Origin of the sequence: Alteromonas sp. MmMcT2-5 (genome assembly GCF_022348315.1) — a bacterium.
Classification (GTDB): Bacteria; Pseudomonadota; Gammaproteobacteria; order Enterobacterales; family Alteromonadaceae; genus Alteromonas; species Alteromonas macleodii.
This window is the reverse complement of the sequence record NZ_JAKRFB010000004.1, coordinates 1-57,671: the sequence shown is the minus strand read 5'-3', so window position 1 is coordinate 57,671 and position 57,671 is coordinate 1. Positions and strand designations below refer to the sequence as shown.

The 57,671-nt window shown below is 45.5% G+C and carries 47 protein-coding genes and 1 other RNA gene (1 of these 48 running past the window's edge); 31 read left to right on the top strand and 17 right to left on the bottom strand.

The features are described 5' to 3' along the window. The 14 genes from murF to mutT all read left to right on the top strand — a co-directional run. Positions 1–1,399, top strand: partial view of a UDP-N-acetylmuramoyl-tripeptide--D-alanyl-D-alanine ligase gene (gene murF / locus MHN09_RS04440; RefSeq protein WP_168476794.1) — the 3' portion only. 11 nt of this gene lie to the left of the window's left edge; the window shows 1,399 of its 1,410 coding nt (coding positions 12–1,410); its start codon lies off the left edge, out of view; it ends in the stop codon at positions 1,397–1,399. Next, the gene (gene mraY, locus MHN09_RS04435; RefSeq protein ID WP_014999273.1) at positions 1,393–2,475 is read left to right on the top strand and encodes a phospho-N-acetylmuramoyl-pentapeptide-transferase; all 1,083 of its coding nucleotides are present in this window, start codon (positions 1,393–1,395) and stop codon (positions 2,473–2,475) included. The genes murF and mraY overlap by 7 nt, the downstream gene beginning before the upstream one ends. A gap of 21 nt (positions 2,476–2,496) precedes the next feature. Next, positions 2,497–4,041: a UDP-N-acetylmuramoyl-L-alanine--D-glutamate ligase gene (gene murD / locus MHN09_RS04430; protein WP_239239327.1), complete on the top strand. Its 1,545-nt coding sequence runs from the start codon at positions 2,497–2,499 to the stop codon at positions 4,039–4,041. Then, complete coding sequence (ftsW, locus tag MHN09_RS04425; protein WP_239239324.1) at positions 4,038–5,462, top strand: cell division protein FtsW; 1,425 nt, start codon at positions 4,038–4,040, stop codon at positions 5,460–5,462. The genes murD and ftsW overlap by 4 nt, the downstream gene beginning before the upstream one ends. Beyond that, positions 5,455–6,573 carry an undecaprenyldiphospho-muramoylpentapeptide beta-N-acetylglucosaminyltransferase gene (gene murG / locus MHN09_RS04420; protein WP_049586056.1) on the top strand — a complete coding sequence of 373 codons (1,119 nt, stop codon included), beginning with the start codon at positions 5,455–5,457 and terminating at the stop codon, positions 6,571–6,573. Before ftsW ends, murG begins: the two co-directional genes overlap by 8 nt. Next, positions 6,573–8,018: a UDP-N-acetylmuramate--L-alanine ligase gene (murC, locus tag MHN09_RS04415; protein WP_239239322.1), complete on the top strand. Its 1,446-nt coding sequence runs from the start codon at positions 6,573–6,575 to the stop codon at positions 8,016–8,018. The genes murG and murC overlap by 1 nt, the downstream gene beginning before the upstream one ends. A 1-nt stretch (position 8,019) precedes the next feature. Then, positions 8,020–9,003 (top strand): D-alanine--D-alanine ligase, encoded by a 984-nt coding sequence (locus tag MHN09_RS04410; protein WP_014950427.1) that lies wholly within the window; start codon positions 8,020–8,022, stop codon positions 9,001–9,003. A gap of 2 nt (positions 9,004–9,005) precedes the next feature. Next, positions 9,006–9,776 carry a cell division protein FtsQ/DivIB gene (locus MHN09_RS04405; protein WP_014977223.1) on the top strand — a complete coding sequence of 257 codons (771 nt, stop codon included), beginning with the start codon at positions 9,006–9,008 and terminating at the stop codon, positions 9,774–9,776. A 7-nt stretch (positions 9,777–9,783) separates the two neighbouring features. Beyond that, positions 9,784–11,013 carry a cell division protein FtsA gene (gene ftsA / locus MHN09_RS04400; RefSeq protein WP_014980043.1) on the top strand — a complete coding sequence of 410 codons (1,230 nt, stop codon included), beginning with the start codon at positions 9,784–9,786 and terminating at the stop codon, positions 11,011–11,013. Between the two features lie 109 nt (positions 11,014–11,122). Next, positions 11,123–12,289: a cell division protein FtsZ gene (gene ftsZ / locus MHN09_RS04395; protein ID WP_014980042.1), complete on the top strand. Its 1,167-nt coding sequence runs from the start codon at positions 11,123–11,125 to the stop codon at positions 12,287–12,289. 215 nt (positions 12,290–12,504) lie between these two features. After that, the gene (gene lpxC / locus MHN09_RS04390) at positions 12,505–13,416 is read left to right on the top strand and encodes a UDP-3-O-acyl-N-acetylglucosamine deacetylase (protein WP_049586065.1); all 912 of its coding nucleotides are present in this window, start codon (positions 12,505–12,507) and stop codon (positions 13,414–13,416) included. 208 nt (positions 13,417–13,624) lie between these two features. Next, on the top strand, positions 13,625–14,503 hold the full coding sequence (locus MHN09_RS04385; protein ID WP_239239319.1) for a M23 family metallopeptidase: 879 nt from the start codon (positions 13,625–13,627) through the stop codon (positions 14,501–14,503). 181 nt (positions 14,504–14,684) lie between these two features. After that, a complete protein-coding gene (gene secA, locus MHN09_RS04380) occupies positions 14,685–17,393 on the top strand; it encodes a preprotein translocase subunit SecA (protein ID WP_239239316.1) in 2,709 nt (902 codons plus the stop codon). Next, entirely contained in the window at positions 17,393–17,776 is a 384-nt protein-coding gene (mutT, locus tag MHN09_RS04375; protein ID WP_239239314.1) for an 8-oxo-dGTP diphosphatase MutT, read from the top strand. Before secA ends, mutT begins: the two co-directional genes overlap by 1 nt. Positions 17,777–17,898: 122 nt before the next feature. Here the strand turns inward: mutT and MHN09_RS04370 are convergent, their stop codons facing one another. The 9 genes from MHN09_RS04370 to MHN09_RS04330 all read right to left on the bottom strand — a co-directional run bounded on the left by MHN09_RS04370 (position 17,899) and on the right by MHN09_RS04330 (position 25,615). Further along, entirely contained in the window at positions 17,899–18,771 is an 873-nt protein-coding gene (locus MHN09_RS04370; RefSeq protein WP_239239311.1) for an aspartoacylase, read from the bottom strand. A gap of 219 nt (positions 18,772–18,990) precedes the next feature. Continuing rightward, positions 18,991–19,218, bottom strand: coding sequence for a DNA gyrase inhibitor YacG (gene yacG / locus MHN09_RS04365; RefSeq protein ID WP_014980027.1), 228 nt, complete (start codon positions 19,216–19,218; stop codon positions 18,991–18,993). Positions 19,219–19,351: 133 nt separating this feature from the next. Then, positions 19,352–20,104 (bottom strand): cell division protein ZapD, encoded by a 753-nt coding sequence (gene zapD, locus MHN09_RS04360; protein WP_039227984.1) that lies wholly within the window; start codon positions 20,102–20,104, stop codon positions 19,352–19,354. 243 nt (positions 20,105–20,347) lie between these two features. Next, positions 20,348–20,959, bottom strand: coding sequence for a dephospho-CoA kinase (gene coaE, locus MHN09_RS04355; protein WP_168462669.1), 612 nt, complete (start codon positions 20,957–20,959; stop codon positions 20,348–20,350). 18 nt (positions 20,960–20,977) lie between these two features. Further along, on the bottom strand, positions 20,978–21,871 hold the full coding sequence (locus MHN09_RS04350; protein WP_239239308.1) for an A24 family peptidase: 894 nt from the start codon (positions 21,869–21,871) through the stop codon (positions 20,978–20,980). 52 nt (positions 21,872–21,923) lie between these two features. Further along, positions 21,924–23,132, bottom strand: coding sequence for a type II secretion system F family protein (locus tag MHN09_RS04345; RefSeq protein ID WP_156086798.1), 1,209 nt, complete (start codon positions 23,130–23,132; stop codon positions 21,924–21,926). Positions 23,133–23,217: 85 nt separating this feature from the next. Next, complete coding sequence (locus tag MHN09_RS04340) at positions 23,218–23,640, bottom strand: prepilin-type N-terminal cleavage/methylation domain-containing protein (RefSeq protein WP_275446423.1); 423 nt, start codon at positions 23,638–23,640, stop codon at positions 23,218–23,220. Positions 23,641–24,209: 569 nt separating this feature from the next. After that, a complete protein-coding gene (gene nadC / locus MHN09_RS04335; RefSeq protein WP_039232174.1) occupies positions 24,210–25,064 on the bottom strand; it encodes a carboxylating nicotinate-nucleotide diphosphorylase in 855 nt (284 codons plus the stop codon). A gap of 32 nt (positions 25,065–25,096) precedes the next feature. Next, the gene (locus MHN09_RS04330) at positions 25,097–25,615 is read right to left on the bottom strand and encodes a TIGR02281 family clan AA aspartic protease (protein WP_014950400.1); all 519 of its coding nucleotides are present in this window, start codon (positions 25,613–25,615) and stop codon (positions 25,097–25,099) included. A 183-nt stretch (positions 25,616–25,798) separates the two neighbouring features. Between MHN09_RS04330 and ampD the strand changes: the two genes are divergently transcribed. From ampD to lpdA, 6 genes are all read left to right on the top strand, one after another. Beyond that, on the top strand, positions 25,799–26,338 hold the full coding sequence (ampD, locus tag MHN09_RS04325; protein ID WP_239239306.1) for a 1,6-anhydro-N-acetylmuramyl-L-alanine amidase AmpD: 540 nt from the start codon (positions 25,799–25,801) through the stop codon (positions 26,336–26,338). A gap of 42 nt (positions 26,339–26,380) precedes the next feature. Next, positions 26,381–27,283 carry a beta-lactamase regulator AmpE gene (gene ampE, locus MHN09_RS04320; RefSeq protein ID WP_039228009.1) on the top strand — a complete coding sequence of 301 codons (903 nt, stop codon included), beginning with the start codon at positions 26,381–26,383 and terminating at the stop codon, positions 27,281–27,283. Between the two features lie 365 nt (positions 27,284–27,648). Continuing rightward, positions 27,649–28,395, top strand: a complete 747-nt coding sequence (gene pdhR, locus MHN09_RS04315) for a pyruvate dehydrogenase complex transcriptional repressor PdhR (RefSeq protein ID WP_014950397.1) — start codon at positions 27,649–27,651, stop codon at positions 28,393–28,395. Positions 28,396–28,606: 211 nt separating this feature from the next. Further along, positions 28,607–31,282: a pyruvate dehydrogenase (acetyl-transferring), homodimeric type gene (aceE, locus tag MHN09_RS04310; protein ID WP_039232184.1), complete on the top strand. Its 2,676-nt coding sequence runs from the start codon at positions 28,607–28,609 to the stop codon at positions 31,280–31,282. Between the two features lie 21 nt (positions 31,283–31,303). Beyond that, positions 31,304–33,352, top strand: a complete 2,049-nt coding sequence (gene aceF, locus MHN09_RS04305; RefSeq protein WP_239239304.1) for a pyruvate dehydrogenase complex dihydrolipoyllysine-residue acetyltransferase — start codon at positions 31,304–31,306, stop codon at positions 33,350–33,352. A 132-nt stretch (positions 33,353–33,484) separates the two neighbouring features. Then, positions 33,485–34,906 (top strand): dihydrolipoyl dehydrogenase, encoded by a 1,422-nt coding sequence (gene lpdA / locus MHN09_RS04300; protein WP_239239302.1) that lies wholly within the window; start codon positions 33,485–33,487, stop codon positions 34,904–34,906. Positions 34,907–35,062: 156 nt separating this feature from the next. Here the strand turns inward: lpdA and MHN09_RS04295 are convergent, their stop codons facing one another. Then, complete coding sequence (locus tag MHN09_RS04295; RefSeq protein WP_239239300.1) at positions 35,063–36,145, bottom strand: LysR family transcriptional regulator; 1,083 nt, start codon at positions 36,143–36,145, stop codon at positions 35,063–35,065. Between the two features lie 404 nt (positions 36,146–36,549). Here MHN09_RS04295 and MHN09_RS04290 point away from each other — a divergent pair, with 404 nt between their 5' ends. From MHN09_RS04290 to MHN09_RS04260, 7 genes are all read left to right on the top strand, one after another. Beyond that, complete coding sequence (locus tag MHN09_RS04290) at positions 36,550–37,827, top strand: efflux RND transporter periplasmic adaptor subunit (RefSeq protein ID WP_014950392.1); 1,278 nt, start codon at positions 36,550–36,552, stop codon at positions 37,825–37,827. Further along, positions 37,827–40,949 (top strand): multidrug efflux RND transporter permease subunit, encoded by a 3,123-nt coding sequence (locus MHN09_RS04285; RefSeq protein ID WP_049586092.1) that lies wholly within the window; start codon positions 37,827–37,829, stop codon positions 40,947–40,949. The genes MHN09_RS04290 and MHN09_RS04285 overlap by 1 nt, the downstream gene beginning before the upstream one ends. Positions 40,950–41,112: 163 nt before the next feature. Next, the gene (locus MHN09_RS04280) at positions 41,113–41,823 is read left to right on the top strand and encodes an SIMPL domain-containing protein (RefSeq protein ID WP_014950391.1); all 711 of its coding nucleotides are present in this window, start codon (positions 41,113–41,115) and stop codon (positions 41,821–41,823) included. Between the two features lie 271 nt (positions 41,824–42,094). Further along, a complete protein-coding gene (locus MHN09_RS04275) occupies positions 42,095–42,385 on the top strand; it encodes a DUF1289 domain-containing protein (protein ID WP_041693829.1) in 291 nt (96 codons plus the stop codon). Between the two features lie 40 nt (positions 42,386–42,425). Continuing rightward, complete coding sequence (locus MHN09_RS04270; RefSeq protein WP_239239298.1) at positions 42,426–43,250, top strand: HDOD domain-containing protein; 825 nt, start codon at positions 42,426–42,428, stop codon at positions 43,248–43,250. A gap of 133 nt (positions 43,251–43,383) precedes the next feature. Next, positions 43,384–44,187: a DUF481 domain-containing protein gene (locus MHN09_RS04265; protein WP_014950388.1), complete on the top strand. Its 804-nt coding sequence runs from the start codon at positions 43,384–43,386 to the stop codon at positions 44,185–44,187. A 213-nt stretch (positions 44,188–44,400) separates the two neighbouring features. Continuing rightward, positions 44,401–45,159: a DUF481 domain-containing protein gene (locus tag MHN09_RS04260; RefSeq protein ID WP_239239296.1), complete on the top strand. Its 759-nt coding sequence runs from the start codon at positions 44,401–44,403 to the stop codon at positions 45,157–45,159. Between the two features lie 127 nt (positions 45,160–45,286). Here MHN09_RS04260 and serA read toward each other — a convergent pair whose 3' ends face one another. The 7 genes from serA to ssrS form a co-directional block, all read right to left on the bottom strand. Then, positions 45,287–46,516: a phosphoglycerate dehydrogenase gene (serA, locus tag MHN09_RS04255; RefSeq protein WP_239239294.1), complete on the bottom strand. Its 1,230-nt coding sequence runs from the start codon at positions 46,514–46,516 to the stop codon at positions 45,287–45,289. Between the two features lie 348 nt (positions 46,517–46,864). Beyond that, entirely contained in the window at positions 46,865–47,521 is a 657-nt protein-coding gene (gene rpiA / locus MHN09_RS04250; RefSeq protein ID WP_014950385.1) for a ribose-5-phosphate isomerase RpiA, read from the bottom strand. A 90-nt stretch (positions 47,522–47,611) separates the two neighbouring features. Beyond that, a complete protein-coding gene (locus tag MHN09_RS04245) occupies positions 47,612–48,385 on the bottom strand; it encodes a 5-formyltetrahydrofolate cyclo-ligase (RefSeq protein ID WP_239239291.1) in 774 nt (257 codons plus the stop codon). A gap of 162 nt (positions 48,386–48,547) precedes the next feature. Continuing rightward, complete coding sequence (locus MHN09_RS04240; protein ID WP_275446422.1) at positions 48,548–50,176, bottom strand: ATP-binding protein; 1,629 nt, start codon at positions 50,174–50,176, stop codon at positions 48,548–48,550. Between the two features lie 66 nt (positions 50,177–50,242). Further along, positions 50,243–51,184, bottom strand: coding sequence for a nucleoside hydrolase (locus MHN09_RS04230; RefSeq protein ID WP_061095682.1), 942 nt, complete (start codon positions 51,182–51,184; stop codon positions 50,243–50,245). Between the two features lie 22 nt (positions 51,185–51,206). Further along, the gene (locus tag MHN09_RS04225) at positions 51,207–52,103 is read right to left on the bottom strand and encodes a ribokinase (protein ID WP_239239289.1); all 897 of its coding nucleotides are present in this window, start codon (positions 52,101–52,103) and stop codon (positions 51,207–51,209) included. A gap of 21 nt (positions 52,104–52,124) precedes the next feature. Then, positions 52,125–52,307, bottom strand: a non-coding RNA gene (gene ssrS / locus MHN09_RS04220) — 6S RNA. 594 nt (positions 52,308–52,901) lie between these two features. On the opposite strand from ssrS, the gene MHN09_RS04215 reads away from it, so the two are divergent. The 4 genes from MHN09_RS04215 (at position 52,902) to MHN09_RS04200 (ending at position 57,563) form a co-directional block, all read left to right on the top strand. Continuing rightward, positions 52,902–53,468, top strand: coding sequence for a UPF0149 family protein (locus MHN09_RS04215; RefSeq protein ID WP_239239287.1), 567 nt, complete (start codon positions 52,902–52,904; stop codon positions 53,466–53,468). Positions 53,469–53,544: 76 nt separating this feature from the next. After that, entirely contained in the window at positions 53,545–54,864 is a 1,320-nt protein-coding gene (pepP, locus tag MHN09_RS04210; RefSeq protein WP_168462682.1) for a Xaa-Pro aminopeptidase, read from the top strand. 193 nt (positions 54,865–55,057) lie between these two features. Then, the gene (locus MHN09_RS04205; RefSeq protein ID WP_168462683.1) at positions 55,058–56,404 is read left to right on the top strand and encodes an FAD-dependent monooxygenase; all 1,347 of its coding nucleotides are present in this window, start codon (positions 55,058–55,060) and stop codon (positions 56,402–56,404) included. Beyond that, positions 56,391–57,563: an FAD-dependent monooxygenase gene (locus MHN09_RS04200; protein WP_239239286.1), complete on the top strand. Its 1,173-nt coding sequence runs from the start codon at positions 56,391–56,393 to the stop codon at positions 57,561–57,563. The genes MHN09_RS04205 and MHN09_RS04200 overlap by 14 nt, the downstream gene beginning before the upstream one ends. Positions 57,564–57,671: the final 108 nt, after the last annotated feature.

The following is a 57,671-nucleotide window of genomic DNA, read 5'->3' as shown; positions in this document are numbered from 1 at the left end:
AACGCTGTCATGGATAGCCGAAAAGGTTAATGGAAAATTATTGAACGATGCTGCTGACGTTGAAGTGTCAGCGGTAAGTACCGATACCCGCACCCTTGAAGATGGCGCAGTTTACTTAGCCTTGAAAGGTCCGAATTTTAATGGCCATGATTTTATTTCAACGGCAGAGAAAGCGGGAGCAAGTGCGGTTATTGCCAGTGAAGACGTTGCGACCTCGTTACCTGTCATCATGGTTGAAGATACCAAAGAAGCACTTGGTCTATTAGGGGCGGCAGTGAAAGCTTATGTGGCGCCTAAAACCATTGCTATCACCGGAAGCAGTGGTAAAACCACCGTGAAGGAGATGTGTGCCGCTATTTTGGAGCGAAGAGGCAATGTATTAGCCACAAACGGTAACTTCAATAATGATATTGGTGTGCCGCTAACCCTTTTACGCCTAGAGCCTCAGCATGAATACGCGGTTATGGAGCTAGGCGCAAATCACATTGGTGAAATCGCCTATACCACAAACCTCGTAAAGCCGGACGTAGCGACTATAGTAAACGCCGCCGCTTCTCACTTAGAAGGCTTTGGCAGCTTGCTAGGCGTGGCGCGCGCCAAAAGCGAAATTTTTAAAGGCTTAGGCAGTGACGGTGTGGCGGTAGTCAATGTTGATAGTCAGTTTGCTGAATTTTGGCAGGGCAAACTCAAACAGACCAAAACGCTAACGTTTTCCCCGCAGCAGAAAAACGATGCTGACTTTAGAGCAGAAGATATCACCATTGGATTAGATGGCTGCGCCGCATTCCACTTGGTTTGCCCGCAAGGTGATATGTCTATTCAGCTCACTATTCCTGGCGTTCACAACGTGGGGAATGCCCTTGTTGCTGCGGCATTAACGCTGCAAGTTGGCGCAACATTAGAAAACGTACGCGACGGCTTACTTGCCATGAAGCAGGTCAGCGGGCGCTTGAATGTAAAACAGCTCACCGAACAGGTTCGCCTGTTAGACGATACCTACAACGCCAACGTGGCGTCTGTAAATGCGGCAATTGATACGCTAAGTAGCTTTTCAGGCATTCGCGTTCTTGTTCTAGGGGACATGAAAGAGTTGGGTGAAAAGGCGCGTTATTACCACGAGCAGGTGGGGGAATACGCTAAAGAAAAAGGAATTAATTACCTGTATACCATGGGTGTTTTGAGTCAATCAGCCAGTGCTGTGTTTAATGAAAATAGTGGCCATTTCAGCGATGTTGAAAGTTTGTTGGCCGCAATGGAGAGTGATTTGTTAGTGCAGCAGCGCGATATTTCAATTTTAGTAAAAGGTTCACGCAGTTCCAGAATGGAGCGTGTGGTAGAGGCGGTAGAGGCCTCTGCGCTGGGAAAGCACGATAGCCGTCGGGAGCGAATAGCATGTTAATTTGGCTAGCCGACTGGCTGACACAATTCGATTCAGGGTTTAATGTATTTTCATACCTTACCCTTCGTGCAATTTTAAGCACGCTGACCGCATTGCTTATTGCCATTCTTATTGGCCCTAAGATGATTCGTTATTTGCAGCGTATGCAAATTGGTCAAACCGTACGTGACGATGGCCCGCAAAGCCATTTATCCAAATCAGGCACACCCACTATGGGCGGGTTACTCATACTCGCAGCAATTGTAGTAAGCGGCCTGCTTTGGGCTGACCTGACTAACCGTTATGTGTTGGTAACCCTTACTGTGGTTGTGGCCTACGGTATTATCGGGTTTGTCGATGACTACAGAAAAGTGATCCGCAAAGATTCGAAGGGGCTCATCGCCCGTTGGAAATATTTCTGGCAATCAGTGGTCGCGTTAGGCGTCGCATTTTATCTATACAGCAGTGCCACTATGAGCGCTGAAACTTCGCTGTTGGTGCCCTTCTTCAAAGAAGTGTTTCCGCAGTTAGGTGCATTCTTCATTATCATTACTTACTTCGCCATTGTAGGTACTAGTAACGCGGTAAACCTTACCGATGGCTTAGACGGTCTTGCTATTGTGCCTACTATTTTGGTGGCGGGCGCCTTCGCCATTTTTGCCTATGTGACAGGTAATGCTAACTTTGCTGAATACCTGAATATTCCTCATATTCCGCTTACCAGCGAGCTGGTAATTGTGTGCACTGCCATGGTCGGTGCAGGCTTAGGCTTTTTATGGTTTAACACGTATCCGGCACAAGTATTTATGGGCGACGTTGGCTCACTAGCGTTAGGCGGCACACTAGGCGTGCTTGCTGTATTGGTGCGCCAAGAATTGGTATTAATCATCATGGGTGGCGTGTTTGTAATGGAAACCGTTTCAGTCATTCTTCAGGTAGGTTCTTACAAACTGCGTGGCCAGCGTATTTTCCGTATGGCACCTATTCACCATCACTATGAATTGAAGGGCTGGCCAGAGCCGCGCGTAATAGTGCGTTTTTGGATCATTTCAATCATTTTGGTGTTGGTGGGTCTTGCTACCCTCAAACTTAGATAAGCGGGAAAGAGATAAACATTAATGTCGTATAACGTACGTGAGCATAGTTATGTAGTCGGTGGCCTAGGTGTTACAGGTCAGGCTTGCGTGCGCTTTTTGTTGCAAAAACAGGCAACAGTTAAAGCGTTTGATACCCGTGCCAATTTTACTCTAGCTACCGGCCCTGATTCTGATCTTGATACTGACATGCAAGCTTTTATGGCAGAGAAGATCACTTGCAATGCACTAAGCGAAGATTACTTTGATGGTGTAGACACTTTGGTATTAAGTCCGGGTCTTGCTTTGGATATTGAACAAGTGGCTTTAGCGCAAAAGTGTGGTGTTGAGGTGATCGGCGACGTGGAATTGTTCGCTCGTTTAAATGCCTCCACGAGTGGTGCTACGCCAGCTAAGCGCGTAGTAGGTATAACCGGCTCTAACGGCAAAACCACGGTTACTTTATTAGTGAACCATCTGCTTAAAAGCTGCGGCGTAAAAAGCATTGAAGCGGGTAACGTAGGTCGCCCTGTGCTTGAAGCGCTTCAAAGTGATGCAGATGTAGTGGTGATGGAGCTATCAAGTTTTCAACTTGAAACTACGTCTAGCCTGGTGCTTGAAGCTGCTACTGTGCTTAATATTTCCGATGACCACCTAGACCGTCACGGTACCCTTGAAGCCTATATCGATGCCAAGCATCGCATTTTTGATAATGCGAAATCTGCGATTGTATGGCGAGATGGTGAGTTTGTAGCGCCAGACGAGAAGATTATTGCTGACGCTAAGGGTAATGCTGCATCAAATGCCGTATCTAATGCAGTATATGATGGCGAATCTAATGCCGCGTCTAATGAAGAGTCGCTAGCGTCAAAAAATATCGTTGAATATGGACTGGGAGAGTCGACCACAGGGTTTGCGATTGCGTCTTTTGACGGTGACGATAGTGCTCGTGACGATGAACAAAGTCTATATATAATGTTTAAAGACGAAAAGCTTATTGCCCTTAGCGATATTCATTTGGCGGGCATGCACAACGTACTAAACATCATGGCTGCATTGGGTATCTGCCTTCAGCTAGGTCTCTCGCCAGCGCTCGCGGTTAAACATCTACACAGTTTTAAATCTGCACCACATCGTTGTGTGGAAATAGCCCGTGTAAACGACATCCGATATGTCGACGACTCCAAAGCAACCAACATTGGCGCCACGGTAGCGGCCCTTGAAGGGTTAGCCCCGACTATACAAGGGAAGCTCATTCTTATTGCAGGTGGTGACGCTAAAGGCGCTGATATAGCCAGCCTCTCGCCTTATCTAACTAAATATGTATCGCACGTGTTTGCTTTGGGCAAAGATGCACACCTGTTTGAAAAGAGTTTTGCGCATACAACTCGTGTGGCAACGATGAAAGACGCCGTAAAAGCAGCAACAAGACTTGCTGCCCCTGGTGATGTTGTGCTGCTTTCGCCTGCGTGTGCAAGTTTAGATATGTTTAAGAACTATATGCATCGCGGTGACGTGTTTAAACAAGATGTACACGACCTACTTAATCTACACAGTAAGAACGACGACGCTGTGGAGGCCACATCATGATTGCTGCCTCTACCAAACTTAGCGCGTTATTTGCCGCGAAGCATGACGGACAACCTTCGGCAACGCACCCCTATGACGTGACGCTTATCTTAATTGCGCTCGCGCTAATGAGTATAGGCATTATTATCGTCACCTCGGCGTCGATGCCGGTGGCCGATAGGCTGCACGACAACCCCTTCTATTTTGCTATTCGCCACGGTATTTACATTGTTGGGGCGATCGTTGCCGCTATGGTAGTGCTGAATTTGCCCATGCAGTTTTGGCGCATGACCAATCCCTATCTTCTGCTCGCGGCCATCGCGCTATTGTTAGCAGTTCTGGTAGTGGGAAGAACTGTAAACGGGAGTACCCGTTGGTTGGCGATTGGGCCTATAACCATTCAAGCTGCCGAGCCGGCGAAGCTCTTTTTCTTTGCCTATTTGGCGGGTTATCTGGTTCGCCGCTACGAAGAAGTGACCGAAAATCTAAAAGGATTTATTAAACCCCTTGTCGTGTTCTTTGCGTTAGCGATGCTATTACTGCTACAGCCAGACTTAGGTACCGTCGTTGTGATGTTTGCAACCACGATTGGTTTGCTGTTTTTAGCGGGTGCACGACTTTGGCAGTTCTTCGCACTGGTGTTTGCAGGCATATTGGCGGTTGTAGCGCTTATCGTGTTTGAAGAATACCGAATGAAACGGGTTACCTCCTTTTTAGACCCTTGGGCTGATCCGTTTGGCGCTGGTTATCAGCTAACCCAGTCTTTGATGGCCTATGGCCGCGGTAACTGGTTTGGGCAAGGCCTAGGCAATAGTTTGCAAAAACTGGAATTCTTACCCGAAGCACACACTGACTTTGTTATGGCCATCTTAGCGGAAGAGTTAGGCTTTGTTGGTGTGCTTGCCGTACTCGGCCTAATTTTGTGGATGGTGTTGCGTGCGCTGAGCATTGGAAATAAGGCACTTGAAAAAGGGCGAGCGTTTGATGGTTACATGGCTTACAGCATAGGCATCTGGTTCAGTTTCCAGACGGCGGTAAATATTGGTGCAAGCGCGGGTATCCTGCCAACCAAAGGGTTAACACTGCCGTTAGTTAGTTACGGCGGCTCGTCACTTATCATCATGTCAGTAGCAGTAGCCATATTACTTCGTATCGATTTTGAATTACGGGTTGATGGCGTACAGGCGATTGGCCGGGGCGACAGCAAATCCGGTAAGAGCAAGGCCCGCCGTAAAAAGCCTATTCCTACAAGCACGTCCAAATCTAAAGCGTCACAAGCTGAAGGTGAGGCAAGTGTAGAGAGTGGGGCCGATGAAGCGGATTTTTCTACAGCGACGGTTGAAGCTAAACCTAGCGCCAAAACATCAAGTGCAGAAGATGAAGGAAAAGCTGGCATTAAAGCTATACTCGCGCGGGTAGCGCAGGAGGCTGATAATGGCTAAGCGTTGCTTAATTATGGCTGGCGGTACAGGCGGGCATGTTTTCCCAGGCCTTGCAGTGGCAAACGCGCTTCGAAAGGAAGGTTGGGACATTCATTGGCTAGGCACCGCCGAGCGGATGGAAGCGCAAGTTGTGCCTAAGCACGACATACCTATTCACTTTATTCCGGTAAAGGGGCTTCGTGGCAAAGGTGTTACGGCACGTCTTCAAGGTGCTGTTGCGTTAGTTAAAAGCTTATTTTCTGCAAGGCGAATTATAAAGCGCCTTCAACCTGATATCGTTGTTGGGTTTGGCGGTTACGCTAGCGGCCCTGGTGGGGTTGCTGCAAAAAGCTTAGGTATTCCCGTTATTGTGCATGAACAAAATGCAGCAGCAGGCATGACCAATAAGCTTCTTAGTAAATTCGCAAGTCGCGTGCTTCTGGGCTTTGACGATGCCAAAGAACAATTTTCAGGTGGCGCTACTAAGGTACATACTGTGGGCAATCCTGTTCGTGATGAAATTTGGCAGGTGAAGCCCAAATCTGTAGACATTGACGCAGACGCTCGTGAAAACACCACAGAGCATAAACAAGGCCTTAATTTACTTGTTGTAGGCGGCAGTTTAGGCGCACAAATTCTCAATGAAACCGTGCCGGAGACTTGCGGGGTGCTAGAAGGTTTATCAATCAAACACCAATGTGGAAAAGGCAACAGTGAAGGTGTCATTAAAGCCTACACGTCGGTGGGCGCAGATATGTCGAAAATCGATGTCAGTGACTTTATTGATGACATGGCCGCAGCTTATGAATGGGCAGACTTTGTTGTCTGTAGAGCCGGTGCGCTTACGGTAAGTGAAGTTGCAGCTGCCGGACGCGCGGCGATTTTCGTACCGCTACCTTTTGCGGTAGACGATCACCAAACAAAAAATGCGCAGTCGTTAGTCAAGCAAAATGCGGCACTGATGATTGCTCAATCTGTATTAAAAGAAAATTTAGGGCAGGCGGTGCGTCAGTGGTTACAACACCCTGAAGGCTGCTTAAAGATGGGTGCTGTAGCGAAAACATGTGCAAGCACTCATGCCACGGAAAATGTAGTAAGCCACGTTAAAAGCGTGGTAGGAGTAGGGGACTAATGGTTTTTAAAACCCCATTTGAAAGCCCGCAAATGCGCAGGGTTAAAAATATATTCTTTATTGGTATCGGCGGTGCCGGTATGGGTGGTATTGCCGAAGTATTACTGAACGAAGGTTATGCTATTGCTGGCTCTGACATTCAAGAAGGGCCAATGACACAGCGGCTAAGCGAATTAGGTGCTGATGTGAAAATAGGCCACCGTGCGGAAAATGTTGAAGGCACGGACGTTATTGTGGTGTCTAGCGCCATCAACGAGCAAAACCCAGAGATTATCGTGGCTCGTGAAAAGCGCATTCCGATTATTCGCCGTGCAGAAATGCTGGCAGAATTGATGCGATTCCGCCACGGTATTGCGGTGGCGGGTACCCACGGCAAAACGACTACAACCAGTTTGATTTCAACGATTTTCGCAGAAGCGGAGTATGACCCTACGTTTGTTATCGGTGGTTTGCTTAACAGCGCTGGTACGAATGCGCGACTAGGCAAAAGCCGTTATCTAATCGCAGAGGCTGACGAGAGCGATGCGTCCTTCCTTCATTTGCAGCCGATGGTTTCCGTGGTGACCAATATTGAAGCCGACCATATGGATACTTATGGTGGCGACTTCTCAAAGGTGAAAGATACCTTTGTTGATTTCTTGTCGAACCTACCCTTTTACGGGCAGGCCATCGTGTGCGGTGACGATGCAAATATTCAAGAGATTCGCCCTCGTATAGGCCGAAGTATTCTTACCTACGGTTTTGAATCTCACAATGACTATCGCGCAGAAAATGTTTCACTGTCATTCGGTAAAGCGAATTTTACGGTTATACGCTCAGAACGCGAACCGCTAGATATTACGCTGAACCTCACCGGTAACCACAACGTGCTTAATGCCCTTGCTGCTATCGCTGTAGCAACGGATGAAGGTGTAGATGACGACGCTATCATTCGCGCGCTAGCCAGCTTTGGCGGCATAGGCCGTCGTTTCGAGCAGTTAGGTACGTTTACTACCAGTAAGGGCGAGGTGTGTTTAGTCGATGACTATGGTCACCACCCAACGGAAGTAAGGGCGACTATCGCTGCGGCTCGTGCAAACTGGCCTGATAAGCGCTTGGTTATGGTTTACCAGCCACATCGCTTTACGCGCACCCGCGACCTTTACGAAGACTTTGTTGAGGTACTGTCGAGCGTTGATGCACTGTTGCTTCTGGATGTATATGCTGCCAGTGAACAACCTATTGAAGGTGCTGACAGTAAAGCGCTATGCCGTTCCATTCGTCAGCGCGGTCAAATAGAGCCTGTGTACGTAGGTGACAAAGACGCCTTACCAGCTATTTTGGCGAATATCATGCAAGATGGCGACATCGTTATGACCCAAGGGGCGGGCAACATCGGACAAATTGCTAAGCTCTTAGCTCGTCACGCGCTAGAGCCGATCACACTTGCAAAGGAAGGGGAATAAGATGTTTACACCTTCAGTAAGTATTCACTCACAGAAAACCCACTCGCCGAACGAGTATGGCAAAGTAGCTGTGCTGCTCGGCGGTGACTCTGCTGAACGGGAAGTATCACTTAATTCGGGCAATGCGGTGTTAAATGCATTGTTACGACAAGGCGTAGATGCGTTTGCGTTTGACCCAGCAGAGCGACCTCTGACCGACCTTATCGACCTCAACGTCGATAGAGCGCTTATTATGCTGCACGGTCGCGGTGGTGAAGATGGCTCTATGCAAGGAGCCCTTCAGTTCCTAAAAATCCCCTACACGGGGAGCCGAGTTTTAGGTTCTGCACTGGCAATGGACAAAATTCATACTAAGCAAGTGTGGCAAAGTTTAGGCTTACCCACTGCAAAATATGAAATTGCTGATAAAAGGCACTTTGAAGCTGGTAAGTGCAGCGCTATAATGGATAAATTGGGGAATGAAGTCATGGTAAAACCGGCCAGAGAAGGGTCGAGTATTGGCATGGCGAGAGTGACAAGCGCTAAACAGCTCGAAACTGCCATTCAGGACGCCTTTAAATACGATAATCAAGTCCTGTTAGAGCAGTATATAGATGGCCCCGAATTCACTGTTTCTGTATTGCAGGGACAGGCGTTGCCGTCTATTCGCATGTCTACTCCACATACATTCTATGATTATGCTGCGAAATATCAGGATAATACAACAGAATACTATTGCCCAAGCGGCTTGTCTGAAGAGCAAGAAGCACAGCTAGCAAAACTAGCTTCCCGTGCTTTTGATGCTATTTCTGGCAGCGGCTGGGGTAGAATTGACGTTATGCAGGACAACCAAAGGCAGTTTTATTTGCTAGAGGCGAACACAGTGCCTGGCATGACAGAAAAAAGTTTGGTGCCTAAGGCAGCCAAAGTTGCAGGATTAACTTTTGATGAACTGGTATTAAGTATTCTTTCTACCAGTTTTGATGACGTTGCAAACAAGGCGTAAACGTGGCTGATACCAACACTAATCAAGGTAAGCCCGCTTCTGCAAAGAGCGGCAAAAGTAAAACGGCAGTGTGGGGCGGCGTCGCTTTCTTACTGTTTGTTATTGCAGGATTAGTGTTTGGTGGGCTTAAAGCAAATCAGTATTTGCAGGATGAACAGCAAATGCCGGTACAGGTTATCGATTTTTCTGGTGATTATCAGCACATCGATATTACCAAGCTAGAGCGGTTAATACGCAAGGCGCAGCCTGGAAGCTTTTTTGCCCTTGATGTCAACGAAGTATTTGAGCTTGTTGAAGCGCAGCCTTGGGTTTATCGCGCGTCAGTAAGAAAGAAGTGGCCAAATACGTTAAAAATTTATTTGGTTGAGCAGCAGCCGGTTGCGCAATGGAATGAAGATTTGTTGTTAAACCCTTATGGCGATACGTTTAACGACGAAGGCGTGAAGTTAGACTTACCGCGCCTTTACGGCCCGGGTGGCAGCGAAAAAACCGCCCTTGAAGGCTACAACGCCATGCACGCGTTGATAGCGACGACGGATATGACGTTAGACGAGCTGTCCTTAAGCGAGCGATTTGCATGGCAAGTGCAGTTGAAAAACGGCATTAAATTGAATTTAGGACGTCAGGAGTTTATCGATAGGCTACAACGCTTTATTGATGTTTATCCACTTCTGGCGCAACAAGAGAAGGCGGTGAAATACGTCGACCTTCGCTATGACACGGGCGTAGCAGTCGGATGGAAAGACGACAGCGCCACAGATGAAGAGAGTTAAGGAAACCATGTCAAAACCTGCTGAACGCAATTTGATTGTAGGACTAGATATCGGCACCAGCCAAGTAAAAGCTGTTGTGGGTGAATTACTAGAAGATGATCAAATCAGTATTGTTGGCGTGGGCACCCATGCATCGAAAGGCATGGATAAGGGCGGCGTTAACGATTTGAACCTGGTGGTGAAATCGGTCCAGCGTGCAGTAAACGAGATGGAGTTAATGGCAGATTGCCGAGTGTCTTCAGTTTTTATGTCTATCTCGGGACGTCACGTTAAGTGCCAAAATGAAAATGGCATGGTACCGATTAACAATCAGGAAGTAACACAAGAAGACGTAGATAACGTTATTCATGCAGCGCGCAGTGTGCCAATTGCAGCGGAACGTCGTCTACTACACGTGTTACCACAAGAATTTACTATTGATGTGCAGGAAGGGATTAAGAACCCTATTGGCATGTCGGGAGTAAGAATGGAAGCGGATGCTCACATTATTACCTGTGCCGACGATATGGCGAAAAATATGGTGAAATGTGTAGAGCGTTGTGAACTTAATGCCGATCAGCTGATCTTTTCAGCGTTGGCATCAAGTTATGCGGTACTGACTGACGACGAGCGCGAGCTTGGCGTGTGTGTGGTTGATATCGGTGGTGGTACTATGGATATGGTTATCTACACCGATGGCGCTATTCGTCACACGGCGGTAATACCGGTTGCGGGTAATCAAATTACCAGCGACATTGCTAAAATATTTAGAACGCCTATTAGCAATGCAGAAGAAATTAAGGTGAATTACGCCTGTGCATTGAAGGATATGGTGAGTATGGAAGACAGCATTGAAGTGCCTAGCGTGGGCGGACGCCCAGCTAGAGTGATGTCTCGTCATACGTTAGCTGAGGTGATTGAACCTCGCTATCAAGAGCTTTTTGAGCTGGTACATGATGAAATTCGTGCCAGCGGTCTGGAAGAGCAAATCGCTGCAGGCCTTGTGCTTACAGGCGGTACCGCTAAGATGGAAGGTGCCGTGGAATTTGCCGAAGAACTTTTCCAGATGCCCGTGCGCGTGGGCAAACCCATCAACGTAAAAGGCTTGTCCGAATATGTTGATGATGCTGGCTTTGCGACAGTCGTAGGACTGCTGCAATATGGCAAAGTACAATCTGATAATAAGAAGTCCAGTACGCAGAAGACCGGTGAAAGTTTATTTCATCGAGTGCAAAGCTGGTTTAAAGGTGAATTTTAATTTTATTTTGGGGGCGCTATAGCTACGGCATCAAGGCTAGCAGGAAGCAATTAGCCTAAGGGAATGACCTGGCGTAGTGTTTAAAAAGACGTACAACCGGAGAGTAAGTATGTTCGAATTAATGGATAGTCACGGCGAAGAAGCCGTAATCAAAGTCATCGGTGTCGGTGGCGGCGGCGGCAATGCCGTTGAGCACATGGTGTCTCAAAGCATTGAAGGCGTGGAATTTATTGCAGTTAACACCGATGCACAGGTGCTTCGTAGCTCAAGTGCAGACGTTACACTTCAAATTGGCTCAAGTGTAACGAAAGGGTTAGGTGCGGGTGCTGATCCGAACATTGGTCGAGAAGCAGCACAAGAAGACAGAGAAACCATTCGTCAGGCGCTAGACGGTGCGGATATGGTTTTCATCACTGCTGGTATGGGTGGTGGTACAGGTACGGGTGCAGCGCCAGAAGTGGCGAAGATTGCACGTGAAATGGGTATTCTTACGGTAGCTGTGGTAACTAAGCCATTCCCATTTGAAGGTAAAAAGCGTACTTCGTTTGCGGAACAGGGCATTGTCGAATTGTCTAACAACGTTGACTCGCTAATTACCATTCCAAACGAAAAACTACTTAAAGTAATGGGACCGGGCACGCCGCTTCTTCAAGCGTTTAGCGCAGCAAATGACGTATTACGCGGTGCAGTTCAAGGTATTGCCGAGCTTATCACCCGCCCTGGCCTTATCAACGTTGACTTTGCAGACGTACGTACTGTTATGTCTGAAATGGGTAAAGCCATGATGGGTAGTGGTGCTGCAAGCGGTCCTGATCGTGCAGAAGAAGCTGCTGAAGCAGCGATTGCTAGCCCGCTTCTTGAAGATATCGATTTGTCAGGTGCGCGCGGTATTCTTGTGAATATTACGGCAGGTCCAGATTTCGCTATTGACGAGTTCGAGACTGTAGGTAACGCCGTTAAAGCGTTCGCATCAGAAAATGCGACCGTGGTTGTGGGTACAGTTATCGATATGGAAATGACAGACGAGCTTCGCGTAACGGTTGTTGCAACCGGTATTGGCGCAGAGCGCAAGCCTGACATTTCGCTAGTAAGCTCTGAAGGCTCTCGTCTAACACAGCCTGCAAAAGAATACGGTAACACGCAATCAAGTGAACCACGTTCTGCAGTAGGCGGTACAGAGGGCAATCAGGCGCTGAAGGCCGACGACAGTGCACAGCCAGAAAATGATTTGGAATATTTAGATATTCCTGCATTTCTTCGTAAGCAGGCAGACTAATTTAGCTGCCTGAAACGGAAGGGAATTATTTCGCGTTTGCGATGTCTCACCTAGTAAGGTGTATTTATACAACGTGAAAAATTTCGCGTGGATAGGTTGATTAAATACGTAATCTGACAGAGTTAAATCCGTCAGAACGGGTGTTTTTTGACATGTGAGTAATAACTCACTATAATTCGCGCCCGCTTTTTTTAATTAGGTAAAAGCTTAAGCAAATGATTAGACAACGTACAATCAAGCAATCGGTACAAGAGACCGGAATTGGGCTTCATAAAGGGGAAAAGGTCACAATGACTCTCCGACCTGCGCCAGCAAACACGGGTATCGTGTTTAGGCGTGTTGACCTTGAACCACATGTTGACATACCTTCGCGTGCGAACGCGGTAGGTAATACCATGCTGTGTACGTGCCTGAATAACGAAGACGGTGTGACTATCCAAACGGTAGAACACTTAGCGTCTGCGCTTGCAGGTTTAGGTATCGACAATATTATTATTGAAGTAGACAGTAACGAGCTGCCAATTATGGACGGAAGTGCTAGCCCGTTCGTATTTTTGCTTCAATCTGCCGGTATCGAAGAGCTAAACGCGCCTAAGCAATTTATTCGTATTAAAAAGCCAGTTCGTGTAGAAGATGGCGATAAGTGGGCCGAATTAGTGCCTTATGATGGTTTCCGCGTTGATTTCCAAATTGACTTTGATCATCCTGTGATCAGTCAAACTCGTCAGCATATGGTGATGGATTTTGATTCATGCTCATATGTAAGCGAAGTTAGCCGTGCACGCACTTTCGGTTTTATGCGCGACTTAGAGTACATGAATGCTAACAACCTAGCGTTGGGTGGCAGCATGGAAAACGCAGTGGCGTTGGACGAATTCCGTGTACTCAATCCTGAAGGGTTGCGCTACGACGATGAGTTCTTAAAGCATAAGATTTTGGATGCTATTGGTGACTTATACCTTGGCGGACACAGTCTAATTGGTGAATTGCGTGCGTACAAAACAGGCCATGGTCTGAATAACAAGCTATTAAATGCAGTACTCGCGCAAAAAGAGTGTTGGGAGTTCGTGACCTACGACTCGCAGGAAACAGCACCAATTCGTTATGCTCAGCCCGCATTAGCGTAAGAATTTTAAAAAGCCGCCTTACGGGCGGCTTTTTTTCGTATGGCATTTACTGAAATAAATGATACAGTAGCCGAATAATTAATATAAATTTCACCCATGTGACAAAAAACTATCGCTTAAAGGCTGTCGCCTTTGGCTAAAAACATATTCATCGTGGTATGAAGTGGTATGAAAAAGAATGGCGTGAAACAGCAATTTTCTTCGTGGTATGAAACTAACAATTACACTCGCTGGTAAAAATAAACGCTATAGGCACAGTATTAGTGTCCGTACGCTTGTGAGCGCAACCGTGCTCTCGTCTATTTTTATGCTAGTGTCGAGTCGTTCAACAGAATCGGTATCAGAAGATATTGCACGAGTTCGTTTGGCACAGACTGAAGTCAACGAACGACAAAAAGACGTTGAAGCGTTAAAACAGCAAACAACGGTGAAATTACAAGCTTTGCTTTCTCACGTCGCAGAGTTATCTGCGCAGGCTACATTGCTGGACGAGAAAGGTAAGCAAATCGCAACAGAATTAGGTATGTCAGCGGCTGACCTGGACGCTTTCGTACCGGTATCGATACCGGATAACCTTCAAGACGATCCCATCCTTCGCGAAATAGCCAAACTAGAGCAATCACTCGATTTAAAGTCTCAACAGTTGTCTATGCTTGAAAGTTTGGTCAGGGGTCACCATATCCACGAACAGAGCCAATTATCTGGTCGTCCGATAGAGTCAGGGTGGTTGTCTTCTTATTATGGTATGCGGGCCGACCCGTTTACCGGCGAACCAACTATGCACAAAGGGCTAGATTTCGCTGGTAAGGCAGGGGAGAACGTAGTGGCAACTGCTGCAGGTATTGTGACCTGGGCTGGTGATCGCTACGGCTATGGCCAACTTGTAGAAATTGATCACGGTGATGGTTTTGTAACCCGCTATGGGCATAACGACACCCTTACTGTCTCAATAGGCGACGTGGTAACCAAAGGGGAACCTATCGCTAAAATGGGCAATACGGGGCGCTCAACTGGCGTTCATGTTCACTACGAAGTAATAAGAAACGGAAAACAAGTCGATCCTCTGCCTTTTGTCTACAAAAAGTAGCGTAGGTAGCAGCCAGGTAATTCTCGTAGACGGTGCTTTTATTAAATAAAAGTCATCTAAAACGAAGAAGCATAATTTTAGAACATCGCAAAACACAACGTGGTTACCGTTGTGTTTTATACGTTTAATTTAGCTGTGCACATTGTGCGGCGCCTCGACAAGTAGTGGAATAATAAAGCTAATGTTTTCAAGCATCCTTCGAAAAGTATTCGGTAGTAGAAACGACCGACTATTAAAAAAATTACGCAAAAACGTAGATGCCATCAATGCACTGGAAGCAGAATTTGAAAAGCTTTCCGATGAGGCGCTAAAGGCTAAGACAGACGAATTTAAAGCGCGTATTGAAAAGGGTGAAACCCTTGACGATATTCTTGTAGAAGCCTTCGCTACGGTGCGTGAAGCAAGTAAACGCGTATACGGCATGCGTCACTTCGACGTTCAGATGCTAGGCGGTCAAGTACTTCACCAAGGTAAAATTTCAGAAATGCGCACGGGTGAAGGTAAGACGCTTACTGCTACCTTGCCAACTTACCTCAATGCTTTGTCTGGCAAAGGGGTTCACGTTGTTACTGTGAATGATTACCTTGCTCGTCGTGATGCTGAGTGGAGTAACCAGTTATTTACTTACCTAGGTATGCGTGTGGGCTGTAACGTGCCTGGTATGTCGCCGCAGCAAAAGCGTGAAGCTTATCAAGCTGACGTAACCTATGGTACGAACAACGAATTTGGTTTTGACTACCTTCGTGACAATATGGCATTTAGCCCACAAGACCGCGTACAGCGCCCGCTCAACTATGCGGTAGTGGATGAAGTTGACTCAATTCTTATCGACGAAGCCCGTACACCACTTATTATTTCTGGTCAGGCCGAAGATAGCTCAGAGCTATATCGCCGCATCAACACCATTATTCCTAAACTTGTTCAGCAAGAAAAAGAGGATGAAGAAGGCCAAGAGGGCGATGGTGACTACACGATTGACCTTAAGGCAAAACAAATTCATCTTACCGAGCGCGGTCAAGTTCACGTTGAGGAAATTCTTCAGCAAGAGGGCATGCTGCCTGAAGGCGAGTCGCTGTTTGCTGCAGGTAATATTTCACTGCTTCATCATATTAACGCTGCGCTTCGTGCACACAAGTTGTTTGCTAAAGACGTAGACTACATCGTTAAAGAAGACCAAATCGTTATTGTTGACGAGCATACGGGTCGTACGATGGAAGGCCGTCGCTGGTCTGAAGGTCTGCACCAAGCTGTGGAAGCGAAAGAAGGGGTTCGTATTCAAAACGAAAACCAAACCCTTGCGTCAATTACCTTCCAGAATTATTTCCGCTTGTATAACAAGCTTGCGGGTATGACAGGTACAGCAGATACAGAAGCCTTCGAATTTAACCATATTTATGGCTTAGAAACGGTAGTTATCCCAACAAACCGTCCTATGCAGCGTAAAGATATGGCTGACCTCATATACCTAACGGCAGAAGAAAAATACGAAGCGATTGTTGAAGACATTAAAGAGTGCGTTAAACGCGGTCAACCTACACTTGTGGGTACTGTGTCTATCGAGAATTCAGAACTCATTTCTCGCATTCTTAAGAAGTCGAAAATTCCTCATAAAGTGCTTAACGCTAAGTTCCACGAACACGAAGCAGATATCGTTGCTCAGGCTGGTAAGCCAGGCGCGGTTACGATTGCGACTAACATGGCAGGTCGTGGTACCGATATCGTGTTAGGTGGTAACTGGCAGGCAGAAGTAGAGAAGATTGAAAATCCAACTGAAGCGCAAATCGAGAAGATCAAAGCTGAATGGAAAGAAAGCCATGACGCTGTGCTTGCCTCAGGTGGTTTACATATTATTGGTACAGAGCGTCACGAGTCTCGCCGTATTGATAACCAGCTTCGCGGTCGTTCGGGTCGTCAGGGTGACCCGGGTTCAAGCCGTTTCTACCTTTCATTAGACGACGCACTTATGCGTATCTTTGCCTCTGAAAAAATGGGCAACATGATGAAGCGTTTAGGTATGGAGCGTGGTGAAGCCATCGAGCATCCGTGGGTAACTCGCGCCATCGAGAATGCACAGCGCAAAGTAGAAGGTCGTAACTTCGACATTCGTAAGCAGTTGCTTGAATACGATGATGTAGCTAACGATCAGCGTAAAGTCATCTACGAGCAGCGCAATGAGCTTCTTGATGAAGGCGATATTAGCGAGACTATCGCGGCTATTCGTGAAGACGTTATTTCAAGTGTTGTCGATGAGTACATTCCGCCACAGTCTCTAGAAGAAATGTGGGATGTAAGCGGACTTGAAGAGCGCATGCGTGCCGATTTCGCCGTAGACTTGCCAATCAAGACCTGGCTTGAAAATGACGACAAACTTTACGAAGAGAAGCTTCGCGAGCGCATTCTTGGCGAAGTCGTTGATGCTTATAAGCAGAAAGAAGCGGTAGTGGGCGAGCAGGTGCTGCGCCAGTTTGAAAAAGCGGTAATGCTTCAAAACCTAGACAGCCATTGGAAAGAGCATTTGGCGGCAATGGATCACCTGCGCCAAGGTATTCATTTACGTGGCTATGCGCAGAAAAATCCTAAGCAAGAATACAAGCGTGAGTCGTTTGCTTTGTTCTCACAAATGTTAGAAGCGCTTAAAGTTGAAGTGATCACTATTCTTGCTCGTGTAAAAGTACAAGCTGAAGAAGACGTGCAAAAAGTAGAAGAACAACGTCGTCAAGCTGACGATGTGCCTAAGAACTTCGAGCACGAAGAAGCGAATGCAACGCCAGAAGAGGCAAGTGACAAAGTACGTACGCAAGTTCGCGAAGGTGCGAAAGTAGGCCGTAACGACCCATGTCCTTGTGGCTCTGGTAAAAAGTATAAGCAGTGTCACGGCAAGCTTAAGTAATGAAAGTAGTACATGTTGCTGTGGGCGTTATCGCCCGCGGCGATGAAATATTCATTACGCTTCGCCCTGACAATCTTCATCAGGGCGGAAAATGGGAATTTCCTGGCGGTAAAGTGGAAGGGGGTGAAACCGTTCTACAGGCGCTTAAGCGAGAGCTTGCTGAAGAAGTGGGAATTACCGTTAATCACAGCGAGCCTGTGATTGTGATCACCCATGATTACGGCGACAAGCAAGTTAAACTAGATGTTCATCGCGTGTGTGAATTTACCGGCGAGCCGCACGGCAAAGAAGGCCAACAGTCGCGGTGGGTCAAGGTGACATCATTAAACGCCTCTGACTTTCCTGAAGCGAATATCCCCATTATTAGCGCATTGCAAAAATAATAAAAACGGCCACATCTTAAAGTGGCCGTTTTCTTTTAGAGCAGTTCTATTTTTAGCGATTTTTTTGCTTTAGATTGGAAAATTAAGAACGCTCAACAAGATATACCCTTTCGGAGTTACACCTACAAGGTTATTCGTTCAGCGGTGGCAAATGCCACATCCAGTTTGAAATAAGCGGCTTCATTAATAAAGTGCGGGTAGGTTTCAGTTTCGTTTTCCCACACGATATCTTTGCCGTCAAACGTCCGAAATACAGGTGCTCCAGGCATGAGAGGTTTGAAATCGTTATCTTGCAGTGAATGATGGATCATGGCGGTACGTTTTCCATTAGCATCTAACGGAAAAGACACGTTATCGCCTAAACGAAAAGCTTCACAGGCAGGCAAAGCGTCAGTGTTAATTTGCCCTTTATTATACGCGGCACAAAAATCCAATATTGCTTCAGCCATGGTTTGTGTTAGAAGGTAAACATCTTCTCTTAACACGCCCTGTGGCTGCCCACCCACTTCTATCATTACACCTTTCTTACCAGTGGTGCACAGGTAACCATGTTCAAGGTAGGGCTTTTCGTCTTCTACCAAAATGTTGGCTTCTGGCATTTGTTGCTTTACGTATCGCGCCAGCTGAATATGAAACTCATCCGCTTCCAAAATGATGAGCGTAGCACCCATTTCGCTGGTGGTGTTGTGAATATCAATCACAAAATCTGTGTTCGAATCACCCTTAGGCCCTAACTGTTGGTTAAGAGCCTTAGCAAGCTCAGCTTCTTTCGCAGAATTGTTATTCGATAAACGTTCAAAGGTAAACTGACGGTTTAAGTCTTCGTCTACGAAACGTACGTTTGCCGCAATGGCCGCTTCATTGGCGATGCTTAACGAAACATTTAGCTCATTAAATCGCGAAGGTAGCCCAAACTGTTGCCAGTTTCGAATAAGCTGAATACCACTGGTTTCATTTCCATGAGTACCACCAACAAGCGCGATAGAATTAAACATTCATGTTCCTTTTTGTATAGGTTGAGGATGAGGAAGGCTGCGCAGCGATCTATTGAGTAATATTGTGATGAATTAATACGTTCGCTGTCTGCGCATCTACCCACGACTTGGAGATCAAGTAAACCGATACTACACCACTGTGCTTTGTACGAAAATACGTCTTAGTGGAATTTACCTAAATACTGGTGTTTGCCAAATTGTGGGGAAAGACAGCGCGTATTAGTGCTTAAAGAAGTCATCTGTTTGCTGTGCTAGCATCGCCTCTATCTCTTCAACATCGATATGCTTGGGCGTTGCGTCTTCTGCAGGCTTGCCGGCTATTTTTCTGTCTTCAGCGGCCCATTCACCTAAATCGATAAGTTGGCATTTTTTACTGCAAAAAGGGCGATATTCGCTTGTTGGTGCCCAAACAACCTGCTTGGCACAAATAGGACATTTCACTTCCATTATTTACTCCAGTGAAATACGTCTAAACGGCGAAGTTTGCGATTTGCTTATACTACCGCAGACGGGAAATAATAAATTAAAGACTCTGGCCTGCTGATCTTTGCGGTACATCACACGTCAGCAGGTCTTAAGTTTAACAGGCAGCTAAACGAAACTGAATACTGCTTTCCACTGCGCCAGATTGGCCCTCTTGAGGAGAAAATAGCATGAAGCGGAGTGCGTAACGGTATTTGTTGCCGCTAAGCGTAGGGTAATACCCTTCATCAACGCTACATTTAACGCGAATTAACTCGTTTTTATCTTCTGCAGCGCCTTGATAAAAACCGTTGTCAGCAACCACATTGACAAATTGACCTCGTTCGCGAATGAACGACAGGCTAACAGCAATAGCATCATCGAGTAAGGCTAACGTTTCAAGCCATTGCGCTATTTCAGCGAGGCGTTGTTCAAGGGGTTGTTGTAACCAAAAATGAAGATTGGGCAAATCGAAGCTACACGCGCCACCTGGAATGGCAAAGCGCTGCCTGATTGCGCTTAGCAGTTTATCTTCTTTCAAAGCACTACCAAAACGGCGGTCTGTTTTTAGCTTTTGTTTTAGGGTAAGCACGGTTTTTAGCGCTTGTTCTAAGGCGGTGCTGTCAATTTTCGGGTGCTTAGACCAATACACCAAGTTCTTTTCATGGGCTTCGAGGTCTTTGGTAAGATCGGAGCGAAGATCCAGTCTTTCAATGAGATCAAGTAATTCGAAAAGCTGTTCAAAGAACACCAGCTGCAGATGAGTATGTTCTGATTTAGCCGTAATCTTAAGTTGTCCAAGCAGCTGCTCAACACGTAAATAGTTACGTACTTTTTCCTTTAGTGGAAATTCGAAAACAGCGTGACCCATGGAACCCCTTAAAACACATAGACTTAGAGAAATATCGCTAAAAATTTAGCTGAACAGTGAAAGGCAACAAGCCTAAAGCATCAAAGCGTTTAAGCCAAGTATACTTGTTCGCCAAATCTTTACTTTGACGTTAATTGGTCAAAAAAGTTTCAAAAATCAATCCGTAAGGCTGTAACGCCCTGCTTTTAGATAGTGAATTTAGTTATTAGGGATGTGTTTTTGCGTTAACTTCGTCTATCAACTTCACGCTTTAGATAGCAAAAGTAAGTGTTCATGCAAGGTCGAAACTTGCGAAGAGAGGGCGTTTAGGCTGGTGCTATTGTCTAATACATGGTCTGCAGCGCTCAGCCGTTCTTTACGGCTAGCTTGTGACGCCATAATACTTTTTATCGTTGCTTCAGAGCTACCATCTCGCTTTAAGGCGCGTTCAAGCTGAAGCGCTTCAGGACAGTCAACCACTACTACGTAGTTACACATTTCAGTAAGCTTGTTTTCAACCAATAGTGGAACAGACAAGATGCAATAGGGGGAAGCCGATTCCATGATTAGCTGTTGCATGCGAGAACGAATAAGCGGGTGGAGAAGGCCGTTCAGCCAGGTTTTTTCATCTGGGTTAGCAAAAACCTTCTCTCGAAGTGCGGCGCGATCAAGGCTACCGTCTTCAAGCAAAATACGCTCGCCAAAATGCTCAGCTATTTGAAGCAACCCTTGTGAGCCCACGGCAACCACATCTCTTGCGACCTCGTCGGCATCCACGATGTCTATGCCTAACGACGCAAAAATATCAGTGGCAGCAGATTTACCGCTACCTATCCCGCCAGTAAGGCCTACTACAAAGGGAGTCTGCTTATTCATAATGCCGGCACCTTCAAACTAAAGTACGTAATCAAGATAGGTGGTAATAATGGCATCTTTAAAAAGCAGTGTCAGCCAACCCGCCACTGCGAGATAGGGACCAAAAGGAATTGCCAGCGACTTACCTTTGTTTTGAATCACCATTATGAGTATGCCTGCAATTGCACCAACAAACGAAGAGAGCAAAATAATAATGGGCAAGCCTTGCCAGCCCGTATAAGCGCCAAGTGCGGCGAGCAGCTTGAAATCGCCATAGCCCATACCTTCTTTGCCAGTGGCAAGTTTAAATAGCCAATAAACAGACCATAAACTTAAATAACCCGCCGCTGCGCCAATAATAGCGTCGGTGGTGCCTACAAAAATGTGTTGCGTGCTCAACAGTAACCCCAACCACAGTAGAGGCAGTGTCAACTGGTCAGGTAATAGCATCTTATCTAAGTCAATAAAAAGCAGAGCAACGAGTATGTAGGTAAACAATACGGCCCATAGTGCTTGCGATGTGACACCAAATTGATAGGCCGCAAACGTACAGGCTAAAGCAGTAAACAATTCAACCAGCGGGTAACGAACTGATATTCCAACTTTGCATTTAGCGCACTTACCTTTAAGGAACAGGTAGCTAATAACAGGAACATTTTCCCATGCGCGAATTTTGTGGCCGCAGCTAGGGCATGTGCTGTTTGGTTTTACAAGGTTAAATACTTCTTCTTTCGCTGATGAGTTTTTATCATTAGGTGTCGGCTCACCCTCGCTAAAATAGCTTTGGTACTCTTGCTGCCAGCTGCGTTCCATCATAATAGGCAAGCGGTAAATCACCACATTCAAGAAACTGCCAACCATTAAACTTACAAAAAAGACTAGGGAGTAGAATACAGCAGGGTAAAGCTGACTAAGCGTAATTATCGCGTCCATGGTATGTGGTTCTTATAACTGTTGATTTTCGTTCTTTTGGTGCTGAGCCACGTTATACCACGTTACCCATCTGGAATATAGGGAGGTACATAGCCACAATCAAGCCGCCGATTACCACGCCAAGTACGGCCATGATCATTGGTTCTAGTAGGCTAGTTAAACCGTCTACCATATCATCTACTTCAGCTTCATATATGGTGGCAATTTTGCTGAGCATTTCATCAACCGCGCCCGACTCCTCACCAATGGCAATCATCTGCGTCACCATGTCAGGGAATACTTGTGTAGCGCGCATTGCAACATGCATTGGCATACCGCCCGCCACTTCTTTACGCATGTATAAAATGGCTTCGCGGTATACTGCGTTACCCGATGCACCTGCGGCGGATTCAAGTGCGCCAATAAGCGGCACACCTGCTGCAAAGGTCGTGGCTAAGGTTCGGGTAAAGCGCGCAATACTGGCTTTTTTTAGAATTTCGCCGATAACGGGAATTTTTAAAATGTTGCGGTCTACCGTGTCACGTAGCTTCTGGCTTCGCTTATAGGTGCGCATAAACATAAATCCAGCACCACCAATACCTATGGCTATAAAAATACCGTAGTCTTGGACGAACCGTGAAATAGCCAATACGAACTGGGTGAAGGCAGGGAGTTCTGCGCCAAAGCTGCTGAAAATTTCTTCAAACTGCGGCACAACAAATATAAGAAGGATGGTCGTAACAATAAAAGCAACAACCAAAACTGCGATAGGGTAAAACATCGCTTTTTTGATTTTTGATTTTAGTGCTTCGGCTTTCTCTTTGTAGGTCGCGATGCGGTCATAAATGGTTTCAAGTGCGCCCGACTGCTCACCGGTGTAAACCAAGTCGCAATATAAATCGTCAAAATAAAGAGGGTGTTTTCTGAGCGCCGATGAGAGCGGGTTACCTGATTTAACCTCATCGGTAATTTCGGCTAAAAGTTTCCGCATGGATTGCTTTGAGTGACCTTGTGCAATCATTTCTAACGATTGGATAAGTGTAACACCCGCGGCAAGCATGGTGGCGATTTGACGCGATATGACAGAAATGTCTGCTGGGGTTATTTTTTGGCCACCACCGAAAAGTGGTTTAGCTAGTTTTTTTACTTTGTTGGCAGAGATCCCTTGTCGACGAAGAAGGTTTTTTGCTTCGGATAAGGAAGTGGCAGAAATTTCTCCCTTACGTGATTGACCATGGCGGTCTTTTCCTTGCCAAATGAACACCGTTGCTGCTTTTGCCATGGTTTTTCTCTTTACTTTAGAAGTTATGTATCTCAAATACAAAAACGCCCAGACTTATCTGGGCGCTTTCCAAACAACTCAGCGATTAGCAAAGGTCTGCTGGAGTACAGCCTTTCGACCACTTAACGTTACCATCAGTAACGTCAGGAGTTAAAGTGTATGTAGCTGCATCAGTACCGTCTGTAAGGCCTGAGTTTCCAGAAGCAGTCGCTTTAATAACACCGTCAGTAACTGTTAGGCCAACAGTATCAGCATCAGCTGTAATAGGACCAGGAACGCCATTATCGCCTTCATCACAATCAGCAATGTTACCAGTAGAGGCATAACAGATCTCTACAGCAGTTTTTGCTGCTGCAGTTGCGTTAGTTACTTCTGTGAACTTCGCTTTTTGCGTGTAGTTTTGGTAAGCAGGAAGTGCGATTGCTGCAAGGATACCTATGATTGCAACAACAATCATTAGTTCGATAAGGGTGAAACCTTTTTGGTTTTTAGTATTCATGTTCATCATGGTTTTTCTCCGGGACGTGTATAACACGTAAAGTTTAAATCTAATTCAAATTGACGTTTATACCCGAGTCGTCCATTTAACGCCCCTGGTACTTGATACTCAGTATAGAATTTTATTTGTTACTGACAAGTATAGGCAAATATACCTATGTCTAGCTTTTTCAGTATGACACGGTTCGCAGTGCCTTGGCAGGCTTTATCACTTGAACTTTCGTATAAAAGTTAATGACTTAAGTGCGTATGCCTATCTATACACAAAAAGCATTATCGAGAAATGACTGAACAGAATGACGAGTAATCGTATTGTAAATTATACATCTACTCGGTGATTTAAAATTACTGTGTAACCTCAACCATCAAGGTTTCAGTAATTAAAGCCACAGTATAGGAAAGTGATAATTGCGATAACGTGAATTTCACTGAAACACTTTAGCTTTATAATAAAACACGTGCAACAAAGAAGCCGCGTTATAAAGGTGGAAGTACAAGGGGATAAGCAACACATTCGCTTACCTAATGTTAAATCCACCTTTACAGCTTTTAATTTGGCTCTTTATCTTTCTTGCTTCGCTAGGACAAATTAATGCGCAAAGACAAATCAATAGCCTGAACGTGTTTAGTTAAGGCACCAGATGAAATGTAATCTACGCCTAATTTCGCGAGCGAAGCCAGTCGTTCATCAGTAATGTTTCCTGATACTTCCAGTTTACATTGACCTTTGTTGAGCGCTACTGCCTGTTGGATCTGTTCGTTAGAAAAATTATCCAGCATGACAATGTCGGCACCTGCACTAAGGGCTTGTTCAAGCTCGGTTAAGTTCTCTACTTCTACTTCAACAGGCTTGCCCGGCATCATTGTTTTCGCTCGGCTTACGGCTTTCTCTATGTTTCCGCAAGAAAATATGTGATTTTCTTTAATTAAGAATGCATCGAACAAACCCACACGATGGTTTTGACCACCACCACAACGCACCGCGTATTTCTGTGCGTGCCGCAAACCTGGCAACGTTTTGCGGGTATCGAGAATTTTAGTGTTGGAGCCATCTAAATACTTAGCGTAAAAGGCAGTAACAGTGGCGGTTGCTGACAGGGTTTGTAGGAAGTTAAGCGCCGTACGTTCTGCCGTCAATATCGCGCGAGCAGAGCCTTCCAAACTAACCAGTACGGTGTTGGCATCAACTTTGTCACCATCTTTTACATGCCACGTTAGCGACACCGACTCGTCGATTAGTGCAAATGCTTGGTTTGCCCATGCGATTCCACAAACCACGCAAGGCTCTCGCGTAATAATAGTGGCTTTTGCATTGACACTTTCATCTATCAGGTTCGCCGTAATGTCGTTTGCAGCATTTAATTCGCCGCCAAGATCTTCAATAAGTGCGTTCGATACTTGCTCTCGAATCGCTTGCATGTCTGGTGATGTCATCTTCATCGCTATGATCTATGCTATCTGTGTATTTAAAGGGTACGCAATATTAACCATTCTCCGCGCTGAGTAAACTCTAATTGGCGAAGAACACTCATTCCCAGCAATATATGGTCATCTTGCATACCGGGGTTTAAGTTTGCTTTTACATCGCGCACCACAATTTCACCAATGCGCAAAGTTTCAATAGTCGATTCGGCGACTCTTACAACGCCGTTAGCTGTGCTGGCTAACCCTTCTCGACCCGCTTTGAGTTGAAGCTTGTTAGCCAAATGAGCGGGAACGGCCACGTCAGTGGCACCTGTATCAACAAGAAATACGACTTCCTCACCATTAATATAACCTGTTGTCACATAGTGACCTTGGCGATTTTGCTTAAGTCGGACTTCGGTTTGTGAACCAATACGCTCTGATGTTGGTTCGCTATTTGGGTTAATTTGTTTTTCTAAAAGATCTGAGAAAACAAAAACCAGTAGACCAAAACCGCAAATCCAAGCAAGCGCAACCATCCATTTACCCGTCGACGCTGTCGGGTCTTGTTGTTCATTCATGCTTCTACCTTTCTTATAATAGTGGTGCACCGCTTTTCGTATTGCTAAATACTCGGCGTAATCTCTTAAGCAAAGGACTAACGTGCTGATTAGCTTATTAGAATGCAATGTATAGCCCTATACACTTATATCCATATACAATGTAGGCTATAACGCAGAAAATCAATTATCGAAGCAAATACTATGGTGCTTTACAACGAAGCAAAGTACACAGCAAGTCCGCATTATGATGCCCGTCCTGACAGCGCAGACGTTAGCCTGTTAGTGATACACAATATTTCACTACCTCCTTCACAGTTTGGTACGCCGGGCATTCGCCAATTGTTTACCGGAACCCTCAATCCTGATGAACATCCTTTCTATAGAGAAATTGCTGGGTTACGGGTCTCTGCTCATTGTGTAATTTATCGAACGGGTGAAATAGAGCAATTTGTGCCCCTTGAACAGCGGGCATGGCACGCGGGCCTGTCTTCATTTCAAGGCCGCAGCCGCTGTAACGACTATGCTATAGGTATTGAACTTGAAGGTACTGATACGTTGCCTTACACCGATGCACAGTACCAAGCCCTTGGCGAACTCACTGATTTTATTACGAGATACTATCCTCGGATCACTTTAGGGCGTATCGTAGGCCATAATGATATAGCACCAGGGCGAAAAACTGACCCTGGTGCAGCTTTCGATTGGGCAAGATATAGAATGCGCGTTGCTGGGTTTAAATAATTTAACTAATCCGCACTGCAGAAAAAAGGAAACTCAATACCTATGATGTTAATGAGCTTGCTATTAGTTCTCAGCCTCGAGCGGTTGATAACAAAAACACCTAATTGGCATATTGAAAAGTATGCCGCTCAATATCGTGCTTTTCTTCAAGATAAAGGGTTGATTAAGTTTCAAGAAGGAAATGAAGGTGAGGAGGGGAGTAAAAAGGCCTCATCCACAGCACTTTATTTCTATCTTTTACTTCCCGCAGTAGTGCTGGGAGCAATTGAATACTGGGTACTTGGTGCATTTCTTACGTTTATAGAGCAAAGCATAATTTTGTTCATCTGTATTGGCTGCCCTGCATTGCGAGCCGTCTACAAGAGTTTTTTGAATGCTGCTGATCGAGGTGACCTTCAGGCGTGCAGTATGTACACCGACCAACTAGGGCATTGTGCAAGTCAAACAGACAGTGACGGAAGTGCGGGTACAGAAGGCAAAACTTTTGGCCAACACCTTACTTGGCTTAACTATCAACACTATGCCGCTGTGATGCTGTGGTTTATTGCTTTTGGTGCACCTGGCGCGCTGTTTTATAGCTTGAGTCGAAGCACAACCGAGGCATTGTGTGATGCAAATCACCCTTTAAAAGCCGCTGCGGGAAGATTGATGTTTGCGCTCGATTATATTCCTGTTCGCGTTACCGCTTTTGGCATGTTGATGATGGGACATTTCTCACGAGCGTTGCCTGAGTGGATTAAGTATGCACTTCAGTTCGATGTACCTGCATACGATGTGCTTACACAAATTTCTTCGAAAGCTGAGATTCTAACGCCTGATGAACAGCAGTTGCAGGCTGAAAATGCAGCAATAGAACCGAAGGTGCTTGTAAAGTTAGCAAAACGTAATGTTATTTTTCTTCTTGTAATAACATCAGCGCTCACGCTTGTAGGCAGTCTTGCATAGTCATTATTTTTAACATTTACTAGCCTACTTGGCTTAGAAGGGCGTTTGGTCTATTTATTAATTGTATGTAGATCAGGCGCTTTGCCCCTATTACTGCATTCTCTCTTCCTCATCAGACCAGTTTACGGTTACTGATTTTTCTTAACAAATTCAACAATAAAGCTTAACACCCAGCAAAAGGTAAATGCTTTGCTATGCTTGTGAGTATTTACCTCGAAATCGATCTGCCTTAAACTAGATAGGTAAAATGGTATTACCAATTGTGTTTGTGATTAAATATTCCACGATTATTTTTTACATTCACCGCTCTTATAACGTCGCTATTGTTATAGAGCACGGTTTAAATAGAAGGATACGTAGAGCGCATGCGGCAGCAGCGAAAAAAACTCTCTGATGTGATTACCGAGCAACTCGAGTCAATGATACTCGACGGTACGTTATTGGCTGGTCAGAAATTACCGCCAGAGAGAGAGCTTGCGCTTGAATTTGATGTATCGCGACCTTCGCTTAGGGAAGCCATTGGTAATCTACAGGCACGTGGGTTGGTAGAACGTAAGCAAGGCGGCGGTACGTTTGTTAATCGCAACCTTAATTCTGCCATGACAGACCCCCTAATGGACTTAGTTAGCCAGCGTCCTGAAACTCAATTTGATTTGCTTGAATTTCGTCATGCGCTTGAAGGGATGGCGGCGTACTACGCGGCACTTCGTGGTCAACCTGAAGATTACAACGCATTGAAGCAAGCATTGAACGACGTACCTACGCCTAAAGCGCACGAAAGCAAGCGTGCCCAAGCTGAGGCGCTAGGACAGTTTTATATCATTATGGCAAGAGCATCACACAATATGGTGTTGTTGCACGTAATGAGCACCATGCAAAGCATGCTGGTGGACAATATTGAACGAAACTTTGACATGCTGGCAGCGCACCCTGAAGCGGTGGAAGACATTGCTAAGCAGCGTCGTGAAATTGTAGAAGCCATTGCTTCTCGCGACCCTGAAGCTGCGCGTCAGGCATGTAATACGCATTTGGCGTTTATTGAAAAAACGCTATTAACCATTAATCAACGCGATACCCGCGTACAGCGCGCATTGCGACGATTAGAGATTTAGTTACTAGTCTGACCTTTTATAAGATAAGGGCTAGATAGCTATTCATTCGCAGAGGCCGGTCAGGTTTTTCCTGTGCCACTGCAAAAGCAGGTGAGCCAGATTGGGTCACTGTGAGTACAACGTAATTTAGTTTTCCTTCTTTTAGCGCCTTTAAGAGTAGAGGCAATGCTAAGGGAGGATTTTCTATATAAGCAAAAAATAGGATGGCACCATGTCTGATATGATGCACCAAGATGTAGATCCTCAAGAAACTAAAGAGTGGATTGATGCGCTTGAGTCGGTTTTAGAAGAGGAAGGCGTAGAACGCGCCCACTATTTACTCGAAAAACTTATTGATAAAGCTCGTCGCAGCGGAGCGCATCTACCGTATGACGCAACTACTGCCTACATCAATACTATCCCAGCAGCGCAAGAGCCAAAAATGCCTGGTGACTTGACCATCGAAGCGCGCATCCGTGCGGCAATTCGTTGGAACGCATTGATGATTGTATTGCGTGCATCTAAGAAAGACCTAGAGCTTGGTGGTCACATTGGTAGCTTCGCATCATCGGCTATGCTTTACGATGTTGGCTTTAACCACTTCTTCAAAGCGCCTAACGAAAATCAAGGCGGCGACTTTATTTTCGCTCAGGGCCATATTTCTCCAGGTATTTATGCGCGCTCATATATGGAAGGCAACTTAACTGAAGAACAGTTAAACAACTTCCGTCAAGAGTGTGCTGGCGATGGTCTGTCGTCTTACCCACACCCTCACTTGATGAAAGACTACTGGCAATTCCCAACCGTATCTATGGGTCTTGGTCCACTTCAAGCTATCTACACAGCGCGCTTCCTTAAGTACCTAACTAACCGTGGTATTAAAGACTGTTCAGGTCAGCGTGTTTACTGCTACATGGGTGACGGTGAGTGTGATGAGCCAGAGAGCTTGGGTGCAATTGGTCTTGCTTCTCGTGAAGGCCTAGACAACCTAACGTTTGTTATCAACTGTAACCTTCAGCGTCTAGACGGCCCGGTACGTGGTAACGGCAAAATTATCCAAGAACTTGAAGGTACGTTCCGCGGCGCTGGCTGGGAAGTAGTGAAAGTTATTTGGGGTAGCTACTGGGATGAGCTACTGGCTCGTGATAAATCTGGCAAGCTTATCCAGCTTATGGGCGAAACGGTAGACGGTGAATACCAGAACTGTAAAGCCAAAGGCGGCAAGTACACCCGTGAAAACTTCTTCAACAAGTATCCTGAAACAGCGGCACTTGTAGCGAACATGTCTGACGACGACATCTGGCGCTTGAACCGTGGTGGTCACGATCCAGTTAAGGTATTCGCGGCTTACCAAAAAGCCATTGATACGAAAGGTCGTCCAACGGTAATCCTTGCTAAAACGGTTAAAGGTTTCGGTCTAGGTGCATCAGGCGAAGCACAAAACGTGGCGCACAACGTTAAGAAAATGGACGTTGATTCAATCAAAGCGTTCCGCGATCGTTTCAATATTCCTGTAGCAGACGAGAAAATTGCTGACCTGCCATACTTCAAGTTCGACGAAGACAGCGAAGAAATGAAGTACCTTCGTGAGCGTCGTGAAGCACTAGGCGGTTACTTGCCTTCTCGCCGTGAACAGGCTGAAGAGCAGCTTGAAATTCCTGAGCTAAGTGCATTCGACGCCATCTTAAAAGGTTCAGGTGACCGTCAAGTATCGTCAACCATGACGTTTGTACGTGTACTTAACGCTCTATTGAAAGATAAGAAAATTGGTAAGCGTATTGTGCCAATTATTCCTGATGAAGCCCGTACATTTGGTATGGAAGGCTTGTTCCGTCAGGTAGGTATTTACGCTAATGAAGGCCAGAAATACGTACCGCAAGATGCCGACCAAGTCGCTTACTATCGCGAAGATAAGAAAGGTCAGGTATTACAAGAAGGTATTAACGAGCTAGGTGCAATGGCATCGTGGGTTGCGTCGGGTACGTCTTACTCAACGTGTAACGCTACCACTATTCCGTTCTACATTTACTACTCAATGTTTGGTTTCCAACGTGTTGGTGACCTTGCATGGGCGGCAGGCGATAGCCAAGCGCGTGGTTTCCTATTAGGCGCAACTGCGGGTAGAACCACACTTAACGGTGAAGGTCTACAGCACCAAGACGGCCACTCACATGTTCAAGCGAACCTAATTCCTAACTGTATTACTTACGACCCAACGTATGGTTACGAAGTAGCAGTTATCGTTCAAGACGGTCTACGTCGCATGTACGGTAATAATGAGAATATTTTCTATTACCTAACATTGATGAACGAAAACTATCAACACCCAGAAATGCCTGAAGGCGATGATATTGCTGAGCAAATCATCAAAGGCATTTACAAGCTAGAGCGCGTTGAAAATGACAAGTCTAAGCTGAATGTTCAGTTGATGGGCTCAGGCACTATCTTGAACGAAGTACGTAAAGCGGCACAGATTCTTTGTGACGACTACAACGTATCTTCTGACGTTTACTCAGTGACCTCGTTCAACGAGCTAGCGCGTGAAGGTCAAGACGTAGCACGCTGGAACATGCTAAACCCAGAAGCTGAGCAAAAAGTACCTTACATTGGTCAGGTAATTACGAAAGACGCAGGTCCTGCGATTTCTGCCACTGACTATGTGAAGAACTACTCAGACCAAGTACGTGCGTTCATCGAAACTGAATACCGCTGCCTAGGTACAGACGGTTTCGGTCGAAGCGATAGCCGTGAAAACTTGCGTACTCACTTTGAAGTTAATGCGTCATACATTGTGGTGGCATCACTTTACGAATTGGCTCAGCGCGGTGACGTTGAGAAGAAAGTGGTAGCAGAAGCCATTAAGCGTTTTGAAATTAACGCTGAAAAACTTAACCCACTTTACGCGTAAGCCAGATAAGGTATTTTACATATGTCAGATATTCAAAAGATTATCGTACCCGACGTAGGCGGTGACGAAGTTGAAGTTATCGAGCTATGTGTTGCCGTAGGCGACAACATTGAGGCTGATGAAGGCGTTGTTACTGTTGAAAGTGACAAGGCGTCAATGGACATCCCAGCACCGTTTGAAGGTGAGATTGTTAGCCTGTCTGTATCAGTAGGCGATAAAATCAAAGAAGGCGATGTGATTGGTGAAATGAAAGTTGCCAATGGTGACAGTGCCGATGAAGGCGCGTCTGAAGAAAACGCTTCAGATGAATCTTCTAAAGAAGATGCACCTAAGCAAGAAGCACCAAAAGACGAAAGCAAGTCAGAAGCAGCGCCAGCTGCGTCTGGCAGCAGCGAAGTGATTGAAGTTGCAGTACCGGATATCGGTTCTGACGACGAAGTAGACGTAATCGACGTATTGGTTTCAGTGGGCGACACCATTGAAAAAGAAGATGGGCTAATTACTCTTGAAACCGATAAAGCAACCATGGACGTTCCTTCAACACACGCAGGTACGGTGAAAGAAGTATTCATCAGTACTGGCGATAAAGTGAAAGAAGGCACAGTTGTTATTAAGCTTGAAGTAGCGGGTTCAGGCTCGTCTTCAAGTGAATCGGCGTCTAGCGATGCTTCTTCTGAAGCGTCTGCACCGGCTGCGCAGGAAAGCGAAAAGCAAGAATCAGCGCCAGCGGCATCTGCAGGTAGCGAGACTATCGAAGTAGCTGTACCAGACATTGGTGAAGACGGTGAAGTTGACGTTATCGATGTACTTGTATCAGCTGGCGATACCGTTGAAAAAGAAGACGGTCTAATTACGCTAGAAACTGATAAAGCCACCATGGATGTGCCTTCAACGCATGCAGGTACGATTAAAGAAGTCTTTATCAAAACGGGCGACAAAGTTAAGCAAGGCACCTTGGTTGTTAAGCTAGAGACCAGCGGTGGCTCGTCTTCAAGTGCAGCTGAAAAGCCTGCTGAAGCACCTAAGCAAGAAGAGACTAAACAAGACTCACAGCAAGAAGAGACTCAACAAGCGTCACAACAGGAAGCTTCGCAAGGTCGCTCTCCTGTGCCTCCAGCGCCAGAAGCCAAGAATACAGGTAAAGCACATGCTTCTCCTTCGGTACGCCGTATCGCTCGTGAGTTTGGTGTAGACCTGACTCAAGTTAACGGCTCTGGCCCTAAAAACCGTATCTTGAAAGAAGACGTTCAAGCCTATGTGAAAGCTGAGCTTGCGAAACCTCGCACAGCAGCAGCTTCAGGCAGTGCGCCTGTGGGCGACAACGTACTTCAAATCGTGCCGGTTAAGCCTGTTGATCACAGCAAGTTTGGTGAGATTGAAGAACAAAAGCTTTCTCGAATTCAAAAGATCTCTGGACCTTTCTTACACCGTAACTGGGCGACTATCCCGCACGTTACGCAGTTCGACGAAGCAGATATCACTGAAGTTGAAGAATTCCGTAAAGAGCAAAACGCTTACCACGCGAAAATTAAGTCTGGTCTTAAGATCACGCCACTAGTATTCGTTATGAAAGCGGTAGCGAAAGCCCTTGAGAAATACGAAGTATTCAACTCATCACTGTCTGACGACGGCGAGAGCTTAATCATTAAGAAGTTTATCAACATTGGCATTGCGGTTGAAACACCGGGAGGCCTTGTTGTACCTGTTATTCGTGACGTGAATAAGAAAGGTATTGAGCAGCTGTCTCAAGAGCTTATCGACACCTCTAAGAAAGCCCGTGAAGGCAAGCTTAAAGCGGCTGACATGCAGGGTGGAACGTTCACCATCTCTAGTCTAGGCGGTATTGGTGGCACAGCGTTTACACCTATTGTAAATGCACCAGAAGTCGCCATATTAGGTGTGTCGAAGTCTGAGATGAAGCCTAAGTGGAATGGTAAAGAGTTTGAGCCGCGCTTAATGGTGCCGCTAAGCCTGTCATACGACCACCGAGTCATCGATGGTGCGGTAGGTGCAAGATTCTCTACAGAGGTTGCTGCAAACCTAACTGACTTACGCAGAATCATACTTTAAATAAAAGGTCGAAAAAGTTTACAATATCAGTAACATTTTCGACGATTTTATAAGCCCATTTGGTGGCATTTAGGTTATGCTATTACACAAAAGTAATAGCATGACCCTACAAGAACAGGATTGAGGTTCACAATGAGCGAAATTAAAACGCAATTGGTGGTACTGGGCGGCGGCCCTGGCGGTTATTCAGCAGCATTCCGTGCGGCTGACTTAGGTATTGAAACAGTTATCGTAGACTCACGCGACACGCTTGGTGGTGTTTGTCTTAACGTTGGCTGTATCCCTTCAAAAGCACTTCTTCACGTTGCTAAAGTGATGAAAGAAGCGAAGCACCTTGCTAGCCACGGTGTGTCGTTTGGCGAGCCTACCATCGATTTAGATAAAATCCGCGAATACAAAGACGGCGTTGTTAAGCAACTAACAAATGGCCTTAGCGGTATGTCTAAAATGCGTAAAACCAAGCATGTACAAGGCTTCGGTAAATTTACAGGCGCAAACACCCTAGAAGTAAAAAATGGTGACGACGTTACTACTATTACTTTCGAGAAAGCGATTATCGCTGCGGGTTCTGAGCCAGTAAGCCTACCGTTCATCCCAGAAGATGAGCGTGTAATTGACTCAACTGGCGCACTGGAAATGAAAGACATTCCAGAGAAAATGCTAGTACTAGGCGGTGGTATCATCGGTCTAGAAATGGGTACTGTGTACGAAGCACTTGGCTCGAACATTGATGTAGTTGAATTCTTAGATCAGCTAATTCCAGCAGCTGACAAAGACATCATGAAAGTGTTCATGAAAGACTACAAAGACAAGTTTAACATCATGCTTGAAACCAAAGTGACTGCGGTTGAAGCAAAAGACGATGGCTTGTACGTAACATTTGAAGGCAAGAAAGCGCCTGCAGAGCCAGTACGCTACGACAAAGTACTTGTTGCTGTTGGTCGTAAGCCAAACGGTAAGCTAGTTGGCGCAGATGCGGCTGGCGTAAACGTTGACGAGCGTGGCTTCATCAACGTTGATAAGCAAATGCGTACTAACGTTGACCACATCTTCGCAATCGGTGACCTTGTAGGTCAGCCAATGCTTGCGCACAAAGCGGTTCACGAAGGTCACGTTGCTGCAGAAGTTATTGCTGGACAGAAGCATTACTTCGACCCACGTGCTATTCCTTCAGTAGCGTACACTGAGCCAGAAGTTGCTTGGGTTGGTCTAACTGAAAAAGAAGCGAAAGAGCAGGGCGTAAGCTATGAAACAGCAACGTTCCCATGGGCTGCTTCAGGCCGTGCAATTGCATCTGATGCAACTAACGGTATGACCAAGATGATTTTCGAAAAAGAAACGGGCCGCGTAATCGGTGGTGCTATGGTAGGTACCAACGCGGGCGAAATGCTTGGCGAAATCGGCCTAGCTATTGAGATGGGTGCTGACGCTGAAGACGTAGCATTGACTATCCACGCTCACCCAACGCTTAACGAATCAATTGGTCTTGCGTCTGAAATCTTCGAAGGAAGTATTACTGACCTGCCAAACCCGAAAGCAAAGAAAAAGAAGTAAATTAGCTTCTTTGTTCGAACTACGAAAAAACCGCTCTTTGAGCGGTTTTTTTATTAGGGCTTTGAATGTTTTAGAACCACTTTACCTGCGATAGCACAACGCAATGACGAACATGTTAAGTCTCGCCGAGTGTGTAGTTATCTAAGCAGGCTAGTATTAAGCTGTTTCTTTTCCAACCGCTACGGTGTCGCGTTCTTCGTCCATTTCATCGTTGCTGGGCGTTTTCAAATGCGCTGGCGTGAATTCTTCACAGTCCATATTGCGCTGGTCCATAAAGCGCTTAACCGTTTCGGCGCAATAGGCTTTTCTACAGCATTGAGAGAGCAGCATTTCATGACGTTGTACACGCTCGCGAATAAATCTAACTACGAGTCCTCTAAGCCACTGTAAGCCCGCGTCTTGATCCTGACGTTTGTGCCACATCACAGACAGCGGAGAGCTGACAATTTCTATTGGCGTTTCAAATACTGCCAATTCCCCTGAGAAAATCTCTTTTTCCATTACCAAAGACGGTGCTACACAAATAAGGTTGCTCTCTTTTAGTAACGGTGTAGCGTTATAAAACTGGTTTACTGACATTGCCACGCGGCGTTTAAGGCCTAAATTCGCCAGTACCTGATCTGTAGGGCCAGTCACATCGCCTGTAACAGAAAACAGAAGATGATCAGCCGCGACAAAGTCTTCTAAGGTCAATTGAGATTTTGCTAATGGATGATCGGGGCGCATTACCACAACCCAGCTTGGGTCGAGAACATGTTCGGCACGAATAACAGAGCCAGGCTCCTGATATTTAGAGAAAGTGAGCTCTGCTTCAGCATCTTTGAGTATTTTATCGGTTTCCATGTCGTAATTAGGAATGGCATGGATGTTAATACCAGGCGCTTCATTCTCAATCACTTTGCGTAGCGGCCCCCACACCATAGAAACGATGCTGTCAGTTGCAGCTATACGAAAAGTACGCTTAGCCGTTGCAGGGTTAAAGTCAGTTGGGTTAACGGCGACTTCGAGTTCGCCTAAAGGGCCCTGAATCTGACTCCATAAATTTTTAGCAAATGAGGTAGGTTGAATACCGCGGCCGTCTTTAACGAACAGTTCATCTTTCCAAGCTGTGCGCATACGAGAAAGTGCGTTAGATACCGCAGGTTGCGTCATCGACAGCCTGTCAGCTGCGCGGGTAATTGCACCCTCGGTCATGATGGCATCAAAAATCATCAATAAATTTAAATCATGTGGACGCATGGTTGTCTCCGGTGTCTATTGCGGACAATCTACTTTCATCTATCGAACGATGAAAAAAGCTGCCGATTACTTCGTTTTTGGCTATGTAATTTAACTGACATAGTTTAGTTATAGGTTATAGCTAAAAGCATTTATTTTCCAAATGAATGCGACGAACGACACTGGTACACTATACCGCTGTAACCGTTGATTTCCCTAAGCTCTCGCTTTTTATACGGTTATTCTCATTTTCTCTGCGAAACCATTCTTCTAAATTTTTAAAAGCAGTTGTCTCTGTCAGCCCGATCTTCAATATATAACATCATGTGATGTGTTGCATATAAAAAGATAATTATTTTTATTGTTGGTGGCGATGCATAATGCACAGCATCAAACTTTAGTTTAATTTTTAAGAGAATCTTGCAATGAAAACTTTTACCCGTTTATTGGCAATAGTAAGCCTAACTGCGCTTGTCGCTGCATGCGGTGGTGACGAGCAGGATCCAAGTCAATCAATGAGCGCTGGCGCAAATGCTGGTGTTCCTGTTGATGTGGCAACGGTTGTGTCTCAGCGTTTAACCGAGTGGGATAATTTTACAGGTCGTTTAGAGTCTCCGCAAATTGTTGCGCTTCGCCCTCGCGTGTCGGGCTATATTGATTTTGTTGCATTTGATGAAGGCGAATATGTCGAACAAGGGCAAACCCTATTCTTAATTGATAACCGCACGTTTAAAGCAGAAGTTGATCGATTGACTGCACAGCTTGAAGAAGCCAAAAGTCGCGTTCAGTTGGCTGAGCAAAACTATAGCCGTGCTTTTAAACTTCGTAAAACCCAGGCAGTTTCTGAAGAAGTCCTTGATGCCCGTTTAGCTGAGAAAAACCAAGCGCTTGCAAGCTTAAACCAAACGCAAGCCGCACTTGAAGTAGCGCGCCTAAATCGAGGCTTTGCTCGTGTTGAAGCACCTATTTCTGGACGTATTTCTCGCGCAAACATCACTGAAGGTAACTTTGTTACCGCAGGACAAACAGAGTTGACTCGCATCGTATCGACCGACCGTTTATATGCGTATTTCGATATTGATGAGCAGACCTACCTAAACTATCTAACCGATAAATCAGCGGCTTCAACAGCAGTGAGCGAGCAGCCGGTAGCGATGCGCCTTGCTAACGAGTCTGATTATAACCACTGGGGTCAAATTGATTTCATCGACAACCAGGTTAACGGTAGCACCGGCACACTTCGCGTTCGTGCCGTATTTAATAACGAAGAAGGTCGTTTAATTCCGGGATTATTTGCACACTTAAAATTGGCAGGTGACACCGATGAACAGGGCATTCTTATTAAAGAAAAAGCTATCGGCACAGATCTTAATAATAAGTTTGTACTGGTTGTAAACGACGAAAGTAAAGTGGAATACCGTGCGGTTAAGCTAGGCGACAAAGTGGGTAGCATGCGCATCATCACAAGCGGCTTGAATGTAAACGACACCATTGTGGTTGATGGCTTACAGCGCGTTCGCCCTGGTGCCCAAGTTGCCGCTAACGAAGTGCCTATGGGTGATGAAGATGCTTTGGCAAACTTATCTAGCTGGCAGTCACGTGTTGATAATGCAACACAAGTAACCCAAAACATGGCGCAGTATGAGGATGTTTTATCTGGTGGTTCATTTGCCACAGGTACAGCAACAGCAGGTCTTAAGTAATGAACATTTCGCAGTTTTTCATTAGCCGCCCGATTTTTGCGGGCGTGCTTTCCCTACTTATTTTTATAGGTGGTGCAATTGCTGTCTGGCAACTACCTATCACTGAATACCCAGAAGTAATGCCGCCTACCGTGGTGGTAACTGCGAATTATCCCGGTGCAAACCCAGAGGTTATCGCGGAAACAGTTGCAACGCCGCTAGAGCAAGAGATTAACGGTGTTGAAAACATGCTGTATATGTCATCACAGGCAACCAGTGATGGCCGTATGACGCTAACAATTACGTTTGCCATTGGTACGGATCCAGATGAAGCCACAACGTTGGTACAAAACCGTGTAAATCGCGCGACACCGCGTTTACCTCAAGAAGTGCAGCGCTTAGGTGTGGTAACTGAAAAATCGTCGCCAGATTTAACCATGGTAGTGCACCTGACGTCGCCGGATAATCGTTATGACATGCTTTATCTTTCAAACTATGCTGATCAGTTTGTTAAAGACGAGCTAGTGCGAATCAATGGCGTTGGGCAAGTGCGCCTGTTCGGTGCTGGTGAATTCAGCATGCGAGTATGGTTAGACCCTAACAAACTGGCTGCGCTCCAGTTAAACCCTGGCGATGTGGCAGCAGCTATTGCCGATCAAAACCAGCAAGCGGCGGCAGGTAGCCTAGGCGCACAGCCTACGGGTACCAGCGAATTTCAGCTGCTTATCAATGTGCGCGGCCGTTTAAAAGATGAAGCCGAATTTGAAAATATTATTGTTAAGTCGGGTGAGAATGGTGAAATAACCCGTCTTAAAGACGTTGCGCGTATCGAACTAGGTTCAGAGTTTTATGCACTGCGTTCACTTATTAACAATAACCCTGCGGCAGCGGTTCCGGTTTTCCAAGCACCAGGCTCTAATGCAATCCAAATTTCAGATGACGTTCGCGCTCGTATGGCGGAACTGTCTAAGGCGTTCCCTGAAGGCCTTGAATACGAAATTGCCTACGATCCTACTGTATTTGTTCGCGGTTCGATTGAAGCGGTAATTAGTACACTTCTTGAAGCTGTATTGTTAGTTGTACTTGTTGTTGTACTGTTCTTACAAACATGGCGTGCGTCTATTATCCCACTCGTTGCAGTGCCTATTTCACTTGTGGGAACGTTCGCCTTTATGCAGCTAATGGGCTTCTCGCTTAATGCACTGTCGCTGTTTGGTCTAGTGTTGGCAATCGGTATTGTTGTGGACGACGCCATCGTTGTTGTTGAAAACGTAGAGCGTAATATCTCTGAAGGCAAAGCGCCGTTTGAAGCCACCGTACAGGCAATGAAAGAAGTAACCGGTCCTATCATTGCCACAACACTGGTACTTGCTGCGGTATTCGTACCTACTGCTTTCATGAGCGGTCTTACCGGGCAGTTCTATAAGCAGTTTGCGCTAACAATTACTATCTCTACGGTAATTTCTGCAATTAACTCGTTAACGCTTAGCCCTGCATTATCTGCATTGCTGTTGAAGCCTCACGGTAAAGCGAATGACTGGTTAACCCGTTTAATGGATAAAGTGTTTGGCCGCTTTGTATTTTCACCGTTTAACCGTTTCTTTGACCGTAACTCAAAGCGCTACACTGGTGCTGTGGGTGGGCTTATCCGTAAGAGCAGTATCATCATGGTGCTTTACGCGGGTCTGTTAGGGCTCACTTACTTCCAGTTTGCCAATACACCAACAGGCTATGTTCCGCCGCAAGATAAGCAGTATTTGGTCGCCTTTGCTCAACTGCCTAATGCAGCAAGCTTAGACAGAACTGAAGAAGTGATCCGTGAAATGTCTCGTATTGCTATGGAACACCCTGGTGTTGAAGATGCAATTGCATACCCTGGCTTGAATATTAACGGGCTTACCAATAGTCCAAGCTCAGGCGTGTTGATTGCAACGCTGACTGACTTTGATAAAAGAACGACGCCTGATCTATCTGGTGGCGCCATTGCTGCCCAGCTTAACCAAAACTTTGGGTCTATAAAAGGTGCCTTTGTGGCAATATTCCCGCCGCCACCAGTAATGGGGTTAGGCACGATTGGTGGTTTCCGTTTACAGGTTGAAGACAGAGGAAACCTAGGCTTTGAAGAACTTGAGCGTGTAACGCAAGAAGTGATCGGCAAAGCGTGGGCACACCCAGCGCTTACCGATGCATTCACTAGCTTCACTGTTGCTGTACCTCAGCTCGATGTAGATGTAGACCGTGAAAAAGCGGTAAGCCAAGGTGTAAACATCGATACCTTGTTTACCACCATGCAGGGCTACTTAGGTTCGTTATACGTGAACGACTTCAACTTGTTCGGTAGAACTTACCAAGTAAATGTACAAGCTGATGCCCAATACCGTCAGGATATTGAGAACATTACGCAGTTTAAAGTGCGTAATGCACAAGGTGAGATGATCCCGCTTGGCTCATTCTTGAACATTGAGCACAGTGCAGGCCCTGACCGTGTTATGCACTATAACGGATACGTCACCGCTGAAATAAATGGTGCAGCAGCGCCAGGCTATTCTTCTGACCAAGCGAAGGCAGCTATTGAAGAAATACTGGCTGAAACGTTACCACTTGGCATGACTTACGAGTGGACAGAGATCACCTATCAGCAAATATTAGCGGGTAATGCATCAGCGTTTGTATTCCCATTAGTTGTGCTTTTGGTGTTCTTAGTACTGGCTGCACAATACGAAAGCCTGCGTTTGCCACTGGCAATCATATTGATTGTTCCCATGACCTTGCTGAGCGCGCTTATTGGTGTGCAAGTTTATGGCGGCGACAACAATATTTTTACCCAAATAGGTTTGATTGTACTGGTTGGCCTTGCAACGAAGAACGCCATTCTCATTGTCGAGTTTGCAAAAGAGCTACAAGACAAGGGGATGGACGCGCTTTCAGCTATTAAAGAAGCAAGTCGCTTACGTCTTCGTCCAATACTAATGACATCCATTGCTTTCATCATGGGTGTACTGCCAATGGCGGTATCAACCGGTGCCGGCTCTGAAATGCGTCAGGCCATGGGGGTGGCAGTATTCTCAGGCATGATTGGTGTTACCGTATTTGGACTTATCTTAACTCCGGTATTTTATTACCTGATACAGCGTAAAGGTTAACTCTCCCGTCTACCCAAGCGTTGCCCTCTTAAGGGGCTCTTTAGGCCACTCATTTGAGTGGCCTTTTTTTTGCCACCATTGGTCAGCTTTTATCTCGTTTTGTGAAACCGAAAAGCTTATATTCGCTTGTATCCTGTTGAAAACAGACAGAATGGAGATTCGAATGAAAATAGGTGCGGCGATAGTAATGGCGATGGGCATGGTGGTTGCTGTGTCTTTGCTTGGTGTTCAGGTGTCTTCTGCCATGAACGATATGCAAACGTGGGATAGAGTAGTAACCGTAAAAGGATTGTCAGAGCGAGAATACATTGCTGATCAGGTTATTTGGCCTATTCAATTTGTCGACGCGGGCAATGACTTACCTCAACTGTATGAACATATTGAAAAGAATAGCCTTCAGGTAGCTAACTTTTTAGAAGAGAAGGGCATTTCAGCAGAAAGCATTACTATTGGAAAGCCAGAAATAAATGACAAATTGGCACAACAATATGGAAGTAGTGAAAAAGCGCCATTTCGCTACAGTGCCATTCAAACCGTTACTGTCTTTTCAAATGATGTTGAAAAGGTGCGAGCGCTTATGCAGCAAATTGGGGAGTTAATTAAAACTGGTATTGTATTATCAGACCAAAGCTACCGCGCTCAGCCCGACTATGTATTTACCCGCTTAAACGAAGTAAAGCCGGAAATGATTGAAGAAGCTACGCTCAATGCGAGAGAGGTTGCAGAAAAATTTGCCAAAGATTCAAAAAGTACGTTGGGCAAAATTAAGCGCGCTAATCAAGGGCAGTTCAGTATTTCTAGTCGCGATAGTCATCATCCACATATAAAGAAAGTGCGCGTGGTTTCTACTATCGAATACACACTTATCGACTAGCGCATCAGGCTTTCGAACATGGTGTAGCAGTCAACAGGCCGTATTTCGTGCTATGCTTTGTCATATCGAAAAAGCCTGCGAGTCGAATTGCTTAGTTTTAAAGCAGCGTGGCTTAGATGATTGGAATGCCTTACTGCTAATGTCTAGTGGCTAGATGTTGGAGTATGCGTTTTAATTTATATTGATAAAGCTAAAGCGTGGCCACTGTTGCTTGCTTGAAAATGCAGACCAAGTGGTATTCGTTTCACCTTTTGAAGGTTATGCCACTGACATGACGGAACAAAAATCACAATCCCAACAGCTGGAGTTTTTTGAAATTCCAAGCCCATGCATTGGTGTGTGTGAGTCAGGTCCAAGGGGGTTCTGTAAAGGGTGCTATCGAAGTCGCGACGAGCGCCTGTACTGGCTTAAGGTTGATGATGCAACTAAACGTAAAATAATCAGCGCCTGTGCTCGGCGCAAAAAAGCGGTGCTGATGCGCGCTCGCAAGCAACAGCAAAAAGAGCTGGGGGAATCAATTGGGCAGTTCACGCTGTTTGATGATCCGCCAAGTTCAGAATAAGCGGCCTTGAGTTTGTAAAAAGTAGACTGAGAGTTTCTAGATGTCGTTAGATAAGTATGTTTCGTATGCCGCGAAATCATTTACGTTACCGGATATTTGCGTGCGCCTGCGTTCAACATTAGACGATCCCCGTTCCAGCGCCGAGGATATTGGCGAGCTTATAAGTGCTGATCCCTCTCTTACCGCGAAGGTACTAAGGCTGGCGAATAGCTCACTGTTTCGGTTTCCTTCTCAAGTAGAATCTGTTGCCAAAGCAATCAGTGTGATTGGAGGCGAAGCCCTGTATAACTTGGTAATTGCAGAAACTGCAAGCACAGCATTTAAACGCTTTGATACTAAGTTAATAAATTTAGACAAACATTGGTATGCATCAGTGTATTGCGGCATGGTGGCCAAAAGTCTTGCGATGAGACTTAACGTGCGCGGAGCAGAACGCTTCTTTGTAATGGGTATATTGCAAAACTTAAGTGAACTGGTCGTGGCCAAGAAAGAAACTAAACGCTATCAGTCATACCTGAATGCTGAGACGAACGGGTTACCGCACGTTAATCAGTTGGATCATTTCGGTTTTACGTTTGCTCAATGCAGCGGTATCATACTAGAAAATTGGCGCTTACCTATTGGGTTGTACTATCCGGTAACGTTCATGAATGATGAAGCTAAACATAAATCTGATGTAGATATCTGCGTCCTGTGTTTAGCAAATCGAATTACGGTAAGTCAGTTAAATAAAGAAAGTTACGCTGACATTGAACTTTTTACCCCTGAGATAGCCAATACAGTAAATCTCAACATGGAAGTGATAAGTAATTCAATTGAATACGCCGAACAAGAAACGGCAAAAATTGTGTCGCTTATTCACTGAGCTTTCGGTGCAACAACTCCGTTATTTTACTGATAATTAGCAAAATGTAGTAAAGCTCATCCAGAGGATTGGTATAACAAGCGTCGTACTAAGACGTAATCTAAAAACTATAAAGCTCAACGTAAATCAGATTATGTTCAAAAAAATCTTCCGGCCAAGCATTGTTGTTGGCATTGTTTGTTGCTGCGTGTGTGTGCACGCAAGTGCGAGGGATCTTATACAAACCCTCTATCACGCAGACTTCACGCCCGACACCGATGACGAAATTCCTCGTTTTACGCTAGACGGTGAACTAGGTGTACTTGTAAACACCGGAAACACCTCAGCTGCCAGCGTGAAAGCCGCGGTCAATGCGGACCATGAAACAGAAAATTGGAGCAGTATCTACTTCGCAGAGTTGCTCTATAAAGAAAGCGGTACGCCAACAACAGAGCGGGACATCAGCGCCCAGCGCTTTTTCACCAGCGCACAGTTCGACTATAAACTAATGACGCCTGGTCGCCGTCTTTTTATGTACGGTGATTACGAAGACGATCAATTTACCGGTTACGATCACCGTGCTTCGCTGGCAGCGGGCTGGTCTCAGCGCCTTTGGCGCAGTGAAGACAGTGAGTTTCGCTATAGCATTGGTCCTGGCTACAGTTTTATTGAAGCTGAAGAAGATAATGAAAGCGTAGTCAACGATGGCATCATTGTAAGAGCGTCCGCCGAATACAAATACCACTGGAGCTCAGGCGCCAAGCTAAGGCAGTTTGTTAGCACTGAGGCGGGTGAAGAAAATATGAAATCACGGTCAGAAACTTCGCTTTCAGCCAACGTATTTGGTTCACTGGCGATGAAGCTATCCTTCATACTAAACCATGAAACAGACACCGCAGAAGATGTCGCAGCCTTAAGTACAGAGACCTCCGTGGCGCTGGTCTATCAGTTTTTTTAGTCAATTAGTGTAAATTAACGGGTTATCTTTGGCTTTTTACCGTGTTCGCATTGACTGAGAGCTTTGAAAATGTACACTGCGCACCATTGTTTGTAGTGCTTGCTGTCTCGCGGCACTGTCTAGCAGATCTCTTTTAAAACTCGTGTTGTGCCGCCTTGCAGTTCAAAAGGTATCGAGTACAACGAATGGACCGATAATCAATAGGATTGTTCAATGAAAAAGCAAGTGCTTGCATCTTTAGTTGCAATTTCTCTTTCTTCAGCCGCTTTCGCTCAAGACGATGAAGTTAAGCCTTTTACAATGGAAGGCGAACTAGGTTTTATTTCGACTTCAGGTAACACTGAAACCACGTCAATCAGTGCGGGTATACAGGCTCACCAAGAGCTTGAAAAATGGAGTAACGACTACGTTTTAAAAGGTCTGTACAAACAGGAAACTGTTCAACAAGAAAATGATGCAGGCGAGCAAGAAGATATCGAGTTTACTTCTGCACAGAAGTTCTTTGGTTCAGCCCAGGGTAACTACAAACTAGAAAATCCTGATAACCGTTTATTCGGCTTCGCTTCATATGAAGACGACCGCTTTAGTAACTTTAATTACCAATCAACTATTGCGGCGGGTTGGAACCAAAAAGTACTTGAGAACAAGCGCCACACCCTTGAATATTCAATCGGTCCTGGTTACTCATTCATCGAAACTCAGGATGGCGAAGATCTTGACAGCGTAATCGTTCGTGCGTCATCAGCTTATTCTTGGAAAATTTCTGATACCGCTAAATTTACGCAAACAGTGAGTACCGAAGTGGGTTCTGACAACACGAAATCTCGTGCTGAGTCTGCACTTACAGCTACAATCAGCGGTAACCTTTCAATGCGTCTTTCTTTTAAGCTTGACCACAACACCAATGTTGAAGACGACGTTGAAAAACTAGACACAGAAACAGCAGTTAGCTTAGTTTACAACTTCTTCTAAGCCGACCTTATTTGCTCAGCGCACCGAAGTAGGGCTGGGCACTTCAACGCATTGAAGTAAAATCACAGGCATAAAAAAACGCTGCACATTGTGCAGCGTTTTTTATTTAGTCTTAAAACAACTCTTCTTAGTGAAGAATACGTGTCTTAATTGTGCCGTCAATTTGCTGAAGCTCTGCAAGTGCTTCGTAACCACGGTCTTCTTTAACATCCACTACTACATAACCAATTTCTGCGTTAGTTTGTAGGTACTGGGCTTCGATGTTGATGCCTTTTTCTGCAAACGCTTGGTTAATCTGAGTAAGAATACCTGGCTGGTTTTTGTGTACGTGAAGTAGGCGTGAACGACCAGTATGCTCTGGCAGTGACACTTCAGGGAAGTTAACGGCTGATAGCGTTGAACCGTTGTCGCTGTACTTGGCGAGTTTACCCGCCACTTCAATACCAATATTTTCTTGCGCTTCTTGCGTGCTGCCGCCCACATGCGGGGTCAGAATGACATTATCGAACGCGCGAAGCGGCGACTCGAATTCTTCAGTATTAGATTTAGGCTCAACCGGGAATACATCAATAGCAGCGCCGTTTAGTTGGCCGCTTTCCAATGCCTTCGCAAGCGCATCGATATCTACCACAGTACCGCGAGACGCGTTAATCAAAATGCTGCCTTTCTTCATTTGAGACAGCTCTTTTTCACCAATCATATCTTGAGTTTGTGGTGTTTCAGGAACGTGAAGTGAAACAACGTCAGAGGTATTAAGCAGCTTTTCAAGCGATTTTACTTGGGCAGAATTACCTAGCACAAGCTTGTCTTCGATATCGAAAAAGTGAACGCGCATACCTAGGTGTTCAGCAAGAATACTCAGCTGTGTGCCTATATGACCATAACCAATGATACCAAGTGTCTTACCACGGGCTTCATATGAGCCGACTGCCGTTTTTTCCCACTCACCGCGGTGAGCCTTGGCATTTTTACTCGGCACCTGGCGAAGTAAAAGGATAATTTGGCCAAGTACAAGTTCTGCAACCGAACGAGTGTTGGAAAATGGCGCGTTAAACACGGGAATGCCGCGGCGTTGGGTGGCTTCAAGATCAACTTGGTTGGTGCCAATACAGAAACAACCGATAGCCACAAGCTTTTGTGCTGCTTCAACTACCTTCTCTGTAATTTGAGTGCGCGAGCGAATACCAACAAAGTGGGCGTCTTTAATTTTCTCAATTAACTCGTCTTCAGGCAGAGAGGTCTTGAGAAATTCAATATTGCTATACCCATTGCTTTTTAGTGTCTCCAAAGCACTTTGGTGAACACCTTCCAACAACAAAATTCGGATCTTATCCTTCTCTAATGAAACTTTGCTCATGAACTCGCTATCTCTCACTGATGTAATTTTGGTTTGCTTGCACCGCCAATCCAAGGCTCTCAGAAACCTGCCAGTATGAAACACAAAGCTGTGTATAACCTGCGCTGCAACGACATCGCTTTGCAGCTCTGAAAGCCTTGCTTGGGCGTTATTGCTACCAAGCTTTTATAATCACGTTGACTGCTTTCGTTATTAAGGAATTGGCCTTAACTAACGTAAAAGTTGAGACGCTTAGTGAACTTCTTTTAAGGACATCTAGACGTCTAAACGGAAACTAACAGAAAACGCATTAAGTTGAAAGTAGTATTTTGTATAGCTTTTCACCGCACTATACGTCTTACTCAGTTATCACTTAAAGGTTTCAACACCACTATCTGTAGCACTTAGCACTATGTCCGCGCCTCGTAGTGCGAAAATACCGTTCGTTACCACACCAGGAATATTATTTATTTTTTGTTCTAGCTCACGAGGATTCAGAATCTCAAGGTTGTGAACATCTAAAATAACGTTGCCGTTATCGGTGACAACACCTTGTCTATATTCAGGATCGCCACCAAGTTTTACTAGCTCTCGTGCTACGAAAGAACGAGCCATGGGAATAACTTCAACGGGAAGGGGGAACGAGCCCAACACAGGAACGCGCTTGCTTTCATCAACAATACACACAAACGTGGTCGCCGCACCGGCTACAATTTTCTCGCGAGTGAGTGCTGCGCCTCCGCCTTTAATCATATGCTTGTGTTCGGTCACTTCATCGGCACCGTCGATATAAACCGATAGATTGCTGACTTCGTTTAACTCGAATACCTCAATGCCTAAGGCTTTTAAACGCTCGGTAGAGGCTTCTGAACTTGATACTGCACCTTCAATTTTGTGTTTAATTTTACCGAGTTCTTCAATAAAGAAATTTACGGTAGAACCTGTACCCACACCGACAATGCTGTCTGCTTCAACATATTCGATGGCTGCTTTGGCTACGGCTTGTTTTTTTGCGTTCTGATCCATGGTCATTCTCCGACTTATTGTGTTCGCAAGTGTAACTTATAAGCGCACGTGAACCCACAAGTTCGTATGTTCAATTTGTTATAATGACTATCACGGTTTAGTGAATTGCAGTGTGCGCGAGGGCGTCACGATGGCATCAAGGGGGACATCCCATGGTGCAATGGGCAGAGCATCTACTTCTTGAATGTCGTGGGCAATACCCACTAACTTGGGCGTTTTGCTAACCGAAAATGAATGTGAATCTGGCGCGCATTGGGTAAAACTCAAAGTTCGGTCGTAGTAGCCGCCCCCCATACCCAGGCGATTGCCGTTTACATCAAACCCTACAAGCGGCATAAGAATAACGTCACATTGCCTAACAGGAACGACGTTTTCACACGACAATACTGGCTCTTCAATGTTGTACTTATTCTTCACCAATTGAGAGTGCTGGGCATAAGACAAAAATAACAAATGTCCTTTACATACAGGGTGTAATACAGGTAGAGCGAATTTTTTATCATGTGAAGACTGCCAAATAGACTCGATAAAATAGGTTAAATTGACCTCGCCATCGTTAACCAAATATCCGGCTATGGTCGTGCTGTTATCAAGAAAGGGCAGTGTACGTAGTCGTGAAGCAATGCGCTTAGCGGCGTCCGTATGTTGCTGGTTAGTTAACCCTCGGCGTGCCTCGCGAAGCTTTTTTCTAAGCTGAGCGCGGGCCTGTATGTCTTCTATAGAAACGCTTGTTTGTATGGATTGCGACGGCGCAATATGCGTTGGTTTCATTGCTAAAGCTGGTGCTGAAGCCGTTTCCGTTGAATTAACCTTGTTAGACGTCAACGATCTAGAAGTACCGCTTCCTGAAGATGAGGGGGACATGGTAGAGGAGTGCTCCTGTCTTACAATTGAGTTAGCTTATACTACCACGGCTGTTAAAAATGGCTTGTTGGGCTAGGTAAAGATGACTCAAGTAAAATCACTTTGGTAAAACTACTTAGACAAAACTATTTAGATAAAGCTACTTAAATAAAACAAATAGAATCATTGGTCTGGATGCCCTAAATAGTGATTGAGCACACGCACCAATTCACTACTATCTATGGGTTTAGTGAGTACGTCATCAAGACCTTGTTCTCGCAAATATTCAGGCTGGGTAATGACATCGGCCGTCAATGCAACAATAGGCAAGTTTGGCTTAAACCCCTTTATTTTTACTGTTGCTTCATCGCCTTGAATACCTGGTAAATTAAGGTCCATAAGAACTAAGTCGACGGGATTAGACTTGGCGTATTCAACGCCTTCCTCGCCAGTGCTTACCACAGAAAGCGACACGCCCAGTTTTTCAAACAAAGTTTGAATAACCACTTGGTTTATATAGTGGTCTTCAACTACCAATACATTTACTGAGTTATCCATGTTTACTTGGGCAACAAAGTTGCGCGGTTGTGCCTCAACGAACTGGTCTGCGCTTAGGGCGTCGGCAGGTAAGGTCACACTTATTCGGGTACCGTGATTCAATTTACTACTAACTTTAATAGACCCGTCCATGAGCTCAATAAGGCGCTTCGATATATTCAAGCCTAAGCCAGTTCCACTTATCTGATGGGCGTTTTCCATTCGCTCGAAAGGTGTAAAAAGCCGCTTTTGATCGTCATCGCTCATACCAATGCCTTGATCAATGACATTAAATATTACCTTGCCGCTTTTGTATTTCACCTGCGCTTTTACAGACTTACCTTTATTGGTAAATTTAATCGCATTCGACAGCAAATTTAGCGCAACTTGACCAAACTTAGTGTCGTCGAAAAACAAAGAGTCTGGTACTGAATCGTCGATACTTGTACTAAATACAATGCCGCTGTCTTCAGCGCGTATTTTTGTGAGCGAAAACAAGTGAGTGAAAAAATCTTTAGTGTTTACTGCACGGGGCATCACGCGCATCTTGCCAGCTTCTATCTGCTTTATATCTAAAACAGAATTTACAATTTCCAACAGCCGTTCACCGCTTTGGCTTACATGAGAAAGCGGGGTGGTAAATGACGAAGGTAAATTTAACTTTTGTGCTTCGCCTTCAAGCAACTGACTAAACGTATTTATAGCATTAAGCGGTGTTCTAATTTCGTGGCTTACGTAAGAAAGAAAGTCAGACTTGAATTGACTGGTGCGCTCAAGCTCACGGTTTTTGCGCTTTAGTTCTAAATGTGCCACCACCGACTTACTTAGTGTTTGAAGTGACGCTTTTTGTGTTTCGGTCAGCTTACGTGGTTTGCAATCAATGGCGCACAGCGTGCCAATTGCATGGCCAGACGGGGTAATCAGTGGTGCGCCGGCGTAAAACCGAATATCAGGCGCGCCAGTCACCAGAGGGTTATCGTGAAACCGGGGGTCTAACGTAGCGTTAGGTATTTCAAACACATCGCTTTGCAAAATAGCATGTGAGCAAAACGCGATATCTCGTGATGTTTCTTCTGCGTCTAAACCTACCCGTGATTTAAACCATTGGCGGTTTGGATCAACGAGGCTGATAAGCGCAATAGGGGTTTCACAAATTTGAGAGGCCAGGGCTGTAAGGTCATCAAAGAGTTGTTCAGCTTCAGTATCAAGTACGTCGTAGCTGAGCAGTTCGGCAAGACGTTCATCTTCATTTAGAGGGAGGGGCGCCGCTTTCATAACCGTTAAGTTTAAACCTAGCTTTAAATAAAAAAGGGACTGTGTATTAACAATCCCTTAACCATATCATAGAGCGTAGGTGTCTATGAATAGTTGTTCCAGCTTTTTGTGGTCAACTTTAGTCGCTACCTTTATGGTATTTGCTTCATTCCATAGTGGACTCGGTGTTGTACCTTTAGGCGCAACTACGGTTTGCCCTCTATCTAGTGTCCCTGTTCCAACGCGTACGTGACCTTCAGTCAGTTCAAATAGCTCAGGGTGACGAAGGTGGGCAATCGGGAAGGCATCGTGGAAGAAACACACGCGATCTTCACGGTTTTGCGAGTAGAAATCCATGTAAAACTGAGCGCTTTCTTTCACAAAACCACCAAGGGTATTGTTTTTCTCTTCAAGCTTTTCAACAAAGGCTGGCGAGAACGGCGTGAAGTTTGTTACGTCCAAACCAAACATGGAAAGTTCCCAGTCTGCTGCGAAAACGATTTCTGCAGCATGTGCATCGTTCCAAATGTTCGCTTCAGCTACCGGCGTAACGTTACCTGGTACAAACGCTGCACCACCCATTATGCTAACGCCTTTTACCAACTTAGGAAGTTCTGGCTCAAGACGAAGTGCAAGGGCCAAGTTACCTAGTGGACCAATAGCAACAATGGTGACTTCACCAGGGTACTTACGTGCCATATCAACGATAAACTGCGCAGAACTGCGTGGGTCAAGCTCGGTTTTAGGCGCTTCAGGTTTAATATGACCGAAGCCGTGCTCACCGTGTACGAAGTGTGCGTACGTTGACTCTGGGCCAACCCATGGCATGCCAACACCTTTAGTTACAGGAATATCTTTACCTGCAATCTCGCAAAGCGTCAGTGCGTTTTGCGCTGCCATTGTTACTGGAACGTTACCGTAAACGGTCGTTAAGCCAAGTACTTCAATGTCTGGAGACTGAAAGGCGAAAAAGATCGCCATTGCATCATCAATCCCCGGATCCGTATCTAATATGATCTTATGTGCCATCAATTTATCTCAGTGCGTCTTGCTAGTTGGCGTGTTTCGCTAAGAAACGATCCACTTCTTTTTGTGTTGGAATACTCTGCGCTGCGCCCTCGCGTGTTACCGCAATGGCTGAAGCTGCACACCCGCGACGCAATGCTTGTTTAGCATCGGTGTGGTTGCTGTATGCAGACAGGAAATAACCGATAAAGGTGTCACCAGCTGCGGTGGTATCTACCGCGTCTACAGAGAATGCTTTTACTTCTACAACATCGTTTTTGCGCAGCATCATTACACCCGCTTTACCCAGTGTAATAATAACTTCGCTGTGTGACCACTGCTCTTTGAACGCTGTCACAATATCTTCAAGTTCTTCTTTACCGGTAATCGCAGCAGCTTCGGTTTCATTTACAATAAGTAAATCTACACAGTCTAACGGAAGCTGTTTAACCGACTCGCTCATAGGCGCTGGGTTAAAAGCTACTTTAAGCTGCTTTTCTTTTGCTTGACGAAGTACTTCTTCAATGCTGCTTGTTTCATTTTGGGTTAATACCCAATCTGAAGGACGCGTATCGTCTAGCGCCTGCATTACTGTTTTCGCAGTAATGGTTTGGTTAGCACCACCAAATAATACTATGGCGTTCTCACCGCTTGGCGTAACTTGAATAATCGCGTGGCCTGAAGGGACTTCTGAACACTTCACACCGCGGCAGTCAACACCTTTTTTGATAAGGTCTTGTTTGAATGATGCGTCGTTTTCGTGAATGCTACCGACGTGTCGTACGTCTGCACCTGCTTGCGCTAAAGCAATAGACTGGTTTGCACCCTTACCACCTAATAAGGTTTGGTAATGGGTAGAGGCCAACGTCTCACCAGGTTGCACAAAGTGTTCTACCTGATAAACGTGGTCAATATTTATAGAGCCAAAATTTATTATTGCCATTTCTTCTTCCGTCGAAAGAGGGCGCTTCCCAGAATGCCGCTGTCCATGTTTCGCCCGTGAACCGAAAAGTTCAGGGCGGAAGTATCACAATTGCCGTAGGCTTCTCGATACGCGTCGAGCTTGCACAATAGCAGCTGTTTCAACTTCCTTGGTTTAAAGCATCGGCCAGGGACATGAATGAACTAGCAAACATCCCAGGAAACATTGTTGTTGTATTAACGCAACAGGGTATAACAAACGCGAGATCCAGTGAAGAGGATCAGCTAAGGCGCTTTATAACTATTTTGCGTGGTGATTATAAAAGCGGTAAAAAAATACTATTTTCTTGACCAATTGGTCAGCAATTATACACGCATATAAAAGAAGCTCAATAATAACCAACAAGCAAATGCTGGTATTAAACGCTAATGAACACTGTCATGCTGTTGCGAGAGGAATTCCATATCCAACAACCACGATCTTAGATGAAATCTGACGATGTTGCTAGCGGTCCAGCAACGAATTTAGCTAAATCACCGCGAATTAAACACTGTTTGAACAGTGAGTAAACAACGATTAAGCACCATCGTTTAAAGTGTGTACGACACAGTGTTATTAGACCCTGAATGTACCTTTGCCGTTTGTTCAAAGTTAGAGCAGTGGCAGGGCAAAAGGAGGCGTTACACATTGATATTTGCTAGTATTAACTCCATCAAGAGATGACAGTGACGTAAGTCGCCGCCAAAATAGACGGTAATTAACCGCTATATAAAAGTGGCGCCTGTATCTCAAACTATTCAAAACAAAAGAGAACAATTCGTGGAAAAACAGCTCGATTACGATAGCGTAAGTAATAAATTGTCTCAGCAAGGCGTAATTGTTGACGCTGCAGAAGTGCATGGCATTCTTTGCGGTATGCTTTGTGGTGGCATGTCGCTTACCGACCAAAAGTGGCTAGAAGCGTTAAGTGAAACCATTAATCAGGGTGATGCGTTTAGCGACCCTACTAAGCACCTTTTGAATAACCTTTTCAATCAAACCTGTCAGCAGCTTCTTGAGCCAGAATTTGCGCTCAATTTGTTACTTCCTGACGACCAAGCTCCGATAAATGACCGCGGAGCTGCACTGATTAATTGGGTGCAAGGTTTTATGCTTGGGTTTGGTCTACACCAGCAAGACCTTATGCAATGTTCTGATGACGTAAAAGAAGCACTTGAAGACTTTTCAGATATTTCACGTATGGAAGAGCCAATGGACGCGGATGAAGAGTCTGAAAAGGCGCTGTTAGAGGTTGAAGAATATGTGAAAATTTCAGCAATTTTATGCTTCAGCGAACTGGGTCAATCTCTTCTAGATGATCAACAAGACACGCCATCCGTACACTAGTAATTAACTGAAGATATTAAAAGTGGCCGTAAGTCGCCATTCGTTTTAACGAGATTTTTTTAGGGTTTTCTCTTTTATGATTAGTGCGCAAGAGTTTATCGCTAGGCAAGACCGACTGCTTGCACAGTGCGAGCCGAATAGTGTGTGTATTGTGCCAGCAGCAGGTATGGTAACCCGAAGTCGCGATACCGAATATACGTTCAGGCAAGATAGCGACTTTTGGTATCTGACAGGATTTGAAGAGCCTAATGCTTGGTTGATATTGTCTAACCACCCTCGTTACGGTGAAAGTTATCGTGCAATGGTGGTACAAGAGAAAGACAAAAGTGCAGAAATTTGGCACGGCAAACGCTTAGGGGCTGAAGCTGCACTTGCCCGATTTAGTCTAGATGAAGCGTTTGAGTTGCAAGAACTTGAAGAAGCGCTGTTAGCGTCAATTCAAGGTCAGGACAATGTGTACTTTTCGTTGGGTCACAAGAAAGACAATGACCTGTTATTTTCTGAGGCACTAAACACCTTGCGCGATGCGCCTAAAGAATCACTGGCACCAAGGGCGATTCACGACTTACAGCCTATTTTACACGAAATGCGTTTATTCAAATCAGCGTGTGAAGTGGCCATGATGAAAGCGGCGGGTGAGATAAGCGCACGTGCGCACAAGCGAGCTATGCAGTTCGCCGCGCCTGGTTGTTACGAGTACCAGCTAGAAGCTGAAATTCACCATGAATTTGCGATGGCGGGAGCCCGTTCACCTGCTTATAGCACTATTGTTGGAAGCGGCGACAATGCGTGTATTTTGCATTACACGCAAAATAACGCGCAGGTAAATGACGGTGACTTGATCTTGATCGATGCAGGTGCTGAATATCAAGGTTATGCTGCGGATATCACGCGAACGTTTCCTGCAAATGGAAAGTTCACGCATGCTCAGCGCGAAATTTACACCGTTGTATTAAAAGCGCAAAAAAGCGTGCTAGATATGTTAGCGCCTGGCGTTACTCTGTCACAAGCCATGTTACATAGCGTAGAAATTATTACTCAAGGTTTAGTTGACCTTGGCGTTCTTGAAGGTAGTGTGGCACAAAACCTTGAAAATGAAACGTGGCGTCAGTTTTACATGCATGGTTTAGGGCACTATTTAGGTCTAGATGTGCATGATGTAGGCAACTACAAAATTGACGGTGAAGACCGTCCGTTAAAGCCTGGCATGGTGATCACTGTTGAGCCCGGCATTTACATTAGCCAAGACAGCAACGTGCCGGAAAAATACAAAGGCATTGGTGTAAGAATTGAAGATGATGTGGTGATTACTGCGACGGGTGTCGATATTCTTACCGCAGATGTGCCAAAAGACATTGATGAGATTGAAGCACTTATGGCTGAAAGCAGAGCCTAGTTGTCAAAATTTGCTAGGTTTACCAAGGTTTGAAAAACTGCGATAAGTGTGAAATACGGAACTTTGGTTCAAGTTACCGGTTTAAACTACCAGTTTAAATTACGCTAAAAACTAGCCTTTAATATAAAGAAAAAAATCTCAGAATTAACGCTTTTAATAATTAGAGCCTCTGGACGACAGGAATATAAAAACAGTGGAATCGGCAGCAGCGGTTGATGTAGTAATTATTGGTGGTGGTATTGTCGGTACTGTATTAGCCAAAGCACTCGCAGAGAAAGTATTTCCTGCAAACAGCTCTGGCTTATCTGTCACCCTAATTGATGCGGCTGACCCAGAGCAAACCAGTAAAAGCTTAGTCGACTTTAACCCTTTTACCGACACCCGAGTGATTGCCTTGGCAAGACGTACTGTTGAAGAACTGTCTCACATGGGGCTAAACCTTGATGATGTAGCTAAGCAGCACAACGGTGAGTTACCTCCTCAAATTAAGCATATTGAGGTTAGTGACAAAGGGCACTTGGGGCTATTAAACCTTCAAAGCAGTGACTACCACATTGACGCGTTTGGCCAGGTGGTGAGCTTAAGCGCACTAACGCGATTGGCGGCAGGTGCAACCTCAAGCTACCAATATATCGCACCTGCCAAGGTAACGAACGTAAAGCAGCAGTGCAATTATGTAGAGGTGCAGCTAGATAGTGGGCAATCGCTTACCACAAAGTTGCTGGTACTGGCCGATGGCGGTCGTTCAGGATTAGCTGACCAGGTGGGCATTACAAAAACAGTCAATGATTATCATCAAACGGCCATTGTCTTTAACGTTCACACTCAGCTCCCTCATGAAAACAGAGCTTACGAGCGTTTCACCCAAAATGGCCCGTTAGCGTTCCTGCCTTTCGACAGTGAAATCGATGATATCAAGGCTAGTGGAAACGGCTTTTCAGTTGTATGGACTGTAGATACTGACGCCGCAAAGTCGTTAATGGCATTAAATCAACGCGCATTTATCAAGGCCCTACAGGAAGCATTTGGCTATCGACAGGGCAAAGTACTGAGAGTCAGTGAGTTGGCAAGTTACCCGTTAGCGCTTACTAAAGCCCAGCAAGTTGCTAGTCATCGCACAGTGGTGGTAGGCAATGCGGCACAGGCGCTACATCCTATTGCAGGGCAAGGCTTCAATCTAGGCTTACGCGACTTAAGTACTTTAGTGTCTGTGCTGCAAGTGTCAGCGGAAAAGCACGGCGAGCATAATTCATATGAAGAGAAAAACGATACAATCGCATCCGCTAATTTCGATGCAGGCGCTTTTAGTATTACTCAGCATTACGCCAATTCGCGTAAGAATGACAGGGATAACACGATAGCCCTGACCGATACGCTAGTTCGCACCTTTTCAAACCAGTATTTTCCAACGGTAATTGGGCGCAATGTGTCGTTATTGGCATTAAGCATGATGCCCCAGGCGAAAAAAGCGTTTGTTAAACACACGACGGGCTATGGCGAAACACCACTAAGAAAAAGAGATAACAATGCAGCATGTTGATATAGCGATAGTGGGCGGCGGAATTGTAGGGCTTACCCTTGCAGCGGCGCTAAAAGAAAGCGAACTGAGCGTAGCCGTTATTGATAAGGCTTCATGTTATCAAGCACTTGAAGATAAGCCGACGGCAAGAGTGAGTGCCATAAACCAGGCGAATATTAAAGCGCTGCAGCAGTTTGACGTGTGGCCTCATTTACAGCAAGACCGCGCCAACCCTTACACCGACATGCATGTATGGGACAAAGATAGTTTTGGCGACATTCACTTTTCATGTGATGAAATGGGAAGCGATGCGCTTGGCGTGATTGTAGAGAATCAGGCATTGGTTAATGCACTGTCTAAATCTGTGGAAGCGCATCCTAATGTGCAGTTGATAATCGCGGGTATTGATAGAGTATTAGCTGGCCCAAATCAAACCATGCTGATGCTAGATAATGATGACGTACTAAGCTGCAGGTTGTTAGTAGGCGCCGATGGCGCAAATTCGTTTGTGAGAAAGCAGGCTGGCTTGCCTATTACTTTTAAAGACTACGAGCATACGGCGATTGTCGCTAATATCAAAACGGTAGAGCCGCATAGTAATGTGGCGAGACAAGCGTTCACACCCACAGGGCCGCTCGCGCTTCTGCCTATGTCTGAGCCAAATGTATGTTCAATTGTGTGGTCACAAACGCCAGAGCAAGCGAACTCACTAATGTCGTTGGACGACGCTGCATTCTGTAATGCGTTAACTGCGGCTAGCAATAGCGTTCTTGGCACTATAGCGCTAGAAACCGAGCGCGCCGCTTTTCCGCTAACCATGCGTTATGCACGCCAGTGGGCTAAAGACGGTGTGGTGCTGGTAGGCGATGCTGCGCATACCATTCACCCGCTCGCAGGACAGGGCGCTAACTTGGGAATGCAAGATGCACTCGCACTGGCGGAAACCCTAAACAACTTAAAAGTATCGAGCAAAGACATAGGTTTGTACAAACACTTACGCAGCTACGAACGAAGCCGTAAAACAGAAGCCATGAAAATGATTGCCGCAATGGACGGCTTTAAATTCTTATTCGACGGCGACGACCCCCTCAAAAAGTTGGTCAGAGGAATTGGTCTTTCAGCCACAGACAAACTTAGCACCATCAAAAACGCCTTCGTCAGCCACGCCATGGGCCTATAAATCCAAAAAAATGGGGTCAGAGTCTGAGGTATCCCCACAAATAATATTGCGATATCAATAAGATAAAAAAGATAGGAACATTCATGACGTTTGGTGATCAGATCAATC

Excerpts from the sequence above, each read along its gene's own strand:
- MHN09_RS04270 (WP_239239298.1), top strand. The coding sequence starts at position 42,426 with ATGTCGTTAGATAAGTATGTTTCGTATGCCGCGAAATCATTTACGTTA.
- MHN09_RS04240 (WP_275446422.1), bottom strand. The coding sequence starts at position 50,176 with ATGAAAGCGGCGCCCCTCCCTCTAAATGAAGATGAACGTCTTGCCGAA.
- MHN09_RS04285 (WP_049586092.1), top strand. The coding sequence starts at position 37,827 with ATGAACATTTCGCAGTTTTTCATTAGCCGCCCGATTTTTGCGGGCGTG.
- ftsA (WP_014980043.1), top strand. The coding sequence starts at position 9,784 with ATGTCAAAACCTGCTGAACGCAATTTGATTGTAGGACTAGATATCGGC.
- MHN09_RS04225 (WP_239239289.1), bottom strand. The coding sequence starts at position 52,103 with ATGGCAATAATAAATTTTGGCTCTATAAATATTGACCACGTTTATCAG.
- mutT (WP_239239314.1), top strand. The coding sequence starts at position 17,393 with ATGAAAGTAGTACATGTTGCTGTGGGCGTTATCGCCCGCGGCGATGAA.
- murD (WP_239239327.1), top strand. The coding sequence starts at position 2,497 with ATGTCGTATAACGTACGTGAGCATAGTTATGTAGTCGGTGGCCTAGGT.
- MHN09_RS04410 (WP_014950427.1), top strand. The coding sequence starts at position 8,020 with ATGTTTACACCTTCAGTAAGTATTCACTCACAGAAAACCCACTCGCCG.
- ftsZ (WP_014980042.1), top strand. The coding sequence starts at position 11,123 with ATGTTCGAATTAATGGATAGTCACGGCGAAGAAGCCGTAATCAAAGTC.
- MHN09_RS04230 (WP_061095682.1), bottom strand. The coding sequence starts at position 51,184 with ATGGCACATAAGATCATATTAGATACGGATCCGGGGATTGATGATGCA.
- MHN09_RS04345 (WP_156086798.1), bottom strand. The coding sequence starts at position 23,132 with ATGGCAAAAGCAGCAACGGTGTTCATTTGGCAAGGAAAAGACCGCCAT.
- rpiA (WP_014950385.1), bottom strand. The coding sequence starts at position 47,521 with ATGGATCAGAACGCAAAAAAACAAGCCGTAGCCAAAGCAGCCATCGAA.
- MHN09_RS04265 (WP_014950388.1), top strand. The coding sequence starts at position 43,384 with ATGTTCAAAAAAATCTTCCGGCCAAGCATTGTTGTTGGCATTGTTTGT.
- aceE (WP_039232184.1), top strand. The coding sequence starts at position 28,607 with ATGTCTGATATGATGCACCAAGATGTAGATCCTCAAGAAACTAAAGAG.
- lpdA (WP_239239302.1), top strand. The coding sequence starts at position 33,485 with ATGAGCGAAATTAAAACGCAATTGGTGGTACTGGGCGGCGGCCCTGGC.
- MHN09_RS04340 (WP_275446423.1), bottom strand. The coding sequence starts at position 23,640 with ATGATGAACATGAATACTAAAAACCAAAAAGGTTTCACCCTTATCGAA.
- coaE (WP_168462669.1), bottom strand. The coding sequence starts at position 20,959 with ATGAATAAGCAGACTCCCTTTGTAGTAGGCCTTACTGGCGGGATAGGT.
- lpxC (WP_049586065.1), top strand. The coding sequence starts at position 12,505 with ATGATTAGACAACGTACAATCAAGCAATCGGTACAAGAGACCGGAATT.
- ampE (WP_039228009.1), top strand. The coding sequence starts at position 26,381 with ATGATGTTAATGAGCTTGCTATTAGTTCTCAGCCTCGAGCGGTTGATA.
- MHN09_RS04200 (WP_239239286.1), top strand. The coding sequence starts at position 56,391 with ATGCAGCATGTTGATATAGCGATAGTGGGCGGCGGAATTGTAGGGCTT.
- zapD (WP_039227984.1), bottom strand. The coding sequence starts at position 20,104 with ATGGGTCACGCTGTTTTCGAATTTCCACTAAAGGAAAAAGTACGTAAC.
- murC (WP_239239322.1), top strand. The coding sequence starts at position 6,573 with ATGGTTTTTAAAACCCCATTTGAAAGCCCGCAAATGCGCAGGGTTAAA.
- secA (WP_239239316.1), top strand. The coding sequence starts at position 14,685 with ATGTTTTCAAGCATCCTTCGAAAAGTATTCGGTAGTAGAAACGACCGA.
- MHN09_RS04290 (WP_014950392.1), top strand. The coding sequence starts at position 36,550 with ATGAAAACTTTTACCCGTTTATTGGCAATAGTAAGCCTAACTGCGCTT.
- nadC (WP_039232174.1), bottom strand. The coding sequence starts at position 25,064 with ATGACATCACCAGACATGCAAGCGATTCGAGAGCAAGTATCGAACGCA.
- MHN09_RS04295 (WP_239239300.1), bottom strand. The coding sequence starts at position 36,145 with ATGCGTCCACATGATTTAAATTTATTGATGATTTTTGATGCCATCATG.
- MHN09_RS04275 (WP_041693829.1), top strand. The coding sequence starts at position 42,095 with ATGACGGAACAAAAATCACAATCCCAACAGCTGGAGTTTTTTGAAATT.
- pdhR (WP_014950397.1), top strand. The coding sequence starts at position 27,649 with ATGCGGCAGCAGCGAAAAAAACTCTCTGATGTGATTACCGAGCAACTC.
- MHN09_RS04330 (WP_014950400.1), bottom strand. The coding sequence starts at position 25,615 with ATGAATGAACAACAAGACCCGACAGCGTCGACGGGTAAATGGATGGTT.
- aceF (WP_239239304.1), top strand. The coding sequence starts at position 31,304 with ATGTCAGATATTCAAAAGATTATCGTACCCGACGTAGGCGGTGACGAA.
- yacG (WP_014980027.1), bottom strand. The coding sequence starts at position 19,218 with ATGGAAGTGAAATGTCCTATTTGTGCCAAGCAGGTTGTTTGGGCACCA.
- MHN09_RS04280 (WP_014950391.1), top strand. The coding sequence starts at position 41,113 with ATGAAAATAGGTGCGGCGATAGTAATGGCGATGGGCATGGTGGTTGCT.
- mraY (WP_014999273.1), top strand. The coding sequence starts at position 1,393 with ATGTTAATTTGGCTAGCCGACTGGCTGACACAATTCGATTCAGGGTTT.
- MHN09_RS04370 (WP_239239311.1), bottom strand. The coding sequence starts at position 18,771 with ATGTTTAATTCTATCGCGCTTGTTGGTGGTACTCATGGAAATGAAACC.
- MHN09_RS04385 (WP_239239319.1), top strand. The coding sequence starts at position 13,625 with ATGAAACTAACAATTACACTCGCTGGTAAAAATAAACGCTATAGGCAC.
- MHN09_RS04350 (WP_239239308.1), bottom strand. The coding sequence starts at position 21,871 with ATGGACGCGATAATTACGCTTAGTCAGCTTTACCCTGCTGTATTCTAC.
- murG (WP_049586056.1), top strand. The coding sequence starts at position 5,455 with ATGGCTAAGCGTTGCTTAATTATGGCTGGCGGTACAGGCGGGCATGTT.
- serA (WP_239239294.1), bottom strand. The coding sequence starts at position 46,516 with ATGAGCAAAGTTTCATTAGAGAAGGATAAGATCCGAATTTTGTTGTTG.
- ampD (WP_239239306.1), top strand. The coding sequence starts at position 25,799 with ATGGTGCTTTACAACGAAGCAAAGTACACAGCAAGTCCGCATTATGAT.
- ftsW (WP_239239324.1), top strand. The coding sequence starts at position 4,038 with ATGATTGCTGCCTCTACCAAACTTAGCGCGTTATTTGCCGCGAAGCAT.
- MHN09_RS04245 (WP_239239291.1), bottom strand. The coding sequence starts at position 48,385 with ATGTCCCCCTCATCTTCAGGAAGCGGTACTTCTAGATCGTTGACGTCT.
- pepP (WP_168462682.1), top strand. The coding sequence starts at position 53,545 with ATGATTAGTGCGCAAGAGTTTATCGCTAGGCAAGACCGACTGCTTGCA.
- MHN09_RS04260 (WP_239239296.1), top strand. The coding sequence starts at position 44,401 with ATGAAAAAGCAAGTGCTTGCATCTTTAGTTGCAATTTCTCTTTCTTCA.